The sequence below is a fragment of the Microcoleus sp. Pol17C6 genome, assembly GCF_036701145.1.
Lineage (GTDB): Bacteria > Cyanobacteriota > Cyanobacteriia > Cyanobacteriales > Microcoleaceae > Microcoleus.
In genome coordinates this window covers 1-57,671 of record NZ_JAUBQH010000034.1, presented here as the reverse complement: position 1 = coordinate 57,671, position 57,671 = coordinate 1, and the positions used below count along the sequence as shown (strand labels likewise).

Sequence of the window (57,671 nt, the reverse complement as noted above, 5' to 3'; positions counted from 1 at the left end):
TGAATACTGATAATATGTCAATTACTGGAGAAAGTTTCGATTACGGGCCTTTCGCTTTTATCCCAACTTACAAGCCGGAATTTACAGCAGCTTATTTTGACTATTCCGGTCTTTATTGTTACGGCAATCAACCGTTGATTTGTAGGGACAATTTAGAGAAGCTCCAGGAACCGCTAGCAGCGGCGATTCCTCAAGCTGATATGGATGCGGCTTTGGCAAAGTTTGGCGATTATTATAATGCAGCTTATCGGCAGTTGATGCTCAAGAGATTGGGATTTGAAAATTTGCCAGAGGCGGAGGGAGATGAGTTGTTGAAGGTGACAATTAAAATGCTGGCGGAGTCTCAAGTTGAGTATCACGATTTCTTTTTTGAACTGCGAAGACAGTTCGATCGCACTTGGCGAGATGATGCTAGTCTAATTTTTAACGAGGCGGAACCGGCGGACTTGATAGCACCTTGGCGGCAGTTTTATTATCACGTTTTGCAAAGTTTGTCGGCGGATGATATGGACAAAATGGCGGACTGTTTGCGGAGGCACAATCCCGAACAATCGCTGTTGAGACCGACGATTGAGGCGGTTTGGGAACCCATAACTATTGATGATAATTGGGAACCGTTTTATGAATTGCTTAAACGACTTCAAGACCCAGAAAATTGATTGATAATAGCCTTCCGGGGCGGGTTCACCTGCATTTTTTGTTGGTATTAAAGATTAGCGTGAACCCGCCCCGAAGCCATCTAAAATTATAAAAATCTGCTACATCAGAAATATAACACCGAGAAATAACCACTAATGACTAATGACTACTTTAGCTTTTCAATTTCAAATTGTGCATCTTTGTAACCCCCAGTAAGTCCTTGATCTAGAAACATTTTTCCGGCTTTTTCTAAATCGCTAATTGCTCCGGCTTTGTCTCCCAAGGAGCGGCGAACCATGCCTCTACCGTAGTAAGCCGCAGCATAATTCGGGCTGATCCGAATAGCTTGGACGTAATCTGCGATCGCACTATTGTAATTCTTTAACTCCTGATAAATCTTAGCCCGATTGGCGTAAGCTTCAGCATTGTTGGGATTGAACCCGATTGCTGCTGTAAAATCTGCGATCGCCCCCTGCGCGTCACCCCCGGCGCTGCGAGCTAAAGCACGATTGTTAAAAGCATTATAATCATTCGGATTCACTTTCAGCGCTTGAGTGCAATCGGCAATTGCTTTCGGATAATCCTTCAAATTTAAATAAGCAATGCAGCGATTGTTGTAAGGAACCCCATCCTCCTCGCTTAACGAAATTGCCTTAGTACAATCGTCAATTGCCGCTTGATGGGCTCCCAAATTCAACTGGGTACTGCAACGATTAGCGTAAGCATCTGCACTCTTGGGATCGATCGCAATTACCTGAGAATAATCCGCCAAAGCTCCCTGATAATCTCCTAAATGAAAGCGAGTTCTCCCCCGACTGTAGAAAGCATCAACATTCTTAGCATCAAGTTTAATTGCCTCAGTATAATCTCCCATCCCTCCCTGCAAATCGCCGCTCCCAGCACGAGCCAGCCCCCGCGAATGATAAGCTTTAACAAGGTTCGGCTGCAACCGAATTACTTCGGTAAAATCCTCAATAGCGGCCTTGTAATCTTGCAGTTCTAAATAAGCAACTCCTCTTTCATAATATGTGTCAGCATCCCTGGGCTGGAGATTCAAAGCTTGAGTGTAATCCTCAATCGCCCCACGCTTGTCATTAAAATCGTGACGGGCTAGGCCACGGTTAAAATAAGCCTGAACATATTTAGGATTGAGAACGATCGCCTGAGAATAATCCGCAATTGCTTCTTGATACTTTTGTAAATCATAATTAGCATTACCACGCTGGTAAAAACTCTCAGCATTTTTAGGATTCAATTGAATGGACTTATTAAAAGCCTGCAAAGCTGCCGCCGCATCTTGATTGCGAGACTTTTCAACTCCCTGTTCGTAATATTCCTTAGCTTTAATCGGATTGGGGCGGCTCCAATAACTAAACAGAAATATCAGAAATATCGCCGCCCCGACGCCCGCCAAAATCAGCAACCCAAATCGACTTCCCAAACGTGAATAAAAACTATCAGAAGACACTAAGCTGGGAGAAATACTTTTCTTGTGAGCCGTATTTACAGGCTCTTGGCGGTGCCTCAACTTGCTGAGAGCTACCAAAACTTCGTCCGCAGATTGATAGCGCTTGGCAAATTGGTGACATACCATTTTGTCAATTATATTGGCTAATCCCACAGAACATTGAGATCGGTTTCGCCAAACAATTTCCCCCGTATGAGAAGGACTCGGATCTTGCAATTTTGGCAAATCCGTACCGGGTAAACCAGTGATAGCTTGGACTGCCATCATCCCGACTGCATAGAGGTCGCTGCTAAATTGCGGGTTGCCTTGAAATTGTTCGATCGGCATATAAGCCGGAGTACCAGTAGCAATGGTTCGCGGAAATTCTGTATCGTAGTCACTGACGTGATTCGCAACTTCTTTAACAGAACCGAAGTCAATTAAAACTAATTTGCCGTCTGGTTTGCGGCGGATTAAGTTGGAGGGATTAACATCGCGGTGAATCACTCCCTGAGAATGTACGAATGCGAGAACTTGTAACACTTCTTGCAACAAATCCACCACTCGTTCTTCTCGCCAAGGTTGACCGGCCACAATTTCCCTATTTAGGGCGTGTCCGGGCACAAACTCTTCAACGAGGTAGAATTGATTGGCTTCTTCAAAATAAGCTAGTAAAAATGGGATTTGATCGTGTTTTCCCAGCTTTTCTAATATTTCTGCTTCTTGTTTAAATAAGCGGTAAGCTGTTTTAAGAACTGTGGAAGTATTGCTGGGAGGGCGCAGTTGTTTGACTACACATTGAGGGTGGCCCGGCCGGCGAGTATCCACAGCTAAATAAGTTTGTCCAAAAGCACCCGAGCTGAGAATTTGCACTACGCGATAACGCCTGTCTAAAAGTTGACCAACCATGTTCATATCGGGAATTGGGAATTGGTAACGGGGAGGTGGTAACGGGGAGTTGGTAACGGGGAGTTGGTAACGGGGAGTTGGTAACGGGGAGTTGGTAATTTGGCCTTCTTCCTTCTTCCTTCTTCCTTCTTCCTTCTTCCTTTTTTCTTCTTCTTTTAACATCAGACTGAGGATTAATAGTTTATTTAGGGTCGTTGATTTGTGCTTGTGCCTTTTGGAAACCCTCGGCTCTTCCTTGTTCTAGAAACAGCGTTGCAGCTTTCTGAAAATCCTCGATCGCCCCGGTACGGTCTTTGAGTTGGCGGCGGACGAGGCCTCGGCTGTAAAAAGCGCTAGCATTGTTGGGGTTGAGCCGCAGCGAGTGAGCGAAATCCTCAACCGCTAAAGGGTAATTTTTTAGTTCTGAGTAAATAGTACCGCGATTGCTGTATGCTACTGCATCGCTGGGATTGAGTCGAATTGCTTGAGTAAAATCTTCCACAGCCCCCTGCTTGTCTCCCGAAGCCCATCGAGCTAATCCTCGATTGCTGTAGGCTTTGGAATTGTTGCCGTTGAGTCCGATCGTCAAACTGCAATCTTCGCTGGCCTTTTGAAATTGTTTTAAATTCAGATAAGCAACGCAGCGGTTGTTGTAAGCTGCTTCATCTTTTGGATCGAGGCGAATTCCTTCGGTGCAATCTGCAATCGCTTTGTCGTAAGTGGCCAAATTCAAGTAAGCGCTGCACCGATTGGTATAAGCATCAGCGATATCTGGTTGCAATTCGATCGCCTTAGTATAATCTTCCATCGCTCCTTGATAATCTGCCAGATTAAACCGCGATCGACCACGACTGTAGTATACGCCAGCTTGTTTGGGGCTAATTTGAAGGGCTTGAGTAAAATCTGCCATTGCTCCTGTTTTGTCGCCTGCTGCCGATCGAGCTAAACCCCGATTGCTGTAAGCTGTAGCATCGTTGGGACTGAGCCGAATTGCTTGAGTGTAGTCTTCTATTGCCGCGCGGTAGTCGCCCAAATCGTAGTAGGCTAAACCCCGCTGAGAGTATGCCTCACCGTCGCTGGGATTCAGTCGCACTACTTGGGTGAAATCTTCCACGGCCCCCCGCTTGTCCCCGCTGTCGAGGCGCGCCATACCTCGATTGTAGAGAGCTTTGGTGTGGCTAGGATTGACTTTAATTGCTTGCGTGTAATCCTGTATTGCTTGCTCGGTTGCGCCCATGTCGTAGCGAGCGTTTGCCCGCTTGTAGTAAGTTTCCGCATCGCTGGCATTCAGGGCAATCGCTTGAGTATAATCGGCGATCGCGCCTGTTGTGTCACCTTGCTGCGCCTTGGTAGCGCCGCGGGCTAACCATTCTTTTGACCTCGCCGGACTTTGACTCTGCCAAAAGTAAATTATCAGTGCCGTCAAGATTAAAGCTGCGGCTGTTGCAGCCAACAGCAGGAGTTTGGTTTGGCTTTGTCTTCGCGGTTGACTCATAGCGTGCGTGATGATTGTGGCTGGCGGCGGCTCAACCTCCAATTTTACGGCGATTTGTTTGAGGTCTGCTAAAACTTCCGCTGCCTCCTGATAGCGTTCTTCGCAGTCAGGGCGCACCATTCGATCGATAATATCTGCTAGGGCTGCCGAACAAGTTGCCCGGTTTCGCCAGGAAATTTCGTTTTTGTTGTTTTTTAAGGCACTCAGTTCGTTGGGTGAGAGTCCCGTGACGGCAAGCTGGGCGATCGTACCTAGAGCGTAAATGTCGCTATTGTAACGGGGGTTGCCCATTGATTGCTCGATCGGCACGTATAACTCCTGGGCAGCCAAATCCTGTTTTTTTGCCTCATGCCGTTTAACAGAGTTCGGGGAAGTTTGCGACAACAAATGACAGTTAGCAAGTTCCGGGTTAATTTCTTTGTCTAAGCTAAAGTCTACCAATACAAATTTGCCGTCTGACTCGCGCCGGATCGCTCTGTCTGGTTGAATTCTGCGGTGAATAAAACCCTTCTCGTGTATGAACACCAAAATTTCTAATATTTCTGATAGCAGATTAATTACTTGGTCTTCATCCCAAGGTTGACCAGGTATTAGTTCTTGACTTAAAGGCGATCCGGCAATAAATTCTTCAATTAAGTATAAACTTTGATTTTCCTCAAAATACGCCAATAATTCGGGAATTTTGTCGTGTTTACCCAATTTTTCAATTATTTCTGCGTTTCTTTGAAATATAACTTTGACTAATTCAGGAGTTTGCGAACTTGTGCCGGGTAGCCGCATTTCTCTAACCGTGCATTGCGGATACCCGGGACGGTGAGTATCTGCTGCTAGATAAGTTTTTCCCACCTCACTTGAGTCTGTGACTTTAATGATGCGGTAACGTCTGTCTAGAAGTTGACCAATCATGCTTTGCCCTCTACCCTGTCAATGTTCCATTATCGCATGAAATCAGAATAGCCAAAATATTTGGCTGAGTAATTTAAGTTTGAGCTGGCCGTGACTCCCTCCCAAAAACGGATACTTGCTTTCCGACAGGAGTCGTGACTCACCCAAAATTTTAGACCCGAGTTGAAGCTCCCCGATTTATCTGTGGAGTCAATCTAAAATCTAAAATCGACTGACTGAGCAAACGGGCGATCGGATTGGCTATCCAAGTCAAGCGTGGCGGCGACGCTCTTCTAATATCTTACAAAAAAATTGCTGAAATTGTTTATTATGTCCATGAGATATGTATAATTTAACAATTAATCAGGAGGTCAGTCAAATGAAGCTACAACTGGTTGAATCCCTAATTCAAGTTATCTTACCTCTGGCAGCCGACGAGCAATTAAGGAGCTTAGGAAAAATATTACCAAATATCCCCTACCCTTCGACCAGGAAACTCGGGCAGCTTGCCCTTTCCTGGCTGCTATTTTAATTTTTTGAATGAGGAACCAGAGATTTCTCCTCTCGAAGAGATAGAAGCAATTGCCTGATACTCAAAAACAGGAGATTGAGAAAAGTTTTGAATGTGTGAATAATAAAAATGTCTGAATCACTAACAAAAGGAGGAACGATCGCAGCGATCGCCACCGCCATAGTTCCCCAACAAGGCAGCGTCGGCATTGTGCGAGTTTCCGGTTCCGCAGCCTTAAAAATTGCCGAAACTCTGTTTCACGCCCCAGGACGGCAAATTTGGGAGTCTCACCGCATTCTTTACGGCCACATCCGCCGCCCTAAAACTCAAGAATTAGTCGATGAAGCTTTGCTGCTAATCATGAAAGCACCGCGTTCTTTTACTCGCGAAGATGTGGTGGAATTTCACTGTCACGGCGGTATTATGGCCGTGCAGCAAGTCTTGCAGTTGTGTTTGGAAAATGGGGCGAGATTGGCGCAGCCGGGAGAGTTTTCGCTGCGGGCTTTTTTGAACGGGAGGCTTGATTTAACTCAAGCTGAAAGTATCTCAGATTTGGTGGGAGCAAAATCGCCTGCTGCGGCACAAAGTGCTTTGGCTGGTTTGCAAGGAAAATTAGCGCAGCCAATTCGCAAATTGAGAACAACTTGTTTGGACGTGCTGGCAGAAATTGAGGCAAGAATTGATTTTGAGGAAGATTTGCCGCCTTTAGATGAAGCTAAAACTTCTTTGGAAATAAATCATGTTTTGGAGGAATTGTCAACAATTTTGGCAACCGCAGATCGCGGAGAATTGTTGAGAACAGGTTTGAAAGTAGCGATTGTTGGGCGACCGAATGTGGGAAAATCGAGTTTGTTGAATGCGTGGAGTAAGAGCGATCGCGCGATCGTCACGGATTTGCCCGGTACGACGCGGGACGTGGTAGAATCGCAGCTAGTTGTGGGCGGAATTCCGGTGCAGGTGCTCGATACTGCGGGAATTCGAGAAACCGAAGACAAGGTAGAAAAAATCGGCGTTGAGCGATCGCGCGCAGCAGCAAAACAAGCCGATTTAGTGTTGTTGACAATTGACGCGCAATCAGGTTGGACAGAGGGCGATTCGGAAATTTACTCACAAGTAAAGCACCGCCAGCTAATTATAATTATCAACAAAATCGACCTAGTAAAAACACTCCCCGAATTACCTTTTTCCTCTGAAATTCACTGCATAGTTACCGCCGCCGCCGCCCTCGATCGAGGCATAGAAGACTTAGAAACAGCAATTTTAGATGCCGTCAGCGGGGGAATTTTGCAAGCAGCAAACTCTGATTTAGCAATCAACCAGCGACAAGCAGCGGCGTTAACCAGAGCTAAAATTTCTCTGGAACAATGTACAGATACTATTAGCAATAAATTGCCTTTAGATTTCTGGACCATAGATTTGCGCGGTGCAATTCAAGCATTGGGGGAAGTTACCGGCGAAGAAGTGACAGAATCAGTGCTCGACAGAATATTTAGCAGATTTTGCATTGGCAAATAGCAATGGTAGGACTTACATAAAACCTCTCTATTACAGGTTTACAATCCTTACTTTAGCGCTATAACTGGAAAATGCAGGAGATTGACTGACTCGCTTGTTTGATTTTTTACAGATTGAGTGGTTCCTACCGTAAATCACCTCGGCTAATCCTTCAATCTAAAATCTAAAATCGATTGACTCATTCTTATGATCGAGGTCTTCCCAAACTTGTAATATAAAGCACAGCCTCACCCGCAGGAATACCGAGAACGTCATTGACGCGATCGTCAAAAAAGCCCCCGATCCCGCTGACACCCAAACGCAGTTGCATAGCTGCTAAATTCAACCGCTGGCCCAAATGACCCGCGTCCATGTGCAAATAGCGGTAAACTCGATCGCCATATTTTGCTACAGCCCTGTTCAAATCCGCCGTGTGAAACAACAGCGCCCCCGCATCTCTCCCCAAGTCTTGCCCCAAACACAAAAAATGCAGTTCCCTGCGGAAATTTTTAAACCGAATTTGCCGCAATTCTTGAGCTTTCGGAGCGTAATAGTAACAGCCTTCTTCTAACCCATTTACTCCCGAAACAGCAATAAAAGTTTCGATCAAACTTAGATCGAAATAGTCTGGAGAACCGTCTAATCCTTGGTCGATATAGTGCTGGGGCTGGTAAGTAAAATCGAGCATAGCTAGCAGTTCGCCCAAGCTCAAAGAAGCACCTGTATAAGCACGGGTAGAACGCCTTTTTAGCATAGTGTTTTCTAAAGTTTCCAGGTTCACTCCCCAAGGAATCGAAGGAGTGACCGTCGAAACCTTAGTACAAAAGGGAAAGTTGTATTTATCCTCTAGTACACCTTCACTTTCATCAAGTTTCCACCCGTCGGCTCCGGTAGGGTCTGAGTCTAAATGCGTGGCTTTGTGGAGGTATTTTAACAGTTGACCTTCGGAAATTTTTGGGTAATCTGTGGTGGTGTTTCCGGGCAAAGCTGTTTTAAATTTAGGCAAGTTTTGGTCAATATCTAGCAAGTCGGCTAAAGCAACTACACAAATCGCTCCTTCTTGCTCCGAGTCGATGTACAGTAATTCATTGACAGCTTCGTCGGCGAATCCTCCAATTAGGTGAGGTCGGTAATCGTTGACGGCGCAAGCTAACTCGATATTGCTCAATAAATGGCCGGTGTCTAGAAAAATTCGCCGATAAGCTCGGTCTTCGTAACGCCAAGAAGAACGGAAAAAAACAGTGGTAATGGCGATCGCCAATTGGGTATTTTCTAGCGCTGGCGACTGGAAACAAGCTGCTTGCAACGCCGGCCAAACTTGACTGTCCCAAAAATGAACAAGTGAATGAGTTCTGCACTGATAGTTGTAGAGTCCGGCCGGCAACTGGGCAGTGCCACGGGAGATTAAATAAACCTCTGCTGGGTAGAGTCCACCCGCCGACGGTGCAGATCGCAAATACAGGTAGCTGTCGTCTACCGTCTGCACTTTCGCCGTCAACCCATAGCTGCACAGCAACAAGCTAGATAACCGACGCCACCAAGCGGCATCGGGATCGGCATCGGCATCCTCCGAGGGGTCTTTTAGATAAGGCTTGAGGTCAAAATACGCTCCAATTTTATATTCTTTGAAAGGCACAGGTTGCTCTGTCCAATCTAGCTGTTTACTTTTAGCAGCAATGGTTTCAGGGTCGTATTTTGTCCGTTCGTGGTAGTGCTGAGCAATGGAGAGAGGATGTTCTGGCATATTTCAGTAGAGGATTCGCTTTGGTTTCTCGATCGATCTTGACATTACTAACCGCTTTCTGGTTGAGCAAGGCAGAAATTTACAAATATAAAAAAAATCTTAGAAAAAATGCGACTGTTGTTACACAAGCTTAACATAAGAAGATACATAAGTATAAATACGCAGAATAATAACCATTAATTACTGTTATGGATTGGCTGCAGTAGCTGTCGTCATGAGGAATGAAAATGCAAAAGCTAAGCGCTGAGGAATTGCTTGCTCAGTATGCTGAGGGCCAGCGAAACTTTAACGCCGTTGACTTAAGTGAACATAACTTGTTTCAAGCAGATTTGACAGAAATAAATCTTTCTGGAAGCGTTCTGAGGCGAGCTTACTTGCCCTACGGAAATTTGACTCAAGCCAATCTTTATAAAACTGATTTGCAAGATGCTGAATTGGGCGACATTCAACTTTATCAAGCTAACTTGTCGGAAGCAACTTTATCAAGAGCAAACTTATCAAGAGCTAATTTGCGTCACGCCAATTTGCAAGGTGCTAATTTGCAGAAAGCCAATTTGCAAGGTGCGGATTTGTACAATGCAGATTTGACGAATGCCGATTTGAGATATGCGGATTTGAGCCGAGCTAATTTGGAGAAAGCAAAGTTAAGCAAAGCTCAATTAGCGGGATGCAACTTATTTCGATCGCGCTTGGTTGATTTGTCGGAAGCGGAGTGCGATCGCACTACTATCGGGCCCGAAGGCTATTGATGATTTGCAGCGCTGGGGGCGATCGGCTTAATTGGTCGTGAAGCGTAGCTATCCCGTAGGGAATCGCCCTTTTTTACATTTCTTAACATCTATCGACACGGCGGAAAATGTGAGTTACAGTTGTAAAAAACTTATCGCTCCGCAACATTGACAATAAATAACACACTTTGCCACCAGCAAACCGGGTAAAATTTATGGATTCTTCCGACCAAAAAGCCAGAGAACTTCGGCACAAAGAACAAGAACTGCGGAAGCGAGAACAAGAAATTCTGCTCCGCGAACTAGAAGCCGAAATCGACCGCTCAGTGCCCGAACATATAACGAGCAAGTACGAAGAACCAGACAGCCAAGTTAACGGCAAACTCAAACAGTGGCGCCGAAAAATTATAGCAGCCGCTCAATTTACAGGCATTGTCATTGCTGTTGTCGTTGCAGTTCGCATAGCATCTTGGCTGGCAACTGCGCTGATAGTTGGAGGAATTGCTTTGATTGCTTACAAAATGTTTATTGAAGAAGACAGAAGTTGAAAAGCTCAAGCAGGAAACTATCAGGAAACCCCCATGAACCTTAAAGTAGAAACTAGCAACTTTCTCAACGATTTAGAGCGAGTAGCCGCCGTCCGCCGAGAAATTGCCGATCGCCTCAGCAACATCGCCACAGCTATAAACCAATCAGAATTAGCAGGAGGAGAAGCATCGGGAAAACTCGGTTTAGAAACAGACAATGCCGACATTGATGTCGCCAGTAAAAACTTGCGCCAAGGAGTCTTTCGCCTGCTAGTGCTAGGCGACATGAAACGCGGCAAAAGCACTTTTCTCAATGCGTTAATCGGCGAAAACTTACTACCCAGCGATGTAAATCCCTGTACAGCTTTGCTGACGATTTTGCGCTATGGGTCAGAAAAAAAAGTCACCGTTTATTTCAATGACGGCAAAAGCCCAAAACAGCTAGATTTTAAAAGTTTTAAACAAAACTACACAATTGACCCCGCTGAAGCAAAACGCTTAGAAGAAGAAAAGAAACCAGCATTTCCAGATATCGACTGTGCCGTAGTAGAATATCCCTTACCTTTACTGGAAAAAGGCATAGAAATAGTAGACAGTCCCGGACTGAACGATACAGAAGCCCGCAACGAATTATCTCTCGGTTATATCAACAACTGCCACGCTATTTTGTTTGTACTCAGGGCAACTCAGCCTTGCACAATGGGTGAAAGACGTTATTTAGAAAATTACATCAAAAATCGCGGATTGAGCGTTTTCTTTCTGATTAATGCTTGGGATCAAGTGCGAGAAAGTTTGATTGACCCGGACGATCCTGAAGAATTGGCAGAAGCCGAAGGGAAACTGCGGCGGGTTTTTCAAGCTAATTTAGCTGAATATTGTTTAACAGAAGGACACGATATTTACGACGAGCGAGTGTTTGCAATTACCTCAATTAAGGCACTCAGGTTGCGGATAAAAAACCCGGATGCGGATTTGGCAGGAACTGGTTTTCCCGAGTTTATGGCGGCACTGAATACGTTTTTGACGCAGGAAAGGGCGATTTCAGAATTGCGTCCGGCGAGGACTTTGGCGCGTCAAATTTCTGCTCGCGTCCGCGAAGCTGTTGGGCGCAGATTACCATTACTCGATCGCGATGTCAATGAGTTGAAGGAAAAGATTAATTCAGTTGAGCCGGAGTTTAAAAAGCTGACTCAGATTCGCGATGAGTTTCAACAAGAAATTAGCAGAGTTAGAGATAGTAAATCGCGGGCGATCGCAGATTCTTTCCGCGCCTACGTTCTCAACTTAGAAAATACCTTTGAAACAGATTTTTTGCGGTATCAACCGGATCTAAAATTTCTGGATTTCTTCAGCCAAGGCAAGCGAGAAGCCTTTGAAGCATCGCTAAAACGAGCATTAGAGCAGTACATCAATGACAAATTAGCAGCTTGGACTCTCACAGCAGAACAAGAGATGAATTCCGCATTTTCACAGCTATCGAAAAGTGCGGCAAATTACGGAGCATCTTACACGAAAGTGACTGAAAAAATCACAGAAAAACTGACCGGGCAAAAAATACCAGCAGCAGTCAGCAACTCAAACGAAGATAACTCGCCAGCTTGGGCAAAATGGGCGATGGGATTGTTCTCGTTAACGACCGGAAATCTTGCGGGCGTAGCAATGGCAGGAGCGGGTTTTGATTGGAAAAATATCCTGCTTAATTTAATCACTGTGTTAAGCGTTAGTACGATTCTTGCTAGTTTGACGGGGATTGTTTTGGGGCCGCTGTACTTGGCTTTATTGGGGATGGGTGTTGGGTTCTTGCAAGCAGACGGAGCTCGCAAAGAGTTGGTGAAAGCCGCGAAAAAAGAGCTGGTGAAATATCTGCCGCAGGTGGCTAAAGAGCAGTGGCAGCCGATTCACGATGCTGTGAAAGAGTGTTTTGATGTTTACGGGCGGGAAGTGGGCGATCGCATGAATGCGGATATTAATTCTCGGAAATCTGAGTTAGATAATTTGCTCGAACAAAAGGAATCTCGCGAGATTAATTGTCAGGCTGAATCTGAGCGGTTGAAAAAATTGGAGGCTGATGTTTCTGCCCAGTCGCAGAGTATTGAATCGCTATATCAAGCTTTCCTAGCATCCGCTAAATGAAATAAAACAGCAATATGCAACAACCCGAAATTTATCAAAACCTGACTGACTATCTCAAATCAGCACTCGGTATTCTCGAACTTGACAAAAACTCCCAACTGTATCGAGATACCACCTCAATCTGTGACTATCTCGCCAAACCAACTTTTCAAATTGCTGTCTTTGGCCCGTTTAATTACGGCAAGTCAACTTTGCTCAATGCTTTGCTGGGAAATCGTGCTTTGCCGATCGACCTTGTGCCCACTACAGGTGCTGCCATTTATGTCAACTACGGCGAGGAATTGCGCGCAAAAATTACCCTGAAAGACGGCACGGAAGTTAGCGAAGCGGGGACTGATGTTTTGAAACGCTACGCCATCCTTGACGACGCGAGACAAATGCGGGATGATGTGGCCGCCGTTAATGTTTACTGTCCCCATCCATTCCTGAAAACGGGTGTGGAGTTGCTGGATCTGCCGGGAACCAATGACCGGGAAGAACAGGATAATTTGGTTCGGGATAAATTGCTAACGGCTGATTTAGTTGTGCAGGTTTTAGATGCTCGCAAATTGATGACTTTAGGGGAACGAGAGAACTTGAGAGATTGGTTGAGCGATCGCCACATCAACACTGTAGTCTTTGTTGCCAATTTTCTCAATCTACTCGAACCAGACGACCAAAAACAAGTTTACAATCGCTTGTTGTTTGTTGCCGAAAGTTTTCGCTCCAATTTGCCGAACAATATCAGCAATATCTACCGCGTCGATGCTTTGCCGGCTTTGAGGGCGAGGCTGAAAGGAGATGTGGCCGCAGCCCAAACTACAGGAATTGCCACGTTTGAATCGGCTTTGCAAAGTATTGTGGCAGCTCAACAGGAACAACTAGCAGTTAAGTTGCCCAGAATTGAAGCTATAGCTACTAAAATTGGCCAATCTCTCCGAGCAAAGTCTGAAACTGTAACTGCAGAAATAGCTGCCGCTCAAAAAAAGCACAAAGACAAAATTGAAATTAAACAAAAAGCTGAAAAACTGATATCAAAAGGGTTTTTTGCCAGCGTTTCTGACTTCGAGAGTTGGCTTTACCAGCCCACACTTTTGCAGCGGTATCAATCGGAAATGGCGCTGTCGCTTCAGGAAGGGAGTTTTGATGCGTGGAAGCTAAAATTTCAGCGAGAGGTCTTACATCAGCAGCAAACCATCGCAGAATGGGTAAATAAAGCTTGCGAATTCTTTGAGAAAGAACAGCCGATCGCGCTTTTGATTTCGTTTCCTCCAGCCCCGCAAGTCACCTTACCGGAGCCGCCACCACCTCCAGCTCAAAAGTCGATCGACAGCGAAGTGACTCCAGTGGCGATCGCCACCGGCTTAGGTTGGCTGTTGGGCGGGCCTGTGGGAGCCGCAGTAGTCGGCGGCGCTAGCTATATTTTGAATAAAAGAACTGGGAATGAAAAGCCGCCTGAATCGTCAGAAGCTTATCTAAATCAAGTAACGGAAATTTGCAACGAGGCTGCTAAAAACTATCTCGCTCGCTTCAGCACCGATACTTTTTCCATGCTGCAACACTACAAGGAAATCGCCGGAAAAGTTATCTGTTTTCAAGACAGCAAAGAGCCGCTACAGACAAATATCCAGCAATACCAGATACAGTTAATCAATAATTTGTTAGAAAATATCGAATCCTGTCTTCAAATGACCAAATCTGTAATTAACGGCAAATGATCCGAACCGACATTGCGGCCAGTACGAATCTTCAAAACACCAATTTCTTTGCTGACTAGAAAGTGATCGATGGGAATATAAGCCAGCGGCATAAAAGTCGGCCAAGTCGGTAAAATGCCAAAGCCCGATCGCGCATTTCGCAAATTTCCCGTTTTTACCATATTTTTGTAAAATGGCGACCACATTGTGGTATTTAAATCCCCAACCACAATCACGGGATTTTTTACTTGGGCTGCATACTCGCCGATGGCTGCTAGCTGTTCGTTGCGATTGATAAAACTGTGCTGTTTGATCGGCACAGTGGGATGAGCAAGAATCAGAGAAATGATTTTACCTTGAAATTTAACATCCGCCGACAAGCTCTTTCTTTGATTTGAAAAGGCTTTAACCGAAGAATTTTCTAAAGGCAGCCTGCTGTATATTGCACTGCCAAATCTCTCAGATTCTTGCTGGGTAGAAGAGTAAGGAAAAATTTCGCTTAAAACCGATAACTCTTTTGCCCAAGATGAGTTGACTTCTACAAAAACTGCGATATCAGGTTGTTCTGCTTTAACCAGCGATATCACCTCAGAATATCGCCGATTACTCCTTAAAACATTTGAATGCAAAATCCGCAAGTTGTGTCCGGGCGTTGCTCCTGCAAATGCTGGCCCTGGAAAGTACCAAGGAACTATTTCCGCCAAATTAATGATAATACAAAATGCGCTCACCAGCAACCATCTTTTTTTTGAGCGCACCAGAGCGAAGAATATAAAAGTAGAAAAACCAACCAGCAGATATTGTAGTTTAAAATGAGAACTCAATTCAAAAAAAATGTTTAATTCTCCCAAATAACCGACTATGGACAATACGGCATTTACAGTGGCTCCGATAATAAACCATTTTAAAATTATGTGCTTCAAGCTAAGGTTTTTGTTGGGCGTGCTGTGCATCACTGCCCATTTGAGCTTGATTTTAAGGTCGTTGGTAATCGGCAATTTATCAATTTCTATTACCAGTTGTTCTGGCTGTTCCAACACTCGCCGCTTTTGATAAAATCTCACCAACAAGCTATCTACCACAAAATAACTAAAATAATTGGCAACAAATCCTACAAATACCAACACACCTAAGCCGATCAGCATACCAAAGGAACCGCCGACTTTGGCCAAACCTGACCAAACGGCGGCGTCACCTGTTTTACCTGTAGCTACTATGGCTATAAATAGCATTAAAGCAGGCAATCCGATCGTGATTGTGTTTCTGATGATAGAGTCCATTGTTTATCTTCTCTGCTAAGCTTTTTATGATTGGGCTTTTGCTCTAAATTTCATAAATTTCTAACGGTAAGTTGTCGGGATCTCGGAAAAAGGTAAACCGTTTTTCTGTAATCTCGTCAAGGCGAATTTCTTCTACTTCTACTCGTTGAGATTTTAAGTATGCAACTGATTCTTCGATGTCATCAACTGCAAAAGCTAAATGTCTCAAACCGCAAGCTTCAGGATTGTTAATTCTTTCAGGAGGATGGGAAAATGAGAAAAGCTCGATGGTGTCGCCATTGCCTACTCGCAAATCTAGTTTGTAAGAATTCCTCTCGGTTCGGAAAGTTTCTTTGATAATGGAACATCCCAATACTTCTACATAAAATTTCTTCGATGCTTCGTAATCCGAGCAAATAATCGCCACATGATGTATTGCTTTTATTTTCATCTTAAAGAAGTTAGTTAGTTGCGTTTTTGCAAATGCACAGCACGCTATTGACAATTATATTTGACGATCGCAGACTCTGCGAGAAACCCTGCTAAATTCAGCGCGATCGCCCTTTATTTTCCCCCGCCAAAATCTTAATCTGAAAATTTATGTAAAAAAAGTACCCTACTTTGATAAAATGAGAGTTTTGCAGTCAATCACCCAATTTGCATCTCAGGAGACAAGCACTATGGCCCGTATGTATTACGACACCGACGCGAACCTAGACCTCTTAGCCAACAAAACGATTGCTATCATCGGCTACGGTTCCCAAGGACACGCCCACGCCCTAAACCTCAAAGACAGTGGCATGAATGTCGTTGTCGGTTTGTATCCCGGTAGCAAATCTGCCGCCAAAGCAACCGACGCGGGTTTAACAGTTCACCCGGTAGACAAAGCAGCCGCCGCCGCTGACTTCATCATGATTTTATTGCCCGATGAAGTTCAAAAAACTATTTACAAAGAACAAATCGAACCGAACCTTTCTGAAGGAAATGTTTTAGCATTTGCTCACGGTTTTAACATTCACTTCGGCCAAGTTGTTCCGCCGGCGAATGTAGACGTAGTAATGGTTGCCCCCAAAGGCCCCGGACACTTGGTGCGGCGGACTTACGAACAAGGGGAAGGCGTTCCGAGTTTGTTTGCAGTATATCAAGATGCTTCCGGTCAAGCGCGCGATCGGGCAATGGCCTATGCTAAAGGTATCGGCGGCACCAGAGCCGGCATCCTGGAAACCACTTTCCGCGAAGAAACAGAAACGGATCTTTTTGGCGAACAAGTAGTTTTGTGCGGCGGTTTGAGCGCCTTAATTAAAGCTGGATTTGAAACTTTAGTTGACGCTGGATACCAACCGGAATTAGCTTATTTTGAATGTTTGCACGAAGTTAAACTTATCGTTGACTTAGTAGTAGAAGGAGGTCTCGCCAAAATGCGCGATAGCATCTCCAATACCGCAGAATACGGCGATTTAACTCGCGGCCCCCGCATCGTCACGGATCAAACCCGCGCCGAAATGCGGAAAATTCTCAGCGAAATTCAATCCGGCCAATTTGCCCGCGAATTCGTTCTCGAAAACCAAGCCGGCAAACCAGGTTTTACCTCCATGCGCCGTCAGGAAGCAGAACATCCTATTGAAGAAGTTGGTAAAGATTTGCGAGCTATGTTTAGCTGGTTGAAAAAGCACGCCTAATCAATTTTAGATTTTAGATTTTAGATTTTAGATGGGAGAACCAATCTAAAACAGTTCTGGAGGCAGAACCTCTATCTGTAGGGTGTGCATTGCACACCTTACTGGTTTGAGGAAAATCTAAAATCTCAAGTTTAATCGATTTGAGATTGAAGGAAAAATCTCAAATCTACAATCTCAAATCGTCATGTTTGGTTGTGATTCCCTTAACCCAACCTACAAGAAAATAGCTAGGTATTATTAGAGGAACCGGGTTTCTCGCTGATAGCTCAAAACTATCGACTGGGACTAGGACTTTTTTCCAAGTTTTCAATCTCCTTCTCCCTTTGCTTGTTTGAATCTTTCGGCTTCACCCACGAAGGCCACAACCCGACGAAGAACTTTCGGCTTGCCACGCTAGTATCTCTTACAGGTTTGGGCAGAAAAGCTAAAGTGTCACCGTAAAGGGTAAACAGCGCTATAAACAGCAGCAACAGCGGGATAAGATTTTTTTTAGGCATGGCAGTTTGGGAGTAGAGTTTGTGAAAGCGCTTTGTTATATTTTGCCCTTGCACGGACAAAAAATATCAGAGACAGCTTAAGAAGAAAATACAGCCCTGGGGGGTAAGGGGCGTCGCCTACAATAGGAAAGCCGGCTAGTCGCAATCTGATGTCCCCTCGAACTACCACTACAAACACCTTTATTAGAGGTGTTCGAGCGGACATCAGATTATTAGCTAATAACTAATAGTGGTAAGGCTCGGACTGCGAACTCTACATAATTATGTTCTGGGTCGAGAACTCAACAAAATACTATGGTTTTTTGGCGCTTACCTACTTAACGACTAATAACTAATCACTACTTATTCCCTTGAATAAAAGTTTGCACTACTGTATGAATTTCCGGGGAAATTTCTGTTACTAGCCGCACCGGGATTGCCGAGGTGGAAGCTAATTGCGCGTATTCTGGCGTAAGAAAAACTGCATATTTGTCAGCTTCTGGAGTCAGTTGAGCGACCGTGGCTAAACTTATAGCTTTAATATAATTGCGTATGCTAACAGCTTGGTCGCCGACAACTTCATCGCCACTCATTACTGTGTTTGGTCTGCGAACTTGGTTTAAAGTTGTACTCGGATCTTTGACGCTTAAGTGGGTTGCTCCTACAAAACCGACTAGCCATTTAGGAGAGGGAATTTTCGGAAAGCCGGCAATTTGTTCGGCTAAGGCGGGAGTTGTTTTGTCTGCAGAAGATGCTACTATTAATGTGGGAATTTGAATTGCACTTAAACCAGTTTCTCCAAATAGTAATGATGTGATCGGATTCATGGCGATCGCCCTTTTAATCCTCGCATCCCGCAATTGATACTGTTCTTCGGGCAATCCGGCCGCCGCGCACTGAATGCCTTCGCCTAAGCTGAACCCAATCAAATCTCCCTGACACCTTTGTTTGAGTGCGCTCAATTGCAGTTCGGCGCCGGCCACGGACAAGGCTGTAGCGCCGCCGAAAGAATAGCCAATTATTACCGATGGGTCGATCGCGATTTTCCCCTGCAAATTATCATCAGTTTGGTTCAATTTTGTCAGTTCGTCGAGTACAAAACTGATGTCTTTGGGACGGTCTAAAAACTCTTGAGGAGCTAGCAAGGGACACTTCCCCGCCATCGCAGCATTGGTATTCGTTTCGTTGCTGCCCGGATGTTCTAAAGCTGCTACCACATAGCCGTGAGACGCCAAATGCTCGGCTAAGTAGCGCAAATCCGTGCGGACGGAACCCAACCCGTGAGAAAAGACGATCGTCGGTTTGTCGGCCGTCGCAGCTATCGACCAGTACACATCCACCGGAATAGGTCGATTGCGGGTACTATCGTTCAAATCTAGCGCCCGTACCTGCACGACATTAGGTCCGGGCTGGGTGGGATCGAAAGGCAGCTTAAACGCGGGTTTAACCGCTGCTAACTGAGGTGCGATCGCCGCCATAAAGCGCTGAGTTTGCCAAAAACTTGTGTTCATATTTCCCAAAACTGCGAAAGCTCGATCGAGATCCACCACGACCCGCGAGCTCGGATAAGACTCAATGAAACTCAATACCGATAAGCCTTCCGGCGCGTTTGCTCCCAGCAGCAGAGCCGATCGCAGCGCTTCCACACCCCCACCGTCGTGCCTGGGTATCACTGTAGTCAAATCCGTCAGGATGGCAGTGCCGATGCCCGTATTTAGCAAGTTGCTCAGGCCGACTACATTTAGGGGAATTTTCGCTTGCAGCGCCCGAAAAATCTTACTCCGCTGTTCCTCAGACAGGAGATTGGCATAAGCTTGCAGTTTGGCAGGGACTTTTCCTGTTTCTGCGAGTTCGCGCAAATCCGCAACCGATATTGACGATTCTAAAATACCTTTGCGGACAACAACCGTTTCTGCTGCTTTTAGAGAGGATGTCGCGCCGCTCAAAGGGCCGATCGAAATCGAACCCAAAACACTCGCCACTGAAGAAAACCATCTGAAATTTGGTCTGATGCTCATTTTTACCTTATTGAACTAGAGGGGGTAGATCACCATATTCTCAAAATTCTCCCAGATACCGAGATATTGTCCTAGATGCCGAGAAATTGCCTCGATCGGAGTGCGATCGGCAAAGCCTCTACGCATATTTACTGACCGATCGCACATTCCGTACCTAAGTGCACTTCTTGTGCGGGTGCTAATGATGATGAGTTGAAGGATTTTTTAATCGGCAGCCCAAAAAATACCAACTTCGCGAGTCAAAAGAGCGATCGAGTGTATTCTCTAACCGCGCCAAGGTGCGGAAATTTTGCTAGCAATTCCGTTGGATTAGGATTAAATATAGGACTTACACAATTGTCATAAGTAGGGCTTAAATTTTAGGTATGTAGTTGCGATATTAGCTTAGTAAATAGTGATTCGATTGCAACTACATACGTTTGTTTAATTTGCCAGTTAGCTTTAGTCCTAAAATATTAACCGCAGATGAATGCAGATTCATAACATCATCTGCGGTTAATATATTCCTCAAGATACAGGAAAATAAACAACCAGCATGGAAATATTTGGGTGAGTCCGGGCAATCGCTTCCGGTTCTTTGAGAGTTCCAGGTTGTTCCCACAAATTCTGTTGTTGAGAAATTGTTGTTAAAATCAGCAAATCGTGTTCTAACAAATTCTGCGAAACTAACTTGATAAAATTTCCCCCCACCCGATTTACTGGTATCTCAGAAAGAATTTCCACCTCCGCCGCACTTTTGTTGATTTGTTCCCGTTTTGTCGCCACCAACAACACTTGCAAACTCGCCTTGAGTTCCTCTGCCAAACTCTTAGCAATATCCACGGTTTCCTGAAACCCAAACCGAGTCAACTCGCTGTCAGTTACCGCCAAAATAACTCTGGCTGTATTCTGGAGAGGATCGGGAAATCGAGCAATCAGTACGGGTACGGGCGATCGCCTGATCACTGTGTCAATGATGCTGCCAAAAAAATTGTCGCGCGTCGTAGAAAATCCCTTCCAACCGCAAACTATTAAACTAGCCTCGCGTTCGGTTGCACTCCGCAGAATTCCGCGATCGATCGCATCATCTATCCTCGCGATCGGTTCAACCGCACAAGCAGCAGCATGAGCAACAGTTTCTGCAGCCGTCAAAAGTTGAGTTTGCTGCATTTTATCTGCCGGCGAAATTGCTTCCCCGCGATCGGACAAAATATGCAGCGGCAGCAAAGTTCCCTGATATCTTTTTGCTAAAATCAAAGCCAAACGCAGCAAATTATCTTCTGTATTCGGATTAGCAACAGGCACTAAAACTCGCTCTCCCCATGAATGCTTTCCCGACGTAGCGGTCGGCAAACTCGACCCCGGCTGCTGCATTTCTTGACCCCACCGAGATACAATCCAAGGAGAAGCGACACAAGTTACTAAAATCATGGCAATGATGCCGTTCACCGTTACGCGATCGACCAATTTAATGTCAAAAGCAACCGTAATCGCCGCCAAAGTAGAAGCAGCTTGAGCAACAGAAAGACCGAACATTACCATAATGTTCGGAAACTCAAAACCAAATAATTTCCCCGGTAGCCAAGCTGCCAAAAACTTGCTCACCACCTCTGCTAAAATCATCACCGCCGCCACTAACAAAGACTGCGGCTGCTTCACCAAAATTAGCGGGTCAATTAACATCCCCACAGAAATCAGAAAAAACGGCACAAACAGCGTGTTGCCAATAAACTCAATCCGATTCATCAGCGGACTCATTTTGGGAATAATTTGAGTAATGGCAATTCCCGATAAAAATGCCCCAATAATTGCCTCAATTTCAATTAGTTCTGCTGCGTAAGAAACTAGAAATAGGGTAGCCAATACAAATATAAATTCCGCATTCTCGTCGTGTCCAAATTTCTTAAAAAACCAGCGACCGATTTTGGGGACTCCCCACAAAGTAGCAAAAGTGTAGATAGCAAGAGATGGAATGAGAAATAGCCAAAATTCGAGAGTTAGATTTCCTTTGAAAGCTTTAACAACAATTGCCAGCACCAACAGTCCCAACACATTCGTAATTAAAGTCCCCCCCAAAGTCGTAGTAATAGTCTGAGTTCGCATCAATCCCAATTTCGTGAGAATTGGCAGCGCTAATAGCGTGTGCGTAGCAAAACAAGAAGCGACTAAAATTGAAGCTAGCCAGCTATATCCCAACAGCAGCATTGCTCCTGTCCCCAATATCATCGGCAACGAAAAAGTAGCCAGCCCAAATATGACAGCTTTGTCCGCATTGAGTTTAAGGTCGTCGAGGCTAGTTTCCAGTCCCGCTAGGAACATCAAAAACAGCAATCCTACAGTACCTAACAAAACAATAGTAGCGTCTCGTTGCAGCAAATTGAGACCGTTGGGCCCGACAATTACGCCCGCAATAATTAACCCGACTATTCCCGGTAGTCGCAAGCGCTCAAATAACAGAGGCGCGAGTAGCATGATTGCTAAAAGAACTAGAAAAACGGGAACGGGAGCGGTAATCGGCCCGGAAGTTAACATACATTTCACCCTAAATATTGGCAGCGAACTGCTATTATATTTAAAATAAAATAATCACAATATCTATCAATCTAAAGAGGTATTCTCAATAAATTACAGCGTAATTGGTAATAAGTAGGACTTGCCCGGAGAAACCCTATTCCTTGGCAAAATAGGGGTTTTAGGACGAGAAATTATTGAAAAAAACCCGGTTTATCGTTTCCGAACCACAAGTCCTGATTGGGAATAATACCCATAAACAAGGGAAACGTGCTTGCTTTTATGCCTTGCTCTTGTCTATTTAAAATCTAAAACCGGGAAAGGTTTCGCCGCTTCCATCTGTGCCGCTAAAGTAATTAAAGTTGCTTCCGCCGCAGGCCGCCCGATAATTTGAATTCCCACGGGCAAACCGTTGTTATCTAAAATGGCAGGAAGTGCGATCGCAGGCAAACCGCTAGCATTAAATGGCGGACAAGGAGCAACCCAATTAATGATCCGCTGCAAAGTTTCTTCAAAACTCAAATCCGCCCACTCTCCAACCCGGATTGGCGAGTGCATATAAGTCGGCAAAACTAACACATCAAATTTTTCAAAAAATCCCACAATCCGCCGTGAAATCACCTGCATTTGATTCACCGCCCGCAAATATTCCCCAGCGGAAATAGTTCTTTCTAACAGCCAGCGATTCATCGGTTCCAAAGCAGCGCCTGGAATGCCACTTGCCGCCGCCCCAGACTGCCAAATTGCGATAAACGGTTCGATTAAACCCGTAAAATCTGGGCATCCAGGTTCGACATCATGACCCAAATCTGTCAGTAACTTGACGGTTTCGAGTACCGCTTGCTGACAGATAGGCGCAGCCTCGCCCACAGGGGAAATAGTCGTAGAAAACGCAATTCGCAGCTTACCCTGCTGTTGACGGGAAGCCTCTAAAAACGTCGGATTTGAATCTGGTAGCCAGTACGGATCGCCTGTTGTGTAGCCTGACATCACATCCAAAAGTGCGGCGGCGTCAGCTACTGTGCGCGCCAGGGGGCCGTTGGCAGAAATGCCGCTGAGGTAATCTCCGACAGGTGCCCAGGAAACTCGCCCCCGCGACGGTTTAATGCCCACTAAACCGCAGCAGGAAGCCGGCCCTCGAATCGAACCGCCGCCGTCTGAACCTTGGGCGATCGCGCACAAACCCGCTGCTACAGCCGCCGCTGAGCCGCCGCTGGAACCTCCGGGCGTATAGTCTAAATTCCAGGGATTGCGCGCGGGCGGGAAACCTTCTGGTTCGGTGTAAGGTAATGAGCCAATTTGAGAGGTGGCTGTTTTGCCCAGAATGTTAAATCCCGCTGCTTTGATCCGCCATACTACTGACTCGTCGTAGGCAGAGATGTTACCGAGCAAAGCCTGAGTGCCGTATGTACACGGAACGCCGGTAACTGGTGTCAAGTCTTTAATGGCGATCGGCACTCCGAAAAAAGGTGGCAATTCCTGTGGCTTGTTTAACCCCGCTAGTTTTTCGGTTTGAGATTTAGCTAGGGCGATCGCACGCTCTGCCGTTACCGTAAAATAACTGCCCAGCTCAGGGTTTAATCGATCGATCCGTTCCAAGTAGAGATTGACAATTTCTAAAGGCGACACTTCCAGGGTGCGGATCGACTCCGCCAACTCCAGAGCTGGAGTAAAAGCCAGATCGACAGAATTCATCGGTTTAAGTCCTTAATTGTTGGATGAAGTATCAATTTATACTGTTTTAGTGCGGAAAACTCTTTCCATTAAAAAATTACTTCAAAAATGTGGAAAATCCCTATTTGGGCGTAGATAAAGAGTGAGCGCATCCTCCTATTGGCAGAATATTTCCTTTGTATTGCACCAGTAGAAACTGATCTTGCGATAGACTGAGGAGAGCAGTTAAGCTTTTGTGCAAGAGACGCTCTTCGGGCGATCGGCATTGTCCAACTCCCACAAATCATCTGTTCGAGTCAGCCTTCTCACCAACTTAAGGTAGCGCATATGACACAGCAGCATCCGCCAGCTCCTCGCCCTCCCGTACCCGGAGCTCCCCCACCGCCAGGAATGCCCCGCCCTCCAGCTCCAGGGATGCCCCCCAGAGCAGCAGCAATGCCGCCCGCACCGCCGCCCGCACCAGCACCAGCACCAGCACCGCCGCCGCAATCCTTCGCCACACCTAAAAGCCCGAGCTTTAGCAGCGGCGGATCTCCGACTTTGAAAGAGCTAGTCCTCCGAGCCAAAGATGAAGGAGTATCCGACCTTCACCTCGGCGTAAACGAAGTGCCTCGCTTCCGCACGCGGGGCGAAATTGCCGACATCGGCTATCCACCAACAGATTTAGATACGTTTTTTGGCTGGTTGCGCGAGTGCATGAGCGATGAAGAAATTGAAATTTTCCAAAAAACCCTAGACTTTGACGGCGCTTTCGACTTCGGGTTCGTGCGGATTCGGATCAGTTGCATGGACTCCTTGGCCGGCCCGGCGATGGTGCTTCGGCTAATTCCTTCCAAAATAATGACACTGGAGGAATTGAAGCTGCCGGAGGTCTTTAAGAAAATATGCGGCTACCACAAAGGGCTGATTTTGGTGACGGGCCCGACAGGTTCTGGTAAGTCTACCACCTTGGCTGCGATGATCGATTACATCAATAAGAATAAAGCCTACAATATCATCACGATCGAAGACCCGGTAGAATTCGTACACGAAAGCAAAAAATCTTTGATCAAGCACCGGGAAGTCGGCAGGCACACGCTCAAGTTTATGAACGCTCTCAAAGGCGCTCTGCGGCAAGACCCGGACATGATGCTAGTAGGAGAAATTCGGGACAGAGAGACGGTGGAAATCGCCCTCAAAGCCTCTCAGACAGGTCACTTAGTTGCAGGAACCCTGCACACCAACAGTGCGATTAAAACCCTGAACCGGATTCTGGATATGTTCGGGCCCGAAGAACAGGAAGCCATACGGGTTTCCATTTCCGAATCCCTAGTGGCGATTATTGCTCAACTGCTGTGCAAAACCACAGACGGAAAGCGGGCTGCTTTCCACGACGTTTTGATCAATACCGACGTGGTTAAGGAATACATTCTGAAGGGCCAGAATGAGGAAATCAATCAAATTATGATCAAAGATACTTATGAAGGCATGACGACTATGAATAAGTCGCTCTACGGTCTTTATCAAGAAGGTCGGATTACTGAAGAACTTTGTGTAGAGAACTCGCCGTACCCGAACGAAATGGCTCAGATGCTCCGAGGTCGAGTCTAAAGGTCGAGTGTTAACAGTTAAAAGTTAACACTTAACTGTTAACTTTTAACTTTTATTGGTGTAGTGAATTGAAAGTCGATCGCCCCATTTTGCCGGATTTTTTCAAAGGAATTGCGCTGTTTACACCAGGGGGAGACTTAATCTATTGCATAGACCCCCGCAAGCAAACTCGGTGGCACTTGCAGTTGTGCGTAGCTCTACAGGAGATCCTCGGTTTGTCGGAACCCCCGCATTTTCTGATACCTTGCTACACGGCAACCGTTGACTGCTGGCTCGATCCAGGCGATCGGCAGGTGCGGCTTGCTGCCGAGGCTTACCCCCCCGTGCTGCGACATCAAACGCTGCTGAACGCCATTTTTGGGACTGGTGACTTAGTGTGGCATCCCCGGAGCGAAGAAATGTGCGAACCGATGGCGATTGCTACTTATCACGAACAATTCCCCGAACTTTGGGAAAATCACGACTTAGTTGTACAGTATGCGAGTCCCGAAGCTCGATCGGACTGGAGCAGTTCGATAGTAACTCCCTTGGGCTTTCCGCAATCCCAGCAGACTCGGCTGCCCAAACCAACAGCACTTACCCCACCGCCACAAACTCAAGGGTACGTTTTGCGTCTGTTTGTTTCCGGCAGCAACCCCAGCACTGAACGCACCCTGGAAACTTTACACCAGTTTTTAGAGAAATGCCTCGATCGTCCCTACACTTTAAAAGTAATTGATGTTTTGAAACATCCAGACCAAGCTGAGGCAGATCAGATTTCAGCAACTCCTACTTTGATTAAAATCTGGCCGAAACCGGTGCGACGAATAGTCGGTGAATTGAATGATGATGAAAAAATAGTGCGGCTGCTGAGCTATTCGGAATTTTAGATTGGGGCGAGGATTTTTGCGATTATTTAATACGGGCGATCGGGGTTTTAGTAGCGATGGAATTAACAACATTTAGTAATTCAGTCCTGGACGCAAAAAGTGGTTTGGCGTTCTACTTATATCGGTCAGGTGTTCTTCTCCCCTGTACCCTAAATATAAAGGTTCTGCATCCAGGACTGAATTGCTGTTGAGACACTACACTCGCCACGAATAATTAGGGTAACTTACTTTGCTGGAAAGTTGCGGTAAGGTGCGCCGAAGAGCACCCTACGTTACCACAATCAATCTGGCAATCAGGAGAATTGAAAACCGTGCCTGATGTCAAAAAGGTCGATCGGCTTAATCAGGAAGACAAACATCCGGAGCGCACAAACTGGGGAAATCCAAAGTTGTGACTTCCAGCGTATCCAACTCAACTCGCCGAATTACATGATTGTTCGTATCAGCAACAAACAAATGAGGCCCGATCGCACTCAACCCTGAAGGTTCAAAAAATTGAGCCTTGAGACCTTTAGCATCAACCAAACCTGCTTTACCATCTCCAATCATTGTTCTGCACGTACCGCCCCGGTGGTCGATCCGTTTAATTTTGTGATTGTAAGTATCAGCCACCCAGAGGTAATTTTGAGCGTATTCAACACCCAAACAGTGCTGCAATCTTACCTGATCGCCGCGACCATCTTTATCCCCAAAACCAAACAATTCACCGCTACCGCAAACAGTGCGAACCTTCGGGTCTTCATCTATACCCACAGCACGAATCGAACTAATTTCGCTGTCGGCAACAAACAACTCCGATCGATCCGTAGCGAGCCCGCTGGGCTGAGAAAAAGCTGATTCTGCAAGATTCCCGTCCACACAGGATTCTCGGCCAATACCCGCATAAGTGCCGATCGTGCCAGTGTCTAACTGCATTTCCCAAATTTGGTGGGAACCCGCCATTGCAATAAAAAGTCTATTTCCAACTCTTTCTAAATCCCAAGGCGAATTCAATTGCGTTTCTAAACCCTTGCCGCTGCGGGGTGAAATTTCGTGACTTTGTTCGCCGGTACCAGCAACAGTTTCCACCCGTTGAGTCGTAAAATCAATCTTTCTGAGAGCATGATTTTCCGTATCAGCAACATATAGAATTTGACTTTCTGCATCAAAAGCCATACCTTGAGGTGCAAAAAACTCAGCCTCTTCAAAGTCCCCATCAGTTAAACCCGGTTTGCCACTACCGATGACGTGCAGCACCTCACCTTCGAGGGTGCTGACAACAATCCTATTATGTCCTGAATCAGCAATAAATAAGCAAGAACCGACTAAGTTTTGTATGACTGAATTAGCAGGCCCGGGCAATACAGTTTCATCTACAGATTCATTTTCCTGACTCATTTCGCCCAAAAGCGCGACCTGTGGGTGAAGCTGTTTTGCCTCCGTTGCAGCGATCGCAAATGCCAGCACTTTACCGGGAAAAGCCAGCGGTGTTGATACAGGTTTGCGCTGTTTTTCTAAGCGAAAACTGAGTTGTTTAAAGTTAAGTGCATTTTTATCTTTGTATTCAGCAATTAACTTGCCAACTAACTCGTCAAGTGCTTCTCTATTGCCTTCACCCGAAACAAAGCCGACGACATAACTTTCAGGATCGATCACCATTAAAGTCGGCCAAGCGCGAACCGCGTAGCTTTGCCAAACTTTCATGCCGCTGTCAACGATTACGGGATGTTCGATATCGTAGCGGAGGATAGCTTGGCGGATGTTTTCTACTTCTTTTTCGTTTTCAAATTTAGCCGAGTGAACGCCGATAACCGTGAGGGAATCTTTATATTTTTGTTCGAGGTATTTTAAGTCTGGGAGGACGTGCAAGCAGTTGATGCAGCAGTACGTCCAGAAGTCGAGGAGGACGACGCGCCCTTTTAAGGATTCAATGGATAAAGGTTTCTCGGTGTTTAACCAGGGGTAGTTTCCGGGGAATTCTGGTGCTCTGACGCGAGGCATGGCATCTCCTGGGTAGGATGTGAATGATTTTTTTACTTCTTTAATTTAGCGGGAAGTTTCCCGGCATGGGGAAAAAGCTGGTTAAACCTGGGCTTTTGGACACAGCCAAGATGCCATTGCCACCAGAGGGGAGTGAGTTCAGTGTTCATAGAGCCACCTTGAATACTTTAGTCTGTAGCACTTTTGTATTCAAAACCTTACTATTTCTCTCTATGCAGCCTAGCAAACTAGACCAAACTTTAGGATTAGAAATACAACGTCGTCGCATAGAGAAACGTTGGTCCCAAGAATATCTGGCAGAAGTCACAGGCCTGCACAGAACCTATATCAGCCAGCTTGAGCGAGGGCTGAAAAGTCCATCTGTTAGAGTTCTTAGTCACATTACAAATGCTCTGGACATAACAATGGGTGAATTTTTACGAGTTGTAGAGGAACTCTTGAGTGCTGACGGAAAACGAGATTGAAAGATTGAGGCAAGCCATTATTGCTACCATTGCATCTCCAGTTATAGGCTTGATAGAGGATTATACTTGGGAACCTATTTTTCCTTAGACCTCTTGCAAAAGTCTCCAATAAGGGCAATAGTGAGGTGATTGAGAGGAAAAACTGATGACTTACGAACAACAAGTGCAAAGCTTAAAGCCAGAAGCCTTTAAGAAATTATGTGGCGTTGGGTCTACAATTTTTGCAGAAATGGTGTCAGTAAAGCGAACAACAGAAACGCAAGAAACGGAAACCCGGTCGTCCACCTAAACTGAGCTTAGAAGATCAGGTACTACTGGCATTACAATATTGACGAGAGTACCGTACCTACTTTCACATTAGACCTCTCCCATAATTCCAATCCCTTTCCCCGCTTGGTTTCTGGCGGACGGTTCCCGCAGGGACAGTCGGCCAGAAACCAACGCTTCCATAAGGGTTTCAACGGTCAAGCGATAAAAACTACCCAATTTGATGACCTAAATTTTACTGTTTTTTTTTCAGCTTGTGGGGGCTTTTATTGACACATAACGATCGCACCTATTCGCGATCTTACTAATCCACATACCACCAAAATTACTCTCGCGTAATTTTTTGCTCTTAAGCGAAATCTTTCTGATGCTACTCTCCATATCTTTAGTAATCTAATTAGATGCTCGACAAAGATTCTTTTTTGAGCCTTTGACTTATTCGCTCTCTATGCAAGCAGGAGTCAGAACTCCCTGACGATGTTTTTTATGAGTAGTATTAATTAATGGTCGAGTGCATAAGCTTTATCCCCTTGAAAGTTTTGTGAGGTTTCTCATGACGCTTGCTGCTTTCTCCAAATGTTTATGTCGGCTGTTTATCCGGTTTCTCCTACTACTACGTCAACCCTCTCTTTACCGGATGGCATGACTATTACCTGGTTCTTTTTAGTATGTCTCTTTTGCTTGCCAGAGTAATTTTTTTTCTGCTCTTCATTGTCCGTAGGTCTTTGTATGGGCTGCTGGTAGCTATCTACTATCAACTCAACTTCTTTCAAAATTTCCCGCACCCATGCCCGAGCGGAATCATTTTTTTTTACTTGTTCTAACAATGAAGCGGGTAATAACTCTCTTAAAATCTTTACCCAGTGGTGAAAAATATAATTAGCGTGGAGTACCCATGCCAAATTGTACCCCAAGTATTTGAAAAGTAGGTAAGTTATGCAGGTACACTAATGTCAAAAGAATTTGGTCTGATCTCGTTAGTTTAGGAGAACGACCGCTGCCAGGTTTGATGAGCCGACTTTTCTGATTTTCTTGCTGTTTTTTGTGGCGGTCGTACAGGTTTTTTGCCTTGGTAATTAGTTCTATTAGTTGGTCGGACTCTATCCCCAACATTCTTTGAGTGTCCGATGGATGATTTTCCAGGTATTCTCGGAGTTTGCTCATCTTTTTGGGGTATAAAATTCCCTTATAATTTAAGAGCGATCGGTCAACCATTTCTTTTTGGGAGATGTCTATTGCTCAAAGCTGGAACATCAATGAATCCACTGCGTTCCGGCAAGTGAGGCACGTAGAGAATACATTGATTCGTTCAGGTCGGTTTAGCTTACCCGGAAAGAAAGCACTGCCACAACCTGACTCAGTTTTAGGACTGGTTGTGGTCGATGTGACCGAAAGTCCAGTCGAGCGTCAAAAAAAAAACGACAAGTGTTTTCGGGCACAAAAAAGTATCACACCTTGAAGTCACAATTAGTGGTCAATCAAAAGACGGGAGCAATTATTTGCAGAGCTTCGTGGTAAAGGCAGAAGGCATTCCTTGTGACTATTCATTCTTCAGTAAAGTCAGGCTAGCCACTACAATTAAGCTTTGGCGTGACAAGGGTTATCAAGGAATTGGGAAACTTCTTGCCAATAGTCAGATCCCTACTAAAAAGCCCAAAAGCTCTAATTTATCTAAGGTTCGACGGCAGGAAAACCCTACTCTGGCAAGCCAACGTATTGTCATTGAACACGTCAATCGGAAACTGAAAATTGTTCGGATTCTGTCGGAACGTTACCGAAATCGCCGACGTAGATTTGGTTTATGCTTCAACCTGATTGCAGGCATCTATAACTATGAACTTAACCTTTCATAATGACTTTTGCAAGAGGTCTATTGATTTAATCATCCACAGTGGCTCTAAGTCAAGCGAGAATAACCCATTCAGCTATGAACAACTGTCCGGAATATTGACTTTAAATCACGGAAAAGTATCTTAAACTCAGCTGCAGGTAAACTCGCGACCTTGGTTGTCTGCGAGAGCTTTTAGTGCTAATCTATTAGCACAATAAAAGGGGTCATGGTAGAGGACGACTTCAAATAATATATAAGTTAACAATTCTGCTCATCCGGGTCAGGAAGTCGATCTGTAGCCTCATTTTTGGAATCACAAGGTGAGATAAATGAAAATAATCAAGCAAACAGCAAGTGAATTAATAATTCAGACTCAAAGCATATTTGATTTTTGGTTGCCTAGTTGTTTATTCATAGCCTTTGGACTGTTCGGGCTGGCTTTTGATTATCATAAAGCAACCCTGAGCTGCCAGCGATTGCAGGCCAAACAAGGAAATTGTCAGTTGGTGCGATCGAATTTACTGGGGTCGAACATCAAAGAAATTGAGCTTGCTTCTTTGCAGGGAGCTAAAGTTCAAAGATGCGGCTATAAAACCAGAGTGGTACTTTTGACTTCTGTTGGCTATGTTCCTTTCACTGCTAACTCCACTAATTGGGGAAGCCAAGACGCTGTTGCTTCTGACATCAATTTTTATGTTAAAAATGCCAAAGATCGATTGCTGCGCTTAAGCCAAGAAGATCGCTGGTTGGGATGGACAGGAGGCATATTTTTGCTCGCAGCAGCCGCAGTGATCGTCTTGAGAAATAATGAAACCTACAGCTTCGATGGAAATTTAAAAACCTTGACTGTTAAACAGCAGGGTTTGTTGGCGCGTAAAGTAATTGAATACTCTCTGTGCGAGATTTATGGCGTGGAAGTCGATCAAACCAAAGATCGGCAGAATGACACTTGGTACGAAGTCAGCCTGTTAGTTTGTGGAGGATCTCGCATATCCCTGCCCAACACTATGAACCTCTACCAGCAAGAAAAAATTGCCAAAGCGATTAACAACTATCTGCACGCGCAAAAATAAGACAAAATAGCCGATCGCGATCAACCCGATTGCTCAAGCTTGCCGACTTACGCAGAAACCGGGTTTTTTACCAAAACCTCCCCTAGAGCGCGATCGCTTCCGTTATAAAAACCCGGTTTCTTTGGTATCGAGTGCGAAACTAGCGGGTGAAAACTTATCATCTAAAAAGTGAACAATCGTTCACTTTTTAGGTTCTTTCAACTTCCAACCTGGTTTGACAACTTGCCGGGAACGGGCAATTACTAAACAATCATTCGGCACATCTTCTGTCACCACAGAACCCGCAGCTACAGTAACATCTTCCCCCAAAGTTATCGGTGCAACCAGCACGCTGTTAGAACCCGTTTTACTCCGATCGCCTATTTGAGTTTTGTGCTTGTTTTTTCCGTCATAATTCGCCGTAATTGTCCCAGCACCGATGTTGACTTTTTCTCCCAAAGTGGCGTCGCCTAAATAAGACAAGTGAGCGACATTAGTTCGATCGCCTATTTGAGTATTTTTCAATTCTACAAAATTGCCGACGCGGCAGTTCGCCCCAATTTCTGCGTGTCCCCGCAAGTGGGCGTAAGGGCCAATTCGCGAATTTTCAGCAACCATGCTGTCAGAAACCACCGAATAAAGCACAGTCACATTTTCCCCAATCTGACTGTTTTCGATCAAACTGCCGGGGCCGATGCGACTCCCAGAGGCGATCGAAGTGTTTCCCCGCAAGTGAGTTTGCGGTTCAATTACCACATCCGGCTGCAACTCTACGGTATCGTCAATGGTGATGCTGTTGGGATCGAGCAGCGTCACTCCCGCCGTCATCCACTTGTCCTTTATCCGCGTTTGCAAAATATCGCAAGCTGTGGCTAAATGTTTGCGATCGTTAATTCCCAATATTTCTTGATAATCTTCTACATCCACCGCCATCACCGGACTGAGGAAATTTACCGTATCAGTTAGGTAATATTCTTTTTGGTCATTATCTGCCTTCAATTCTGGCAAAATTTTCTCTAAATCAGGCCAATGAAAGCAGTAAACACCTGCATTAATGCGGTGATTTTGCTTTTGAGCTTGTGTGCAGTCGCGGTCTTCGACAATTTGCTGGACTAAGTTTTGACTGTCGGTAAATACTCGACCGTATCCTTGGGGATTCGGCAAATTAGCTGTCAATAAAGTAGCAGAGTTTTGGTGCTGTTTGTGAATTGCTATCAATTGTTTGATAGTTTCTGCCCTCAGCAAAGGTACATCCCCATTTAAGACCAGCAAGTCTCCTTGAAATCCCTCTAAGTGAGGCAGCAATTGTTGGATTGCGTGACCTGTTCCCAATTGTTCGGTTTGTTCGACAAATTCTAGGGGAGGAGATTGAAGATTTTTCCCTGATATTTCTTGACCTCGAATCAGGGATTCTTTAACGAGTTCGCCTCGATAACCGACGATGACAAGTCGCCTGGTAATTTGAATTTCTTGACAACTTTGCAGGACTCGCTCAACTAGCGATCGACCGCCCAATTCGTGTAGAACTTTGGGTAAGTCAGATTTCATGCGCGTGCCGCGTCCAGCCGCTAAAATTGCTATTGCTACCATTGTGCGATCGAGTTATTTGCTATAAAAACTTGAATATTGACAAACTGATGATATCACTCGCTGTCCGTCGATGGCACTGCGATCGCACAAATTTTTCATCTAAAAATTCTCATCTGGCATCCGCGCGATCGAGGATTTTTCCAGCCGGATGCTGGTTGTAGGGGCGATGCTTGCAATATCTCGACTGGCGCGCCCGGTATCAAAAACCTGGTTGCAGCAGTATTTGGCGGCTGAGCAAGACGACTTGCATTCCTCACTACAAACCTGAGTTCGTTTGGGAGTAAGGACTGCGAGTCTTTTCCCAAGGGCTGGGAGGGGGAGCGAGAGTGATAATTTGCGTCTTTGGGCTGGGATTTGCCACGATACATTATACTATTTGTTGAATTTCAGTGAGGGTGTTTTCAACTTTAAAAAAATTATTTCTGACTTTTTCTATTAATTCTGCCTTCTATAGCAACCGCGCCCGAAGGTTAAGACGTTCTTAATTGCTGAAACATGAGCTATCATATTGCTTCTGACTTCTCTGCTAAATAACTAAAGCCTTCTGACTTCTTCCATCCGTTACATCTGTTACGTAATCCGTTACCGAACTTCCTTCTGCCTTCTACATTGTGCATTATCAGGTGTCTAGCTATGACAGAGCTTAATTTTCAGGAACTTGCCAAGCAGGGAAATCCGCAGGCGATCGCATCTTTGCTAAACAGCCATTTGCAATCTGAAGGCATCACCGCCTCCGCGAATCTCGACGGCGACTGTTTGGATGTAATTCTTGAGGCCGAGCAGGTACCCAGAGAAAATACATTAGTTGATTTAGTCCGCACCGAGTTGACGAATTTGCAGCCGGATTCGATTCGCAAAGTGAAGGTTGAAGGCCGAGAAAGCGGTCAGATTTCTGCTGCTTGGAGTCAAGAGTTTAGTTTGGAGAACAGTAATTTTGAACCACAGAGCTTTGGGGGAGAATCTGTGCCAAATACTGCGGTTGCTAATATGGACGATCGCACAGAGATGGAGAACAATTTTGAGGAGGACAAGCCGCCGGAACTTGCTGCCTTTGAGAATCGGCTGCGATCGACTTTCATTGTAGTCGGGCTAGTAACGGGTATGTTGGCGATCGCCGTGGTGGCGTTTGTCGGTAAAATTTTGAACCAGCCAGCAGCAACTGCGGGGGAGAATCCCGATGAAACAGCAAATTTAGCAACTGCACCAGATACTTTTCGAGAAGCCGTTAACAGCGCACTCAAAGCAGCAGAATTAGGCCGAGCGGCAAAAACAAAGGAAGATTGGACTACAGTTACCGATCGGTGGCAAGAAGCGGTCTCATTAATGAGAAGAGTACCAGTTTCTAGCCCCAACCATCAACTAGCTCAAGCAAAAGTAATCGAGTATCAGAAATATCTGCTTTACGCTCAAGAAGCAGCAGTAACTCCCCCTCTGCCAACTCCAACTCCCGCACCAGCCGAAAAATCACCTGCGGAAAAAGCAACTCCTAAAAAATCCAATTCGCCAAAAGAAACTTCGGAGAAAGCAACTACTAAAAAATCCAATTCTGAAAATAGAGCTTCAGAGAAAGCTACTTCTAAGAAATCTCCTCCCGACCAAGCAGAATCCGAGAAAAAATCTCCTTCTAGATAATGTTAAAATATAGATTTGAATAATTATGACTGACAACACTTTAATCGTTTCTCCTGAATGGTTAGCCACCAATACGGACAATCCGCAAGTTGTAATCATTGACTGTCGGTTTTCCCTGGCAGACCCTGAATTGGGACAAAAACAATATCAAGAAAGCCACATTCCCGGAGCTTTCTATTTAGATTTAAACCGCGATCTTGCGAGTTCAGTGGGCAAACACGGCGGTAGACATCCCCTACCAAATATTGAAGAATTAGCTGAGAAGCTGAGCGCGATCGGCATTAATTCACCAGAAACTTTAGTCGTCGCCTATGACGATTCGCGGCTAGCTTTTGCCGCTCGTTTGTGGTGGCTGCTGCGATATATGGGACACAGCAAAGTCGCTTTGTTAGACGGCGGTTTCAGCGGCTGGAAAGCGGCGGGCTATCCAGTAACAAATATTTTGCCAGAACCCCGGGAGGGTAAATTTGTGACCCACTTGCAGCAGCATTTGGCGGTAGATATTGAGGCTGTAAAAGAGCGTAAAGACTTGCGGGGAAATGTTTTGGTTGATTCGCGAGAAAGCGAGAGATATGAAGGTTTGCGGGAGCCGATCGACCCCATTGCAGGTCACATTCCGGGTGCGGTTAACTATCCTTGGCAAGGGGTGACTGATGAAACTGGAAAAGTGCGATCGGCATCCGAACAAAAACAGCGGTGGACGGAATTAGAAAAAGCCGAAGAAATTATTGTTTATTGCGGTTCCGGGGTGACGGCTTGCGTTAATTTACTGTCTTTAGAAATCGCCGGAATTCCCGATGCTAAACTTTATGTCGGTAGCTGGAGCGACTGGTGTTCTTATCAGTTGTAGGGCCCAAGAGCAAGATGATTGTTGACTGTTGGGTGTGAGTTGTAGGGTAGCGGGCATTGATGTCAACTTAACGTTCAACCCTCAGTCCGGCAGCGGTTGAAACAAGAGCCTCAAAGCGAAACTCCTCGCTATTAGGACTAATAAGTTCTTCAGTCCTCTTTGAGAGGACTTTAGCTATGAGACAGGGAATTCATTCCCTGGCGGACTGTTGGGTGAGCGGGAGGACTGGCGAACTAAAAGCTTAAGTTGACACTAATAGGTAGCTGGGAATCACTTCGGCGCACCTCAATGTCGTCGTAGGGTGCGCTGCACCTTACGGCGAATTAAATAATACCCTAAAAATCAAAATAAATATAAGGCAAACCCCCTTCGGGAGCCAACACCCAAACCGCATACAAACAAAGCGGCACTAACACCAATTTCAGCGGCCAATTTAACTCCAATTTCAAACCCCGACTCAACGCATAATTCCCCAGCATCGCCGCAGCCAAAGCCGCCAACATCCAAGTTAAATGCACTCTTTCTAAACCCAAAGCTTCGCCATAAACTTTCTCAGCAAACTGCACGTCAGCAGTGTGTCCCCACAAATGCGAAATCGCCCATCCAGAATCCTTTAAATCTGGAAGACGGAAAAATATCCAACTACCAAAAACCATCGCCTGAGTCAACAGCCAACCGATCGCAATACCGATCGGATTTTCCCACAAAAACTCGATCCGCAACCGCTTAAACAGCACATCAGTCAGCCTGTGAACCGCCAAAGCTAAACCGTGTAAACCCCCCCACACAATAAATCCCCAAGCTGCCCCGTGCCAAATTCCCGCAATTAACATGACGATCGCCAAATTCAGACAAGTGCGCCACAAACCGACTCGCGAACCGCCCAAAGGAAAATACAAATAATTGCGTAGCCAATCGCCTAAAGTCATGTGCCAGCGTCGCCAAAAATCAGCTATGCTGGCACTAAAATAAGGAAAATCAAAATTTGGTGGCAAATACCAACCCAGCAGCAAAGCAGTACCCCGCGCCATGTCAACATAGCCACTAAAATCGAGATAAAGTTGCAGCCCGTAAGCAAAAATAGCCAGCCACAAATCCTCGCTACCCGCCCGCTGCAAGTTGGTAAAACTTAAATCGACATAAATTCCTAAGTTATCTGCGAAAAGACCTTTTTTTACTGCACCAAAGGCGATCGTCCAAAGTCCCTCAGAAATGCGATCTGGCGTCGGAAATTGCTGGGTTTTCAGTTGATAGATCAAGTTGTGATACCGAGTAATCGGGCCAGAAATCAGCTTGGGAAAAAACAGCTTGTAAGCAGCAAAGTGCAGCAGCGAAGTAGCAGCAGGCGCGCCTCGGTACACGTCAATCAAATAAGCAATGCACTCAAAGCAAAAGAAACTCAATCCCAAAGGTGCGATGACGTGACTTTTCACCCAGTCAGCCCCGTCGATAGCTAAAGGCCAATTGAACAAAGTGCCGATCGAACTCAATAAAAAAGGCACATACTTAAAGCCCAGAAGCAGCAAAACATTCAGGCAGATGCCTATCCACAGCAGCAACAAACGGCGGCGGTTCCAAGATTCATTAGCAATCCGCCAATCCAGAGGTTCCCCAATCGCCATCGCCAAGCAGTAGTTAAACAAAGCACCGACTAACAGCAGAGGAATGTACCAAATTTGCAGCGAAGCGTAAAAAATTAAACTACCCGCCAACATGATGAACAGCCGCCACCACCGCAGCGGAACCAGCCAGTAAGCCGCGAACAAAACTAACAAAAACAGGGCATATTGAAGGGAGATGAAAGTCATACCATTTTAGATTTGAGATTTTAGAATTGAGAATGGCTTATTTTGTATGGGTTTGAATTACGCGCCTACTGTTGCATTATTTTTACTAATCGAAACTTTGCTAAGAACAAGATTTATCATGGATTTTAGCCGATCGCCGACACGAAAACAGGCCCTCGGTAAGTCCCTACTATATAGTCGGCAACTGAGAACTGCTACATTTTACAGCACAAAGGTTAAATTCTGTTGCCAATTAAATAAATCTTGCCTGCTATAAATTACCTCTCTTATGAACAATATAAATTTTGGTGAAAAAATATAATTACGTTCGCAGCATCCGACTTCAGTTCTCAAAAGCTATAATTCCTGATATCGTTTCCCTTCGCATCGGAATAATATTTTGCACCGTGCAGGTCTAGCATCCCGCACAGCAAAAAAGTGATGTAACCCAAAATGTTTTGAATTCATCACGATAGCAGGTATTTGACAAGTAGTTCGATCGCATTTCAACCCTTCTCCAACCTCAAATTCGGTCAGAGTCAGTATCATAATGTCGATAAAAATTGCTGGCGGTTGCTCAAAGAGCCGCCGATCGCAAATTTGCAGCACCGTGGGTGTTTATATCGCAGTACAATGAATTTCTGCCAGCAAGTTTTTCAGCAAATACCGAAAAACTATCTTCATCCTCCCCACTCAAAACTTTGGCTGCTGAATCTGCCGCTGGCGATCGCCCGGAACCCCGCAAGCTACGAGAATTTGCGCTTGCCAGCGATATTTCATCTCCCTTAGCAGCCGACATTTCCAAAGGGTTTTCTTCCTCTCCAGGATACAGAATCGGCAGTGTGACCAAAAAAGTCGAACCAACTCCGGGTGAACTTGTGATTTCAATGCTTCCCCCTAGAAATTCCGCCAGTTTTTTGCATAGAGACAATCCCAATCCGGTGCCTCTGACGCCATTCTGCAAGGGATTTTCTATTTGGACAAATTCTTCAAAAATCCGCCTTTGGTCGCGTGGAGAAATGCCAATGCCCGTATCTGCCACTGAAAAAGTAACTGTTCCCTCCTCTCCTATTTCCGCAGCAACTCGAACTTCACCTGCTTCAGTAAATTTGAGGGCATTAGAAATCAGATTTCGCAAAATCTGAGAAACTTTTCCCTCGTCGGTGGTGAGGATTGGAAGTTCGAGAGGTTCTTCAAAAATTAGAGAAACGGCAGAGTTTTGGGGAAGCAGGGGGCGCATCATTCCTCGCAGGGCGCTGAACAAATCTTCGACTTCAAAATCAGCCAAGCGAACAGTTAGTTTTCCGGCTTCGACTTTGGCTAAATCTAACGAGTCGTTGACAAGTTCTGCGAGAGACTCAGCAGATTTGTAAATGTAATTTACTTGCTTGTCCTGTTCGTCTGAAAGTTCTCCGTCGAGGCGATTTAACAATATTTCGGAAAGGCTCATAATTGCCGTTAGCGGAGTGCGAAACTCGTGGCTCATATTGGAGAGAAAGCTGGTTTTGAGTTCGCTGGCGCGCCGGAGAGATTCGGCTTTGTCGTTCAATTCAGCGTAAAGTGCCAGGACTCCGCGATTGGTATCTTCTAGTTGTTGATTTAATTGTACGAGCTCTTCTTGACGCTGGCGGAGTTCGTCTAAAGTGCGTAGTAATTCTTGATTTTGCTGCTGAATTTCGGCATAGGGATCTTCGGGAATTTGGCGCGCTAGTTTGTCAACTAATTGATTTAGTTCGATCGCACTCAGCGCAGGCATATTTTTGGAAAACTGCTTAACTAATTGTACAGCCGTTCCCCGATCGGGCGCCGAGTCGATTTTCACTTCGTCCATCAACCGTTTAGCTGCTGCTAAACCAAGTCCCGCGCCGGTTTGCGATCGAAAATTGGGGCTTAACACAGCCGGTAAATCAGCAATTCCCGGCCCCGTGTCGGAAATCCGAGTCCGAAAAATTTGGGGCGATTCCCCTTCCACAATGAATTCTACTTTGCCACCGCCTGCATATTTGAAAGCATTGCGGGCAATTTCGGAAACTGCTGTGGCGATGCGGGTTTGTACTTGGGAATCGAATCCCAGCCCTTTAGCAATTTGGCGAGCTCTTTGGCGTACTTGTACGATGTCTTGTTCAAAGCGGACTTCCGTCGTCAGGATTGGGTAACTCACGCTGCTTCTCTCATCTTGGCTACTATAACTGTCATGTCATCGCGAGTGCGTTTGAAGTCCCGGTAGAGCACGGCTGCGATTAAAGCAGGATGCCTGGAGGCTAAACCCGGGTAGCGGTTTAAATTCCACTGCGCCGCCAAACCGTCGGAGTGCATGATGAGTAGGGACTGCTGCGACCAAGGATAGACAAATTCTGCTACTTTTCGCATCATATGTCCAACTGTGCCGTTGTAGGAAACCATGCTGCGGTTTTGGTTATCTGTGACAACTACACCGCTGATGTTGCCAATTCCGGCAAAACAAATTGTTTGTTGGGTAGGATCTATTTGGGCGATCGCCGCAGCCGCTCCTCTGGTATTTTTTAAAGCAGCGTGCGCCTTCTCTAAAATTGCTTTCGGCCCGAGTTTGGCGTTTTCTTGAAATACCCGCACTGCTTCGCGAGACGCTTCCTCTGCCAAATCCCCGTAGCCGAGCCCGTCAGCAACTAAAATCAGGTTTTTGTCAAGGTGATTTTCCGCAGCCCAGGAATCCCCGCAAATTTGCTCTCCTACTTTGGGCAAGTGGATCACCCCAAATTCCAAGTAATTGCTGTTTTGGAAGGCTTCCCGGCTATTTTGGGTCGGTTCCAGCCGCGCTAATATCGCTGTCCCGAGTTTTGGTACAGAATGAATATCAAAAAAAGTAGAGAGGCGTTTAATTGCCCCCAATCCAGTTCCAGGGCTTCCCGCTGTAGAAAAACCGTCCCGCAGACACAACGCGACATTTGCCATGCCCTGCCCCCGGTCTAGCGCTACTATTTCAATGCTATATCCTGCCGCTGTTTTGAATGTTCGCAGCAAAATTTCTCCTTCGCGGGCGTGCTTGACCACGTTTTTTGCTGCTTCGGTGGTAACAATTGCCACTTTACCGCGATCGGTATCATTAAATTCGACTTCGGCCGCCAGGGCGACTGCGATTCGCCGCGCTTCTCCGACTTGACTTTCTTCTGTTACGGGCAAGGCTACGGCATCTATCATTTTTTATCAGTTCTCATAATGAAATCCTCCATACGCCAACCCTCTCCGGGTATGGTGTGGGATTCCAAGAATCACTTCTTGGCTTTGCTGGTTACTCTTTATACCAATTTAAAAAATAATACAACTATACGCAAGCTCCAAACCCCGATCGTCCTCACTCATTCCCAATGCTTTAATCTAAAATCTCAACTCTCAAATCGTATTACTTCTTCAGCGCCAGCGGACGATCGCAATTTTAGTCCCCTTACCCACTTTGGAAACAATCTCAAATTCGTGCATCAACCGCTTGGAACCACTCAGCCCCAAACCCAAACCGTGATTAGAAGTATAACCGTCGGTCAGTGCTAATTCGATGTCTGGAATTCCCGGGCCCTTGTCTTCAAATATCAGCCTCAGCCCTTTGCGGGTTCCTAATTGCAGCGTTTCGAGAGTTACAGTTCCCCCTTTGCCGTAGTCTACAGTATTGCGGGCGAGTTCGCTGGCTGCGGTAACGATTTTCGTTTGGTCTAATAAACCGAATCCCATTGCTACAGCCCAAGCTCGCACTTGCTGCCGGACGTGGACTATATCGGATGACGATCGGATTTCTAGTGTCTCACGTTTTGACATGGCGGCTACTGTACCAAAATAGAACTTCTCCACAAAATATAGGACTTACGCTCGTCAACTTAGTTTCTCCTAATAGGACTTACGCACTTACTACGATTTTCTCTCAATAGAGAACATAGTGAAGCCATCTCAAACCCTTGATTTAACCCCCTTGAGTGCGTAAGCCCTGTCCTCAGAAATCTTTAGTTTGTCAACAAGGTATCTACAAACAAACTAGGTTGCTTGACTGCCTGTGCCTCATTTAGGGGACAATTAATCGACTGCTTACGCTTCTTGCTCGTCAGGAGAGAAACCCAAGGATTTTCTTAACAAAATCATGCCTTTTTCAACGCTTAAAGCTGTGCGAACGCCTGTCAGGGAAAGCCCTAATTCAACGAGGGTAATAGCAACCGCTGGCTGCATCCCGACCACAACTGTTTCCGCATCTAAAATTCGCGACATACTAGCGATATTGTTGATAATGCGACCGATAAAGGAATCTACTATTTCTAGGGAAGAAATTTCAATTAACACACCTTTAACGCCTGTTTTGACGATGCGGTTCGTCAGGTCATCTTGCAGGGTCATTGCTAAGCGATCGTGCATATCTACTTGAATTGTTACTAGCAGAAATTCTCCCATTTGAAGTATCGGTATTCGTTCCACCAATTCACCTACTCGTTAATTTTTACTTGAGTTCTTTCTGTCAAAAATGTAATATACTTATCTTTCCTCTTTAAGATTTTTTATGGTTAAACCTTGGCGCTGTAACGCAACTTTAAAAGCATCTGCTAAAGTAGCTTTTGTGAGAATATCCTGCAAGTCAACTCCCAAATGAACTATGGTTTGAGCTATTTGCGGGCGAATGCCACTGATGATGCACTCAGTACCCATTAAACGGGCGGCGGCTACAGTTTTTAATAAATGTTGAGCAACTAAAGTGTCAACAGTCGGCACACCTGTAATGTCTAAAATTGCAAATTCTGAGCCTGTTTCCATGATTTCCTGCAACAGAGTTTCCATGACTATTTGAGTGCGGGCACTGTCGAGAGTCCCGATCATGGGTAAAGCGAGAATGCCTTGCCAAAGTTTGACTACGGGTGTTGACAATTCGAGCATTTCTTGCTGCTGGCGTTCAATGACTTCTTCGCGAGCTTTGAGAAAAATTTCTGTCACCCAAAGGCCAAGCTGGTCTAATAAACTGGTGGAAAGCCAAAGTTGTTCGACAAGTGCGTCGCGGTTTTCTGTCAGTTCATGACAAAGCCGATCGAACAATGGCTTTTTGAAGCATAAAATGAAACTCGCTATCTCTGAGGGAGTAAAGCCTCTCTGAACGCGCGATCGCGAAACTTCTGCTAGCAGCACCCGCATATTTTCCCATTCGGGTGTCTGGATGTCGCTAAAGTTACCGTTCCCGACTGCAATATGGAGCAATTGCAGGAACTCTTGACACTCGGAGCGCAATTCTTTGGCTCTCATCAAGTCGTCCCGCCGCAGCCCGGTATTTTGCAGTTCTTTGAGCCAGTCTGCTAGTAACTCTGCTTTGTGTCTTTGTAGGATTTCCGCGATCGTGTTATTGCTTGTGAGTTCCATTAAAATTATCTCCTGCTTAGCAATTGGGATGAAGTTGTACGAGCGATTCCCTACGGGATAGCTTCGCCGCGCGTACCAAGCGTGTTTTTTGATGGGGCAACTTCTGAGTTTAGCTCACTGTTTGCTGTTTGCGATCAAGGGTTAAGTACCTAATTGTAAAATGCGTTTGACGATCGCACTGGTAGAACTCGGAACTTCTATTTCGATCAAGGAAATCTTGCCACCTCCGGCGATAACGGCCGGTGCTTCCGGCAGAGTTTCGACTTGATAGTCGCCTCCTTTAACGTATATATCAGGCTTCAGGATATTTATCAGTTTAGTTGCTGTAATCTCGGAAAAAATTACTACGGCGTCTACTGGTTTGAGAGCGGCTAACACTTCGGCTCGCTGATTTTCCGGTACGATCGGGCGGGCTGGCAATCCCGGCTGCTGCGGTTTGATAGCTTGCACGCTGGCGTCGCTATTCAATCCCACCACGAGCGATCGCCCCAAATTTTTTGCCGCCTGCAAATAGCGGACGTGGCCGCAGTGCAGGATATCGAAGCAGCCGTTAGTAAACACGATCGGACGCCACTTGTCCGGATCGGATGCGATCGATCTTTCAAGTTCTCTCAAAGTGTAAACATCAGAAATCATTGCAGTCATTACCACCCAATTTAAACAGCGATCAAAATTATCCTACCAAAAAATGTGATCTTTGCACTTTCGATATTAAAAAATCAATCATTCAATATCCTACTCATTAATATTTATCTATAACTAAATATTAATAACTAAATGGTAACTTTTAACCCAGAATGGATAAGGAAAAACTACCGAGGGCGAAGCAGATATGCAAAACATAATTCCTCCGTCACAAACAGGTACTCGTCTATCGGTGACTGCCGTATCCTGCTGTTGGTAACTGGAGGTTAAAAAGGTTGGTAAACAATTATTTATTCCCGCCCTCTCTTATATCAATTACTATAAGACAAGGGATTTAGTTCCACCGCCTCGGGCAGGCGCTCGGGTAGTGAGAACCCTAGGGGGTGAAACCCAGCGAAACGCGCTCCTCCTGTGTCTATTATTTCTGACACCGCCGCGCGAGCGAAAGCTAGTTAAAAGCTGGAACCTAAGCGTGCAGAGCTCATCTTTACGCTGGATTCGCCAGACTATAGAAGAAGCCAGCAGTTGCTTGCAGCAGTTTCTGGGCGCTATCTTGACCAAGCCTTACAGCCATCCCAGAAGCGCGCAGCCTCCTGTGTCCAACTCTATATAGCTGTGCAGAAACTCGACCTTTTGGGTCGCAACCGCAGCTTGTGAAAACCCATAGGAAAGTCGAGGTCGGTACCCGAAGCAGCTATTTTGGTGGAAAATAGCTTAACTCCTTGAACAAAATCCACTCAACTACCCCATTGAATCTAACGGTGTAGAATTATCTAACACGAATTATGAAAGCAAGTAATAGCCGTCAATTTTCTTCAGTAGCTGCTCGAACTCTAAAAGTAGTTGGGATTATCTTGATTCTCTCTGCTTTGCTTGACTGCATTGTTCTGTCGCTGCCGGGAGAAACTTCAGACCTTCTCAATCGAGGCTGGCAGTTGACTGCTGCAACTCAGATAGTTGACAAGGGCATTATTCCTTTGATCGGTATCGCCCTCCTGATGACTGGTTTTTGGGTTGACAGCAGCAGTGGAGTCTCTATTGAGCGACGCAACGTTTGGCTGGACTTGCGATTCTGGGCGCTGTTGATTTCCAGCTTGTTAGGTCTAGTTTACCTATCTCTGGTTCCCGTTCACCTCAACAATACTCGTTTGGAACTCAAGGATGCTCTGGCTCAAGTCGATCAAGAAGCGGGACAAGCGGAAGGTCAACTTGAGGCACAACTTAAAAGCCCTCAATTTAAAGCTCAGGTAGAACAGCTCAAAAGCCAGCGTCGCAGCCAGATAGGGGCGCTGCTGGAAGACGACGGGAAGCTGCAACAAGCACTCAAGAGTCCAGAGGTTCCCAAGGAATTGAAAGCTGTGCTTCAGGAGTCGAAAAATGACCCGAAAGCCCTCGACAAGTTCCTGGAACAGCAAGCTCAATCACTTCCCACTCAAGCTCGTAATGAGATTCGCACCCGCAAGCAACAAAAAGAGAAAGAGTTAAGAACTCGATCGAGAAATTCGAGTTTGCAGACGGGAATCACGAGTTTGCTTTTAGCGATCGGCTACATTACTGTTGGTTGGACGGGATTGAGAAGCATGGGAATTCTGCGGTTCGGCCGCCGCAAAAATTGACCAGCGCTGGCAGGGATAGCGCTGGTCGAGACATCCCTGAGAAATAGTTTGTTTACCCAATAGTTTGCCCTTACTGAAAGCTGGGAATGTTCTCAATTTATATTCTGACTTACAACGAAGAGATTGATATCGCCGCTTGCATTGAATCGGCGCTGCTTTGTGACGATATCATTGTAGTTGATTCTTTCAGCACCGATCGCACCCTTGAGATTGTTCAGAACTATGCCGTGCAAACAGTGCAGCACCGCTTTGAAACTCACGGACGCCAGCGGACTTGGATGCTCCAAGAAGTCCCGTGCAAGTACGAATGGGTTTATATCCTCGAAGCTGACGAGCGGATGACGCCTGCACTGTTTGCTGAATGCTTAAAGGCGATCGAAAGTCAAGAATATATCGGCTATTACGTAGCTGAAAAAGTAATATTTATGGAGCGCTGGATTCGCCGCAGCACTCAATATCCCCGCTATCAAATGCGTCTCTTTCGCAAAGATCGAGTGTGGTTTACTGACTACGGTCACACGGAACGGGAAGTCTGCAACGGGCCTACTCACTTTTTGAAGGAAACTTACCCTCACTATACTTGCAGCAAAGGTCTTTCCCGCTGGATTGAAAAGCACAACCGCTACTCGACTGACGAGGCGGCTGAAACTCTCCGTCAATTAGAAGCGGGTCAAGTAAATTGGTGGGATTTATTGTTTGGCGCGTCGGAGGTGGAAAGGCGCCGCGCTTTGAAAGATTTTTCTTTGCGCTTGCCTTTGCGGCCTGTGGTGCGCTTTTTCTATATGTATATTTTACTGGGCGGATTTCTTGACGGCCAAGCGGGATTGGCTTGGTGCACGCTGCAAGCTTTTTATGAATATCTAATTTTGCTGAAAGTTTGGGAAATGAAGCATCTACCACTGCCAACTTTAGAGGTAGCAGCCGAACAATCTATTTCGGAAGTAGTAACAGTTGAACCGTCTAAAGTTTCTTATAATCTTGGGGCTTCCGATACTCGAAATTAAAAATTGGGCATTAAAAATTGGGCATCAAAAATTGGCATTGGTAATTAATACCACTTAAAAAAGAACATGATTTACGCACTTACCTGGATGACAACCCCCTCAGAACATAGATATAATTAAGAACATAGGAATGAAAAATAAATAACTTAATCAATTACTCAGGTTGAGGTACGGCTCGATAATTCCATTTGGGCAAATATTCATCAAAAACAATTTGCATAGTATTTTTGAAATTATCAGCTACCTTTCGGCCAGTTTCATAAACTTTATTAAGGATATTTACAGCTACAGATAGTCCCGTTTTAGTTTGAGTTTTTTCTACGAGAGCTTTGACTAATTCTAAACTTGTAAAAATTACTCCTTGACAAGCCCTGGTAATATGAGGAAAAAGTCTATGTTCTATGGGATTATATTTAGATGTATAAGGAGGGTAATGAGCAATTCTGATCTCAATTCCTATTTCATTAACTAATTTCTGCAAATCTTCTTTGAAAATATAATGATTAGCATTATTACTGCCTCCACCATCACATTTAGCTAAGATAGAATTAGCGTTAGGGTAGGTGGCTTTACCATAATTATTCCACCAGTTTTTTAAAGACTCACACGCAAACTCACTGGTATCTTTACTGTTTCCTAATGTTATATATCCTCGGTTTTGTTGAGAATCATAAACCCCATGCGGAATCACTTTCCCGTGACCTAAACTCCAAAAATCATGATCGAAAGTAGTCACAGGTTCCTTTGTATAGAGAGTTCCCGGACGATACAAATTTCCTAAAACTTCTTTCTTTTTGGTATCAAAACGTCGGATAGGATTGCTTGCTTCTCTATACTCTGTATCTAGTCTCGCAATATTTTTAAATTGAGCGTCCCGATTTTTGTTGCTTCCTATTGTTTGCTTTTTTTGGGCTTTTCGTTTCACATATCCATGCTTTTTTAATAGCTTTGCGACTAAGGGTAAACTAATGGTAAAACCTGCTGCTTTTAGTCCAGAAGCTATTTCTTTCTGCGTCAAATTAGTCCATTTGATTAACTCATTCATTGGGTCTCCGGCTGTGTGGTTTTTTAAAACTTCTAAAAATGCTGCGTCAATGCCAATTTGAGTAGACAGAATACTTTTTCTTCCCCCTCCTTTCTTTCTGATCCTGGAATTATTTAGTGTCTCTGAGTCCATTTTTTCTAAATCTTCCAATCCCTTGATGATGGTATTTCGGCTGCAGCCCAAAAGTTGCGTTACATAGCTAATTCCACCCCATCCTAATTTTTGAGATTCTATAGCTGCATACCTTCTTTTATCCTTTTCTGATAAGGATTTATAAAAATTTTTCATTTCTGACTCAATTGAATTAGGATAAAACATGGATTCAAACGCCAATTAGAGTAGTTGAGGAGAAAAATCCGTTGTGAGTTAATCTCGGTTTTGGGGAAAATTGCCATAAGCGCACTTTTTTCATTATAACCGATAACTCATCAACTTATTTATTTTTCATTCCATAGCCATGATACACATTAGAAAAAATGGTAGTTTATTGCGCCTAATTATCATTGATTCGGCTTGGCACAATTGGAGGATGATTCTTGTGGGGAGTATGGGTTAAGCGTCCCGCCTGCTGTGAAAATACACGCCTTCGGGAGCATGGGCAAACCTACAAAAAAATCAAAATCGTCCCCCTATTATGCAACGCTCCGCCATCAGTAGGTCTTTTGACGGGTTGATAACCCCGTCCAGATATTCATCACAACAACAAAACAAAAAAAACCCGATTTCTTGGAGAAACCGGGTTTCTGAATACCCTCAAATTTTTAGGTTTAATCAAGTTTTGATTCTTCTTAACTCAAAACTCTCACGACTCACAATTTAAAACTCTTGAGATTTTGCTGTTGTTTTTGCCCGATCGAGCTTTAAAATCAACACACCCAAAGGCGGCAAACACAAGTCGATCGAATAAGCACTGTTGTGGAACCACCACTCCTCAGTCCATTTGCCCCCCAAATTCCCCATATTGCTGCCGCCGTATTCCCGCGCGTCGCTGTTAAACAACTCCGTATAGAAACCTGGTTCCGGCACTCCTACGCGATAGTGAGAGTGCGGCTGGGGCGTAAAATTGCACACCGTCACCACAAACTCGTCCCCATCCTTCTCTCGGCGCACAAATGCCACGACACTGTGTCGATTGTCGCTGCAATCAATCCACTCAAACCCATCCTCAGCAAAATCTTGACTGTAAAGTGCCCTTTCGCTGCGGTACAAATTGTTCAAATCTTTAAAAAACAGCTTCAACTTTTGGTGCGGCTCGAATTGCAGCAACTGCCACTGCAAATCTCCCCAAACGTTCCACTCGTGCCACTGGCCGAACTCCATGCCCATAAAGATCGTTTTCTTTCCGGGATGAGTAAACATAAAAGTAAACAAACACCGCACGTTTGCAAACTTTTGCCATTCGTCCCCTGGCATTTTCCCGATGATGTGAGCCTTGCCGTGCACTACTTCATCGTGGGACAAAGCCAGCATGAAATTCTCGCTGTGGTTGTACCACATACTGAAAGTTATGTTGTTCTGGTGGAACTGGCGGAACCACGGGTCCATGTGGTAATAGTCGAGCATATCGTGCATCCAACCCATGTTCCACTTCAGGTTGAAGCCCAAACCCCCTACATACGTCGGCCAAGATACCATCGGCCAAGAGGTAGATTCTTCGGCGATCGACAGCACCCCTGGGAAATAGCTAAAAATGACGTGATTCGCCTGTCGCAGAAAATCGGCCGCCTCGATATTTTCCCGACCCCCGTACTGGTTGGTCAGCCATTCTCCAGGTTCGCGGCAGTAATCCAAATAAAGCATCGAGGCTACGGCATCTACGCGAATCCCGTCGATGTGGTACTTGTCAAACCAGAACAGAGCGTTTGATACTAGGAAATTCCGCACTTCGTTGCGGCCGTAGTTAAAGACTAGGGTTCCCCACTCTTTGTGTTCGCCCTTGCGGGAGTCGGCGTGTTCGTACAAGTGAGTTCCATCAAAGAAAGCCAAGCCGTGGCCGTCTTTGGGGAAATGTCCCGGTACCCAGTCCACGAGTACGCCAATGCCGTTGGCGTGGCACTGGTCAACAAAATACATGAAATCTTCAGGTTTGCCGTAGCGGGAAGTTGGGGCGAAATACCCGGTGACTTGATAGCCCCAAGAACCGTCGAAAGGATGTTCCGCGATGGGCAGCATTTCGATGTGAGTGAATCCCAAATCTTTGACGTAGGGTATCAGCCGATCGGCCAATTCCCGGTAAGTCAGAAAGCGCGCCCCGGGATTGAGTTCCGAAACTTGCACTGGGGGTTCTATTTCCCCATTTGGTAGCACGGCGGGTTCGTCAGTAGCGGCGTGCAGCCAAGAACCGATGTGGCATTCGTAAACCGAAACCGGCTGCGTCAGTTGGTCCGTGTGCCGCCGCTTTTCGATCCAAGCGCTGTCGTTCCAAGTGTAGGTGTCTAAGTCCGTGACAATTGATGCTGTTTTTGGCCGCACTTCTTGCTGGAAACCATAAGGATCGGACTTTTCGTAGGGATGTCCGTCTTGGTTTTTCACTTCGTATTTGTAGGAAGTTCCCACGGATAGTCCCGGAATAAATAATTCCCAGATGCCGTTTTGCGATTTCCGCATTTGATGTTTGCGGCCGTCCCAATAGTTGAAATCTCCTAAAACTGATACATTTCGGGCATTCGGGGCCCAAACGGCAAAATATACTCCTGTGATCCCCCCTACCTCGGTGAGGTGCGCCCCGAGTTTTTCATAAATGCGGTGGTGATTTCCTTCTGAGAATAGGTGCTGGTCGAATTCTGTGAGTTTGGGCGATCGAAAGGCGTACGGATCGTAGATGAAGCGCTCGTGTTCCCCTTCTTTGACCCGCAATTGATAGTTTGCTAGTTCTGGGGTGTCGATCGTACATTCAAAAAAGTGAGGGTGATGCTCTGATTTCATCAGGTATTCGGCCCTGGCCTCCGGCAAAACTACGGATACCGCATCCGCATTCGGCAGATAAGCTCGGACGACCCATACTTTTTTGCCATTTTCTTCGATCGCGTGAGGGCCTAGCACTTCAAATGGATCGTGGTGCTGATTCCAAACAATGCGGTCAATCTGTTCAAAGGGGACGGTCGCGGGCATAAAACTACTTACCTCAATCTTTTAACTAAATGGCTTTCAAAACCTAGAGCGGCGCTGCACTTTACATTTCGATACATTTTTGATCGCTGATCCTACCACTGATTAGCATAATTTTGCCTGCAGCAGATCCAGCCGTTCCCTTGCACACACAGCAGGCGGTTGCCTTGCCGGTGGCCTAGCTGGGGTTTTACTGCTAACATCTAAGTATAGAAATATTAAAACAAATTGAAAAATTTATATTTTTTCCAAAATATCCTTGACTTTTTATTAAAATGTGATATACCACTTTTTTAAACTATTGTCGATTTGCCGCTGCCGCAGGGTCCAGCAGAGTAAGTGTTGGGGAGGAGTTAATAGTTTACCTGGAATTTTCAGGCAGGGACGATCGCCCGATCGGTAGAATTTCACCTCCCGGAGGCTGGGTTTCCCCACAAAGTCGGTGAATTTGGGCAATAAGCTCAAACAGCGAAGGATTCTCAACTCGGTATTGAGGAATCCAAGCTAAAGGACTCAGCATGGCGACAGCAGCAAGCAATATCTGCCCTGTTCAAGGCATCGCCTACCAAACTAGCACCATCCTACCAGCGACGGTGCAATAGGTTTAAAGCAGCACTCAGGCGCCACTGGAGCGAGTTCTGCCGAGGCAGGGTTAATACCGAACTGGCGCGGCGCCAATTGAATCACTTAACTGACTCAAAACAGACGGGTTGATTTGCTTGCCCGCACCGGCGCGAAACTCGTAGTCAACAAATCGAGTAGCAATGCCGATGCTTTCATCGAGCCAGTCTTCGAGCATCCAAGCCTCAGCTTGCTTTTTTCTCGTCTGTGGGAACAGCGGCGGGGAAGGAAAGCGAGACTCGATCAAGTGCAAAATTTTCGTCGAGTCTGCGAGATCCTCCGGTTAATATTCAGTTGAGGCAGCAGCACTGGCAATTTCCTCAAACATCCTGTCACAGGCTTGAGTTTCAAAACGTGCAGGCCGGGAGTCAAATTTTATAGTTGAAAGGGAATGCTCTTGTAACGCAGCGAATCAGCGGACTTTGCTGCGGTAACGGGACGTACTGAACTTTAGTAGTACAAGCATCAGACAATCACTACCACCCAACTTGAGACCTAGACCGATGAGATGAAAAAATGCGAGGAGCGAACCATTTTTCACCCCGAGGCTAGGCTCGTTGGGCACCGACTCCGGCAGAACCCTAATTAGGGCTTTTTAGGAGTAGGGGCAGGGCTAGTAGTTGGAGTGGCCTTTGGAGATGCAGAAGAAGCAGGGGGAGTAGTAGTAGTGCCAGTGCTGCCAGGACCGCCCGGAGAGGGGCTAGGGGAGCTGGGGCTGGTGGTATCTCCTCCGCAGGCGCCGAGGGCTACTGCCAAGCCCACTACCAAAGTCAAACGAATTAATCCCTTGTTCATAAAAACTCCTTAACATTGAAAACCCATCGCAAGGAAGGGAATAGTGTACTTGAGAAACAATGCTGGCACGAATAGCTCAACGATTCGCTCGTTGATTACAATACTGCATTTATTCATAAATTTCACATAGATTATCGCTAACCAGCAAAGATTTCTTTTTTTTGGCAAATCCTGAAGTCAAAGAGACCAGTGGTAGGATGGGTTGGTTGGCTTGTGAGGTATCTTTGGTAAGGATAACCGATCGAACGCAGATGGCCACCACTGGCGATCTAGGAGACAAAAAACTCTTAACCTCAATCAAGCTGAAGCTACCCCACTTTACGTATTGGTGAACTCTATGACCGCTGCTATCAGATCCCCCGATTCTCCCCGCTCCCGATCGACCCGCAAGCCCGCTGCTGGCGCAGCCAAAAGCAAAGTTACTTCTATTGCCCGAGCTAGGCGGGCGAAGACAGGACCGGTATTGCCCAACTACTCGCCAGCCGACGAACAGGCTCAGGCTCGATCGTCCTCATCGGTGATCAAAGTCCTGCCCAATCGCCAGCAGCAGCCACTGTGGTTGCGATCGCTCCTGCAGGCACAGCGCGCCTCCTCAGTGGTAGCAGTTATGCTTTTGGGCGGTGCTCTGAGTCTCTACGGCTTGACTGTTTACGGCGAGCAGCGCTGGAGTCAGGAGTATCAAAAACTGGAAACTCTGCGCCTCCGGGAACAGCAATTGAGTGCTTCTAGCGAAGTCTTGAAACACCAACTGGCTAAAGAAGCCCAAAATCCCGAAACCGGTTTGGCTCCGCAGAATCCTGGGGACACGATTTTCTTGCAGCCGGCCCCTGAAACTCGATCGCCCGTCGCGGCACCAAATTCTGAACCCGCTCTCAAGAAGGGAGCCGGTGTGGAAACACCGCTGGGCTATTAAACCTGTGTCAAAGCGGAGAGCGCCCGAGGGCCTGAGTGTCCGAGGGCCTGAGAATTGGAGGCTCTAATTTCCTTTTTGACTTTTTTGCAAGTCGCGATCGATTTTCTGCTTCCAACCGGAAGTTACAGATTAAAAATAATTAAGACCACTTCAAAAAACAGAATCCAACTCTAGGTGTGATGCCAACCCTGATAGGGACTGCTCATTCCCAAGTTGTAAATTTTATATTTTAAGATTTAAGTTATAAATTATAAATTCTAAAACGCTCTAACTTGCTATTGAATTTTTAATGCCATGAGCTACGACCCCCGTTTTGACCGCTACAGATCGCCGAATTTCAAACGCACAAAACAGGAGGGCGATCGCACTGGGTGGGAAAAACCAGCCAAACCTAAATCTTCGGGCAGTTTCGGCCGATCGCCACAACAGACGGCTGCATCTTGGGGGCGACCGGTGGAGCGTTTAAAGCGCAGCAAGTTCCGTTTGTGGGCCGTGTGGGCGGTGTTGATGCTGGGGGGGCTGGGGCTGGCTGTGAATTTGTTTTATTTGCAGGTGACGCGAGCTCCGGCGCTGCGTAAACAGGCCGAGCAGCAGCAAACTCTCAAAACGAAGCCGTTTGTACCGAGACGCCCGATAATTGACCGCGCAGGAAATGTTTTGGCGATCGACAGACAGGTGTACACACTCTACGCTCACCCGAAGTTGTTTAACCACTCGAAGGCGGAAATTGCTGCTAAATTGGCTCCGATGCTGGCGATCGATCTGAGTCCGGGAACTACGTCGGAAACTGAATTGATACGCAGGTTTAATCTTGCTGAAAGCGGTATTACAATTGCGGAATCTCTGCCTCAAGAGGTTGCCGATCGCGTCGCTCAGATCCAAATTAAAGAGAGTCTGGTCGATGGCTTGGAGTTGCTGCGGCAGCAGCAGCGTTTTTACCCGCAGCAGGAGTTGGCGGCGGATATCCTCGGTTATGTGGACGGGGAACGGAAGGGACAAGCCGGGGTGGAATACAGCCAGCAGAATTTGTTGGAACGATCGATGCCGTCGATTCAGTTTAGCAGGTCGAGCAATGGGAATTGGGTTCCCGATCGGCTGACGGCCGGATTTGTGCAGCTTGATGACTTGAAATTGCAATTGACGATCGACACTCGCTTGCAGCGGGCTGCCCGAACTGCGCTTAAGGAAAAAATGAAGCAACACGATGCGAAGCGGGGCACAGTGATTGTGATGGATGCCCGTAACGGGGAATTGCTGTCAGTTGTAGCGGAACCTTCTTATGACCCGAATCAATATTTTAATTTCGATTTGTCGCGCTATAAAAATTGGGCTGTAACTGATGTTTATGAGCCTGGTTCGACTTTTAAAGCGATTAATGTGGCGATCGCTCTGGAAGCGGGTGCGGTGAAACCTAATACTGTGTTTAAGGACGAAGGTCGAATTTACATGGATGGCTGGACTATCCAAAATTCCGATTACAAATTCGTAGGCGCGCGCGGCCCTTCGACTGTTACTGAGATTTTGAAACATTCTAGCAATGTGGGGATGGTGCACGTAATGAGAAGTATGAAAGCTTCTCTTTACTATCAAGCTTTAGAAAAACTCGGCCTCGGACAAACTGCGGGAACTGATTTGCCTTTTGAAGTAACCAGTCAGCTTAAAAATCGAGAGCAATTTATTAACTCTCCGGTGGAAGTTGCTACTACCGCCTTTGGGCAAGGTTTTTCGATTACTCCGATGCAGTTGGTGCAGCTTAACGGCGCTTTGGCTAACGGTGGCAAGTTGGTGACTCCTCACGTTGTGCGAGGACTTTTTGATAGGGACGGTGAAGCTTATTGGAAGCTTCCGAGGCCGGTTCCTAAGCAGGTTTTTTCGCCGGAAACTACTAAGCAGGTGTTAGAAATGATGGAAACTGTGGTTGATGGTGGTACGGGGAAAGCTGCACAAATTCCTGGGTATCGGATTGCTGGAAAAACGGGTACGGCTCAAAAAGCTAATGCTGGTGGGGGTTATTCTGACAAGGCGATTATTACTAGCTTTGTGGGGATAATGCCTGTGGAGGCTCCTCGGTATGTGGTTTTGGCGGTGATTGATGAGCCGAAGGATGGTTCGGGGGGTACGGTGGCGGCGCCGATTGTGGAGTCGGTGATGGAGGCGCTGATTTCTATTGAGAAGATTGCGCCGAGTAAGAAGTAGTTGATTATATCTGAGATGTTGCGTCAGGAATTGACCTCGAAGATAAGCATGCACAACAAGGCTATTGAGGGCACGGCAATGCCGTTTCCCTACCCCAAAATAATTGAGCGCGCGATCGGATCTAACGATCGACAACAAGGCTATTGAGGCGGCGGTAATGCCGTTTCCCTACTCCAAAATAATTTATCGCTCTGTTAGTAACAATATCTTTTGTCTTGAGCTGTGGGCTGTCTTTTGGAGGTGCGTTTATGTCCTAAAAGAGTGGAGATGATGATGCAGCGTTGGCTGTTTCTTAAGTTGGGATGATATAGTGTTAGGGTTCCTTTGGCTCTTATACTCGTTAGCGTGCAGTCGTGGTCGCTTCGAGATACGGGGCAACCTCTGTGGTTGAACATGACGCGCCGGATTGGGCCGTTTGCTTTTTGCTCGTTGCTTTCATTTACTTGGAGCACTGTTGTTTCATCTGTATCTATTTGAATTTGCGGTTCTAGGTTTTCCCATTGACTGGCTGCTACTTGGCCGGGGGAGATGTCGGCTGGGTGAACTGCTATTTGTACATTTTCTCCTACTTGTTTGAAGCTGGCTTGCCATGAAATTTTGTCGCGTTTTGCGTTGCTGTGGGCAAGTTCCATTGCCCAATAAGCTCGATCGAGCGATAGCTTTAAACGGTGGTTGTTGATAAACATTAGCCAAGAGGGGGCGACGATCGCACTAAATATTCCTATGATTAAAATAATTATCAATAGCTCAATCATTGTAAAACCTGCAGCAGGTGTAGTGGCTCTGCCTTTGAGCGTTTTATTTATTGACACGTAGATGCACTCCCTGATATTTAGCTAGCCTAAAAAACAGCTAGGAGGTGATAATTTTTATTGGGTATATTTTAACTGTTGGGTTTGGTGAGTGTGTAGATCGGTATTTACTGAAAATTTATGCAAATTTAAAAAAGCGGGTAAGAAAACGGCAGTCAGGAAACGGTAGTGCGATTTCCCTACAGCAATTTTGTCGATTGCCCGATCGCACGGATCGGATGTAACGATCGCCGGATTTGTAGGGAAACCGCACTACCGTGCCCTGCTTTCGGGTAATATCGTTTTCCCTGACCAGGCAGGAATTTCAAAGGTGGTACCCGCCACGTGATTTATCCGTGGAATCAATCCCAAATCTCAAATCTCAAATCCTCAAGAAAGAGCATTTATCCGTGGGGTCGTCTCTAAAATCTCAAATCTCAAATCTCAAATCGATTGACGCACCCTACATTAGTGACTATTTGGTTTTTGATGCGGGCGATCGAGCCTCCTGCACTAAATACTCCTCTACCTAACGGTAAATTGTTATTAGCAAGGAGCCTTTGACATTGGAATACGAGCGGCAATTACTATTAAAATACCAGCTTGATATAATTGTTAGTAAAAACAGCGGGGTATCTGCTACTTATGCTAAAGTTGTTGCGGCTAGAAAACTGGGAATTCCGGTGGTGATGGTGTAGCGCCCGCAGATTCCCGATGTTGAGCAGGTTGCTGATGTGGAAGGAGCGCTTTATTGGCTCATTCAGCAGTTGAGTTCCCTAAAATGAGTGTCACTCAAACAAGCGACTGGTCGAAAAATTTTAAAATAGTTAAAGTAGATATAAGTGATTAAGGGAGAGCGATCGCCCTCTGAGATTTTGCCATCCCACTTCGAGGGAAATTTCGCTCGCACGATTTGCGCTCGCGACTAGCAATTGAAGGAACTAAAACAATGGTTATCACTGGAACAGAAGCAGCAGACAGCTTGAAAGGAACCACAGAATATGATGTCATCTACGGCTTAGCAGGGGATGATTCTCTGGTAGGCTTGGGCGGAAACGACTTTCTGTACGGTGGCGAAGATGACGATACACTCTATGGCGGTTTTGGCAACGACCAACTATTTGGTGAAAATGGCGATGACTTCCTCGACGGCGGCTATGGATACGACCAATTAAATGGGGGTAGCGGTAACGACGAACTGCGGGGCGGGTATGCGGATGACATCCTAATTGGAGGTAGCGGAAACGATAAATTAGACGGCGAGTTTGGAGATGATTTTCTCATCGGCGGCACGGAAAATGATTCTCTTTACGGCGGCGATGGAAACGACATCCTAACTGATAGTGGCGTAGGTCGCGATGGCAGCGACTATTTAGACGGCGGTACCGGAAATGACCGAATAATTGCTTACGGTTACGGGGCGGAAATTGATGCAGATACGCTGATTGGCGGGACAGGATTGGATACCTTCGTTCTCGGCGCGCCCGGTCAGGCTTTCTACAATGTTGGCGGCGATGCTGACTACGCATTAATTACTGATTATCTGCCCTTTGCCGACACAATTCAACTGCAAGGAAGTGCGTCTGACTACCTTTTAGATGGCTCTCCGATTCAGGGAATTTCTGGCACTGCTATTTACCGCGAAGAAAATTCAAATTACGAACTAATTGCCGTTTTGCAGGACAGATTTTTAACTCAGAGCGCTCTAGGTTTGTTCACTTATGTCTAGGCGACACTTCTCAAAAATAAGTGCTCGGTGGTAGGCGGAAGAGACTCAGCATCTAACCTAAAACCTAAAACCTAGATAGAGTGCTATCCAGTCCCCCCCTGCTCATTTGTGACAAGTTAAGAAAAAGTGCAAATTGTCAAGGGGGTAGACCAAAAAAGGTAAAATAGGATGAAAC

Annotated in this window: 49 protein-coding genes and 2 pseudogenes (1 of these 51 running past the window's edge); 23 read left to right on the top strand and 28 right to left on the bottom strand. The window is 45.9% G+C overall.

Annotated elements, in window-relative coordinates; genetic code table 11:
• Positions 1–659, top strand: partial view of a protein adenylyltransferase SelO family protein gene (locus tag QUA25_RS17875; RefSeq protein ID WP_333040097.1) — the final stretch only. The gene continues 775 nt to the left of window position 1, outside the view; 659 of the gene's 1,434 nt are visible here — the last part of the coding sequence; its start codon lies off the left edge, out of view; it ends in the stop codon at positions 657–659.
• Between the two features lie 146 nt (positions 660–805).
• On the opposite strand, the gene QUA25_RS17870 is transcribed toward QUA25_RS17875, so the two are convergent.
• Together QUA25_RS17870 and QUA25_RS17865 are read right to left on the bottom strand one after the other, a co-directional pair.
• Positions 806–2,995, bottom strand: coding sequence for a tetratricopeptide repeat protein (locus tag QUA25_RS17870; RefSeq protein ID WP_445242237.1), 2,190 nt, complete (start codon positions 2,993–2,995; stop codon positions 806–808).
• A 181-nt stretch (positions 2,996–3,176) separates the two neighbouring features.
• The gene (locus QUA25_RS17865) at positions 3,177–5,375 is read right to left on the bottom strand and encodes a tetratricopeptide repeat protein (RefSeq protein ID WP_333040093.1); all 2,199 of its coding nucleotides are present in this window, start codon (positions 5,373–5,375) and stop codon (positions 3,177–3,179) included.
• Positions 5,376–5,733: 358 nt separating this feature from the next.
• Here QUA25_RS17865 and QUA25_RS17860 point away from each other — a divergent pair, with 358 nt between their 5' ends.
• Both QUA25_RS17860 and mnmE read left to right on the top strand, forming a co-directional pair.
• Positions 5,734–5,886, top strand: coding sequence for a hypothetical protein (locus QUA25_RS17860; protein WP_333040089.1), 153 nt, complete (start codon positions 5,734–5,736; stop codon positions 5,884–5,886).
• A gap of 108 nt (positions 5,887–5,994) precedes the next feature.
• Positions 5,995–7,380, top strand: coding sequence for a tRNA uridine-5-carboxymethylaminomethyl(34) synthesis GTPase MnmE (gene mnmE, locus QUA25_RS17855; RefSeq protein WP_333040086.1), 1,386 nt, complete (start codon positions 5,995–5,997; stop codon positions 7,378–7,380).
• Positions 7,381–7,564: 184 nt separating this feature from the next.
• Here the strand turns inward: mnmE and QUA25_RS17850 are convergent, their stop codons facing one another.
• Positions 7,565–9,103 (bottom strand): SagB/ThcOx family dehydrogenase, encoded by a 1,539-nt coding sequence (locus QUA25_RS17850; RefSeq protein ID WP_333040084.1) that lies wholly within the window; start codon positions 9,101–9,103, stop codon positions 7,565–7,567.
• A 227-nt stretch (positions 9,104–9,330) separates the two neighbouring features.
• Here QUA25_RS17850 and QUA25_RS17845 point away from each other — a divergent pair, with 227 nt between their 5' ends.
• From QUA25_RS17845 to QUA25_RS17830, 4 genes are all read left to right on the top strand, one after another.
• Positions 9,331–9,852, top strand: a complete 522-nt coding sequence (locus tag QUA25_RS17845) for a pentapeptide repeat-containing protein (protein WP_333040082.1) — start codon at positions 9,331–9,333, stop codon at positions 9,850–9,852.
• Between the two features lie 194 nt (positions 9,853–10,046).
• Positions 10,047–10,379, top strand: coding sequence for a hypothetical protein (locus QUA25_RS17840; protein ID WP_333040078.1), 333 nt, complete (start codon positions 10,047–10,049; stop codon positions 10,377–10,379).
• Positions 10,380–10,412: 33 nt separating this feature from the next.
• Entirely contained in the window at positions 10,413–12,491 is a 2,079-nt protein-coding gene (locus QUA25_RS17835) for a dynamin family protein (RefSeq protein WP_333040076.1), read from the top strand.
• Between the two features lie 14 nt (positions 12,492–12,505).
• The gene (locus tag QUA25_RS17830) at positions 12,506–14,188 is read left to right on the top strand and encodes a dynamin family protein (RefSeq protein ID WP_333040073.1); all 1,683 of its coding nucleotides are present in this window, start codon (positions 12,506–12,508) and stop codon (positions 14,186–14,188) included.
• Here the strand turns inward: QUA25_RS17830 and QUA25_RS17825 are convergent.
• Together QUA25_RS17825 and gloA2 are read right to left on the bottom strand one after the other, a co-directional pair.
• The gene (locus QUA25_RS17825) at positions 14,155–15,447 is read right to left on the bottom strand and encodes an endonuclease/exonuclease/phosphatase family protein (RefSeq protein ID WP_333040070.1); all 1,293 of its coding nucleotides are present in this window, start codon (positions 15,445–15,447) and stop codon (positions 14,155–14,157) included. The genes QUA25_RS17830 and QUA25_RS17825 overlap by 34 nt on opposite strands.
• Before the next feature lie 43 nt (positions 15,448–15,490).
• Positions 15,491–15,877: an SMU1112c/YaeR family gloxylase I-like metalloprotein gene (gloA2, locus tag QUA25_RS17820; protein ID WP_333040068.1), complete on the bottom strand. Its 387-nt coding sequence runs from the start codon at positions 15,875–15,877 to the stop codon at positions 15,491–15,493.
• A 178-nt stretch (positions 15,878–16,055) separates the two neighbouring features.
• On the opposite strand from gloA2, the gene ilvC reads away from it, so the two are divergent.
• Entirely contained in the window at positions 16,056–17,105 is a 1,050-nt protein-coding gene (gene ilvC / locus QUA25_RS17815; RefSeq protein ID WP_333040067.1) for a ketol-acid reductoisomerase, read from the top strand.
• A gap of 272 nt (positions 17,106–17,377) precedes the next feature.
• Here ilvC and QUA25_RS17810 read toward each other — a convergent pair whose 3' ends face one another.
• From QUA25_RS17810 to QUA25_RS17790, 5 genes are all read right to left on the bottom strand, one after another.
• A complete protein-coding gene (locus tag QUA25_RS17810; RefSeq protein ID WP_333040066.1) occupies positions 17,378–17,602 on the bottom strand; it encodes a hypothetical protein in 225 nt (74 codons plus the stop codon).
• 338 nt (positions 17,603–17,940) lie between these two features.
• Positions 17,941–19,599 carry an alpha/beta hydrolase gene (locus tag QUA25_RS17805; protein ID WP_333040064.1) on the bottom strand — a complete coding sequence of 553 codons (1,659 nt, stop codon included), beginning with the start codon at positions 19,597–19,599 and terminating at the stop codon, positions 17,941–17,943.
• Positions 19,600–19,614: 15 nt separating this feature from the next.
• Positions 19,615–19,746 carry a hypothetical protein gene (locus QUA25_RS17800; RefSeq protein ID WP_333040062.1) on the bottom strand — a complete coding sequence of 44 codons (132 nt, stop codon included), beginning with the start codon at positions 19,744–19,746 and terminating at the stop codon, positions 19,615–19,617.
• 360 nt (positions 19,747–20,106) lie between these two features.
• The gene (locus tag QUA25_RS17795; RefSeq protein ID WP_333040060.1) at positions 20,107–22,110 is read right to left on the bottom strand and encodes a cation:proton antiporter domain-containing protein; all 2,004 of its coding nucleotides are present in this window, start codon (positions 22,108–22,110) and stop codon (positions 20,107–20,109) included.
• A gap of 276 nt (positions 22,111–22,386) precedes the next feature.
• On the bottom strand, positions 22,387–23,784 hold the full coding sequence (locus QUA25_RS17790; protein ID WP_333040057.1) for an amidase: 1,398 nt from the start codon (positions 23,782–23,784) through the stop codon (positions 22,387–22,389).
• A gap of 306 nt (positions 23,785–24,090) precedes the next feature.
• On the opposite strand from QUA25_RS17790, the gene QUA25_RS17785 reads away from it, so the two are divergent.
• The gene (locus QUA25_RS17785; RefSeq protein WP_333040055.1) at positions 24,091–25,353 is read left to right on the top strand and encodes a type IV pilus twitching motility protein PilT; all 1,263 of its coding nucleotides are present in this window, start codon (positions 24,091–24,093) and stop codon (positions 25,351–25,353) included.
• Between the two features lie 68 nt (positions 25,354–25,421).
• Positions 25,422–26,222 carry a circadian clock KaiB family protein gene (locus QUA25_RS17780; protein ID WP_333040053.1) on the top strand — a complete coding sequence of 267 codons (801 nt, stop codon included), beginning with the start codon at positions 25,422–25,424 and terminating at the stop codon, positions 26,220–26,222.
• 339 nt (positions 26,223–26,561) lie between these two features.
• Here the strand turns inward: QUA25_RS17780 and QUA25_RS17775 are convergent, their stop codons facing one another.
• Entirely contained in the window at positions 26,562–28,202 is a 1,641-nt protein-coding gene (locus QUA25_RS17775) for a thioredoxin-like domain-containing protein (protein WP_333040051.1), read from the bottom strand.
• Positions 28,203–28,414: 212 nt separating this feature from the next.
• Here QUA25_RS17775 and QUA25_RS17770 point away from each other — a divergent pair, with 212 nt between their 5' ends.
• Both QUA25_RS17770 and QUA25_RS17765 read left to right on the top strand, forming a co-directional pair.
• Positions 28,415–28,666, top strand: a complete 252-nt coding sequence (locus tag QUA25_RS17770; RefSeq protein WP_333040048.1) for a helix-turn-helix transcriptional regulator — start codon at positions 28,415–28,417, stop codon at positions 28,664–28,666.
• A 145-nt stretch (positions 28,667–28,811) separates the two neighbouring features.
• Positions 28,812–28,955 carry a hypothetical protein gene (locus QUA25_RS17765; RefSeq protein WP_333040047.1) on the top strand — a complete coding sequence of 48 codons (144 nt, stop codon included), beginning with the start codon at positions 28,812–28,814 and terminating at the stop codon, positions 28,953–28,955.
• A gap of 244 nt (positions 28,956–29,199) precedes the next feature.
• Here QUA25_RS17765 and QUA25_RS17760 read toward each other — a convergent pair.
• The 3 genes and pseudogenes from QUA25_RS17760 to QUA25_RS17750 form a co-directional block, all read right to left on the bottom strand.
• Positions 29,200–29,364: pseudogene (locus QUA25_RS17760) on the bottom strand (transposase family protein); the annotation flags it as partial.
• A 162-nt stretch (positions 29,365–29,526) separates the two neighbouring features.
• A complete protein-coding gene (locus QUA25_RS29525; protein ID WP_445242236.1) occupies positions 29,527–29,835 on the bottom strand; it encodes a transposase family protein in 309 nt (102 codons plus the stop codon).
• Complete coding sequence (locus QUA25_RS17750; protein ID WP_333040045.1) at positions 29,813–30,097, bottom strand: transposase family protein; 285 nt, start codon at positions 30,095–30,097, stop codon at positions 29,813–29,815. Before QUA25_RS17750 ends, QUA25_RS29525 begins: the two co-directional genes overlap by 23 nt.
• Before the next feature lie 293 nt (positions 30,098–30,390).
• Between QUA25_RS17750 and QUA25_RS17745 the strand changes: the two are divergent.
• Both QUA25_RS17745 and QUA25_RS17740 read left to right on the top strand, forming a co-directional pair.
• Positions 30,391–30,786 (top strand): annotated as a pseudogene (locus tag QUA25_RS17745) (transposase family protein); the annotation flags it as partial.
• Between the two features lie 307 nt (positions 30,787–31,093).
• Positions 31,094–31,837 carry a hypothetical protein gene (locus tag QUA25_RS17740; RefSeq protein ID WP_333040044.1) on the top strand — a complete coding sequence of 248 codons (744 nt, stop codon included), beginning with the start codon at positions 31,094–31,096 and terminating at the stop codon, positions 31,835–31,837.
• Between the two features lie 180 nt (positions 31,838–32,017).
• Here QUA25_RS17740 and glmU read toward each other — a convergent pair whose 3' ends face one another.
• Positions 32,018–33,406: a bifunctional UDP-N-acetylglucosamine diphosphorylase/glucosamine-1-phosphate N-acetyltransferase GlmU gene (glmU, locus tag QUA25_RS17735; RefSeq protein ID WP_333040042.1), complete on the bottom strand. Its 1,389-nt coding sequence runs from the start codon at positions 33,404–33,406 to the stop codon at positions 32,018–32,020.
• Between the two features lie 633 nt (positions 33,407–34,039).
• Here glmU and QUA25_RS17730 point away from each other — a divergent pair.
• Both QUA25_RS17730 and QUA25_RS17725 read left to right on the top strand, forming a co-directional pair.
• Complete coding sequence (locus QUA25_RS17730) at positions 34,040–35,038, top strand: hypothetical protein (protein WP_333040041.1); 999 nt, start codon at positions 34,040–34,042, stop codon at positions 35,036–35,038.
• A 25-nt stretch (positions 35,039–35,063) separates the two neighbouring features.
• A complete protein-coding gene (locus QUA25_RS17725) occupies positions 35,064–35,888 on the top strand; it encodes a sulfurtransferase (protein ID WP_333040039.1) in 825 nt (274 codons plus the stop codon).
• A 335-nt stretch (positions 35,889–36,223) separates the two neighbouring features.
• Here the strand turns inward: QUA25_RS17725 and QUA25_RS17720 are convergent, their stop codons facing one another.
• The 7 genes from QUA25_RS17720 to rfaE2 form a co-directional block, all read right to left on the bottom strand.
• On the bottom strand, positions 36,224–37,696 hold the full coding sequence (locus QUA25_RS17720; RefSeq protein WP_333040037.1) for an MBOAT family protein: 1,473 nt from the start codon (positions 37,694–37,696) through the stop codon (positions 36,224–36,226).
• Positions 37,697–38,252: 556 nt separating this feature from the next.
• The gene (locus QUA25_RS17715) at positions 38,253–39,836 is read right to left on the bottom strand and encodes an ATP-binding protein (protein ID WP_333040035.1); all 1,584 of its coding nucleotides are present in this window, start codon (positions 39,834–39,836) and stop codon (positions 38,253–38,255) included.
• The gene (locus QUA25_RS17710) at positions 39,833–40,852 is read right to left on the bottom strand and encodes an ATP-binding SpoIIE family protein phosphatase (RefSeq protein ID WP_333040034.1); all 1,020 of its coding nucleotides are present in this window, start codon (positions 40,850–40,852) and stop codon (positions 39,833–39,835) included. Before QUA25_RS17710 ends, QUA25_RS17715 begins: the two co-directional genes overlap by 4 nt.
• A 210-nt stretch (positions 40,853–41,062) precedes the next feature.
• Positions 41,063–41,461 (bottom strand): anti-sigma regulatory factor, encoded by a 399-nt coding sequence (locus tag QUA25_RS17705; RefSeq protein ID WP_333040032.1) that lies wholly within the window; start codon positions 41,459–41,461, stop codon positions 41,063–41,065.
• A gap of 264 nt (positions 41,462–41,725) precedes the next feature.
• Positions 41,726–42,106: an STAS domain-containing protein gene (locus tag QUA25_RS17700; RefSeq protein WP_333040030.1), complete on the bottom strand. Its 381-nt coding sequence runs from the start codon at positions 42,104–42,106 to the stop codon at positions 41,726–41,728.
• A gap of 57 nt (positions 42,107–42,163) precedes the next feature.
• Positions 42,164–43,033, bottom strand: a complete 870-nt coding sequence (locus QUA25_RS17695; RefSeq protein WP_333040028.1) for an STAS domain-containing protein — start codon at positions 43,031–43,033, stop codon at positions 42,164–42,166.
• A 141-nt stretch (positions 43,034–43,174) separates the two neighbouring features.
• Positions 43,175–43,678 carry a D-glycero-beta-D-manno-heptose 1-phosphate adenylyltransferase gene (gene rfaE2 / locus QUA25_RS17690; protein ID WP_333040026.1) on the bottom strand — a complete coding sequence of 168 codons (504 nt, stop codon included), beginning with the start codon at positions 43,676–43,678 and terminating at the stop codon, positions 43,175–43,177.
• A gap of 472 nt (positions 43,679–44,150) precedes the next feature.
• Between rfaE2 and QUA25_RS17685 the strand changes: the two genes are divergently transcribed.
• From QUA25_RS17685 to QUA25_RS17675, 3 genes are all read left to right on the top strand, one after another.
• Positions 44,151–44,291: a hypothetical protein gene (locus QUA25_RS17685; protein ID WP_333040024.1), complete on the top strand. Its 141-nt coding sequence runs from the start codon at positions 44,151–44,153 to the stop codon at positions 44,289–44,291.
• Positions 44,292–44,463: 172 nt separating this feature from the next.
• Entirely contained in the window at positions 44,464–45,294 is an 831-nt protein-coding gene (hpsJ-B, locus tag QUA25_RS17680; RefSeq protein WP_333040022.1) for a hormogonium polysaccharide biosynthesis protein HpsJ, read from the top strand.
• An 86-nt stretch (positions 45,295–45,380) separates the two neighbouring features.
• A complete protein-coding gene (locus QUA25_RS17675) occupies positions 45,381–46,298 on the top strand; it encodes a glycosyltransferase family 2 protein (protein ID WP_333040020.1) in 918 nt (305 codons plus the stop codon).
• 154 nt (positions 46,299–46,452) lie between these two features.
• Here QUA25_RS17675 and QUA25_RS17670 read toward each other — a convergent pair whose 3' ends face one another.
• From QUA25_RS17670 to QUA25_RS17650, 5 genes are all read right to left on the bottom strand, one after another.
• A complete protein-coding gene (locus QUA25_RS17670) occupies positions 46,453–47,631 on the bottom strand; it encodes an ISAzo13 family transposase (RefSeq protein ID WP_333040019.1) in 1,179 nt (392 codons plus the stop codon).
• 528 nt (positions 47,632–48,159) lie between these two features.
• Positions 48,160–50,454 carry a 1,4-alpha-glucan branching enzyme gene (glgB, locus tag QUA25_RS17665; protein ID WP_333040018.1) on the bottom strand — a complete coding sequence of 765 codons (2,295 nt, stop codon included), beginning with the start codon at positions 50,452–50,454 and terminating at the stop codon, positions 48,160–48,162.
• Positions 50,455–50,812: 358 nt separating this feature from the next.
• The gene (locus QUA25_RS17660; protein ID WP_333040016.1) at positions 50,813–50,989 is read right to left on the bottom strand and encodes a hypothetical protein; all 177 of its coding nucleotides are present in this window, start codon (positions 50,987–50,989) and stop codon (positions 50,813–50,815) included.
• A 114-nt stretch (positions 50,990–51,103) separates the two neighbouring features.
• Positions 51,104–51,325 (bottom strand): hypothetical protein, encoded by a 222-nt coding sequence (locus QUA25_RS17655; protein ID WP_333040015.1) that lies wholly within the window; start codon positions 51,323–51,325, stop codon positions 51,104–51,106.
• A gap of 332 nt (positions 51,326–51,657) precedes the next feature.
• Positions 51,658–51,867, bottom strand: a complete 210-nt coding sequence (locus tag QUA25_RS17650) for a serine protease (protein WP_333040014.1) — start codon at positions 51,865–51,867, stop codon at positions 51,658–51,660.
• Between the two features lie 337 nt (positions 51,868–52,204).
• Here QUA25_RS17650 and QUA25_RS17645 point away from each other — a divergent pair, with 337 nt between their 5' ends.
• Entirely contained in the window at positions 52,205–52,780 is a 576-nt protein-coding gene (locus tag QUA25_RS17645) for a hypothetical protein (protein ID WP_333040013.1), read from the top strand.
• 294 nt (positions 52,781–53,074) lie between these two features.
• A complete protein-coding gene (locus QUA25_RS17640; protein ID WP_333040011.1) occupies positions 53,075–54,976 on the top strand; it encodes a penicillin-binding protein 2 in 1,902 nt (633 codons plus the stop codon).
• 194 nt (positions 54,977–55,170) lie between these two features.
• On the opposite strand, the gene QUA25_RS17635 is transcribed toward QUA25_RS17640, so the two are convergent.
• The gene (locus QUA25_RS17635) at positions 55,171–55,788 is read right to left on the bottom strand and encodes a prepilin-type N-terminal cleavage/methylation domain-containing protein (RefSeq protein ID WP_333040009.1); all 618 of its coding nucleotides are present in this window, start codon (positions 55,786–55,788) and stop codon (positions 55,171–55,173) included.
• 545 nt (positions 55,789–56,333) lie between these two features.
• Here QUA25_RS17635 and QUA25_RS17630 point away from each other — a divergent pair.
• On the top strand, positions 56,334–56,465 hold the full coding sequence (locus QUA25_RS17630) for a precorrin-6A/cobalt-precorrin-6A reductase (protein WP_333040008.1): 132 nt from the start codon (positions 56,334–56,336) through the stop codon (positions 56,463–56,465).
• A 251-nt stretch (positions 56,466–56,716) separates the two neighbouring features.
• Positions 56,717–57,496, top strand: coding sequence for a calcium-binding protein (locus tag QUA25_RS17625; protein WP_333040006.1), 780 nt, complete (start codon positions 56,717–56,719; stop codon positions 57,494–57,496).
• Positions 57,497–57,671: the final 175 nt, after the last annotated feature.

Excerpts from the sequence above, each read along its gene's own strand:
- QUA25_RS17725 (WP_333040039.1), top strand. The coding sequence starts at position 35,064 with ATGACTGACAACACTTTAATCGTTTCTCCTGAATGGTTAGCCACCAAT.
- QUA25_RS17800 (WP_333040062.1), bottom strand. The coding sequence starts at position 19,746 with ATGTGCGATCGGTCAGTAAATATGCGTAGAGGCTTTGCCGATCGCACT.
- glgB (WP_333040018.1), bottom strand. The coding sequence starts at position 50,454 with ATGCCCGCGACCGTCCCCTTTGAACAGATTGACCGCATTGTTTGGAAT.
- QUA25_RS17770 (WP_333040048.1), top strand. The coding sequence starts at position 28,415 with ATGCAGCCTAGCAAACTAGACCAAACTTTAGGATTAGAAATACAACGT.
- mnmE (WP_333040086.1), top strand. The coding sequence starts at position 5,995 with ATGTCTGAATCACTAACAAAAGGAGGAACGATCGCAGCGATCGCCACC.
- QUA25_RS17650 (WP_333040014.1), bottom strand. The coding sequence starts at position 51,867 with ATGAACAAGGGATTAATTCGTTTGACTTTGGTAGTGGGCTTGGCAGTA.
- QUA25_RS17730 (WP_333040041.1), top strand. The coding sequence starts at position 34,040 with ATGACAGAGCTTAATTTTCAGGAACTTGCCAAGCAGGGAAATCCGCAG.
- QUA25_RS17825 (WP_333040070.1), bottom strand. The coding sequence starts at position 15,447 with ATGGACTCTATCATCAGAAACACAATCACGATCGGATTGCCTGCTTTA.
- QUA25_RS17720 (WP_333040037.1), bottom strand. The coding sequence starts at position 37,696 with ATGACTTTCATCTCCCTTCAATATGCCCTGTTTTTGTTAGTTTTGTTC.
- QUA25_RS17675 (WP_333040020.1), top strand. The coding sequence starts at position 45,381 with ATGTTCTCAATTTATATTCTGACTTACAACGAAGAGATTGATATCGCC.
- QUA25_RS17805 (WP_333040064.1), bottom strand. The coding sequence starts at position 19,599 with ATGAGCATCAGACCAAATTTCAGATGGTTTTCTTCAGTGGCGAGTGTT.
- QUA25_RS17640 (WP_333040011.1), top strand. The coding sequence starts at position 53,075 with ATGAGCTACGACCCCCGTTTTGACCGCTACAGATCGCCGAATTTCAAA.
- QUA25_RS17835 (WP_333040076.1), top strand. The coding sequence starts at position 10,413 with ATGAACCTTAAAGTAGAAACTAGCAACTTTCTCAACGATTTAGAGCGA.
- QUA25_RS17705 (WP_333040032.1), bottom strand. The coding sequence starts at position 41,461 with ATGTCAAAACGTGAGACACTAGAAATCCGATCGTCATCCGATATAGTC.
- ilvC (WP_333040067.1), top strand. The coding sequence starts at position 16,056 with ATGAGAGTTTTGCAGTCAATCACCCAATTTGCATCTCAGGAGACAAGC.
- QUA25_RS17670 (WP_333040019.1), bottom strand. The coding sequence starts at position 47,631 with ATGAAAAATTTTTATAAATCCTTATCAGAAAAGGATAAAAGAAGGTAT.
- QUA25_RS17830 (WP_333040073.1), top strand. The coding sequence starts at position 12,506 with ATGCAACAACCCGAAATTTATCAAAACCTGACTGACTATCTCAAATCA.
- rfaE2 (WP_333040026.1), bottom strand. The coding sequence starts at position 43,678 with ATGACTGCAATGATTTCTGATGTTTACACTTTGAGAGAACTTGAAAGA.
- QUA25_RS17785 (WP_333040055.1), top strand. The coding sequence starts at position 24,091 with ATGACACAGCAGCATCCGCCAGCTCCTCGCCCTCCCGTACCCGGAGCT.
- gloA2 (WP_333040068.1), bottom strand. The coding sequence starts at position 15,877 with ATGAAAATAAAAGCAATACATCATGTGGCGATTATTTGCTCGGATTAC.
- QUA25_RS17775 (WP_333040051.1), bottom strand. The coding sequence starts at position 28,202 with ATGCCTCGCGTCAGAGCACCAGAATTCCCCGGAAACTACCCCTGGTTA.
- QUA25_RS17860 (WP_333040089.1), top strand. The coding sequence starts at position 5,734 with ATGAAGCTACAACTGGTTGAATCCCTAATTCAAGTTATCTTACCTCTG.
- QUA25_RS17840 (WP_333040078.1), top strand. The coding sequence starts at position 10,047 with ATGGATTCTTCCGACCAAAAAGCCAGAGAACTTCGGCACAAAGAACAA.
- QUA25_RS17695 (WP_333040028.1), bottom strand. The coding sequence starts at position 43,033 with ATGGAACTCACAAGCAATAACACGATCGCGGAAATCCTACAAAGACAC.
- QUA25_RS17765 (WP_333040047.1), top strand. The coding sequence starts at position 28,812 with ATGACTTACGAACAACAAGTGCAAAGCTTAAAGCCAGAAGCCTTTAAG.
- QUA25_RS17865 (WP_333040093.1), bottom strand. The coding sequence starts at position 5,375 with ATGATTGGTCAACTTCTAGACAGACGTTACCGCATCATTAAAGTCACA.
- QUA25_RS17870 (WP_445242237.1), bottom strand. The coding sequence starts at position 2,995 with ATGGTTGGTCAACTTTTAGACAGGCGTTATCGCGTAGTGCAAATTCTC.
- QUA25_RS17845 (WP_333040082.1), top strand. The coding sequence starts at position 9,331 with ATGCAAAAGCTAAGCGCTGAGGAATTGCTTGCTCAGTATGCTGAGGGC.
- QUA25_RS17740 (WP_333040044.1), top strand. The coding sequence starts at position 31,094 with ATGAAAATAATCAAGCAAACAGCAAGTGAATTAATAATTCAGACTCAA.
- QUA25_RS17645 (WP_333040013.1), top strand. The coding sequence starts at position 52,205 with ATGACCGCTGCTATCAGATCCCCCGATTCTCCCCGCTCCCGATCGACC.
- QUA25_RS17625 (WP_333040006.1), top strand. The coding sequence starts at position 56,717 with ATGGTTATCACTGGAACAGAAGCAGCAGACAGCTTGAAAGGAACCACA.
- QUA25_RS17750 (WP_333040045.1), bottom strand. The coding sequence starts at position 30,097 with ATGAGCAAACTCCGAGAATACCTGGAAAATCATCCATCGGACACTCAA.
- hpsJ-B (WP_333040022.1), top strand. The coding sequence starts at position 44,464 with ATGAAAGCAAGTAATAGCCGTCAATTTTCTTCAGTAGCTGCTCGAACT.
- QUA25_RS17810 (WP_333040066.1), bottom strand. The coding sequence starts at position 17,602 with ATGCCTAAAAAAAATCTTATCCCGCTGTTGCTGCTGTTTATAGCGCTG.
- QUA25_RS17710 (WP_333040034.1), bottom strand. The coding sequence starts at position 40,852 with ATGATAGATGCCGTAGCCTTGCCCGTAACAGAAGAAAGTCAAGTCGGA.
- QUA25_RS17790 (WP_333040057.1), bottom strand. The coding sequence starts at position 23,784 with ATGAATTCTGTCGATCTGGCTTTTACTCCAGCTCTGGAGTTGGCGGAG.
- QUA25_RS17850 (WP_333040084.1), bottom strand. The coding sequence starts at position 9,103 with ATGCCAGAACATCCTCTCTCCATTGCTCAGCACTACCACGAACGGACA.
- glmU (WP_333040042.1), bottom strand. The coding sequence starts at position 33,406 with ATGGTAGCAATAGCAATTTTAGCGGCTGGACGCGGCACGCGCATGAAA.
- QUA25_RS17795 (WP_333040060.1), bottom strand. The coding sequence starts at position 22,110 with ATGTTAACTTCCGGGCCGATTACCGCTCCCGTTCCCGTTTTTCTAGTT.